Raw genomic sequence first — 56,087 nt, forward strand, 5'->3', positions numbered from 1 at the left:
CTTGTAGCGGAACTCACGCGGAGAGGGATCATGTACAACGATTCTCTGTTCAACGCTTTCGCTCGGTCGTTCGAGGCGAGAAGCCAGCACGACATGTCGATGGCGGAATATCTGGAATCGTGTCGAAGCGATCCCATGAAATACGCAAATGCGGCCGAACGACTGCTAGCGGCGATCGGTGAGCCTCAAACGATTGACACGGCCAAGGACCCACGCCTTGGCCGTATTTTTTTGAACCGCACGATCCGCACCTATCCGGCCTTCGCCGGCTTCTACGGCATGGAAGAAACCATCGAGCGCATCGTCGGTTTCTTCCGCCACGCGGCGCAGGGCCTCGAAGAGCGCAAGCAGATCCTCTATCTGCTCGGCCCGGTCGGTGGCGGCAAATCCTCGCTCGCCGAGCGGCTCAAGTCGCTGATGGAAGTGCAACCGATCTACGTGCTCAAGGCCGGCGACGAATTGAGCCCGGTGTTCGAGAGCCCGCTCAGCCTGTTCGATCCAGATAACCTTGGGCCGATGCTGGAAGAGAAGTACGGCATTCCGCGCCGGCGTCTCACCGGTCTGATGAGCCCGTGGTGCTACAAGCGGCTCGAAGCCTTTGGCGGCGACATCTCACAATTCCGCGTCGCCAAGATTCAGCCGTCGCGGCTGCGCCAGATCGCAGTCTCCAAGACCGAGCCCGGCGACGAGAACAACCAGGACATCTCCTCGCTGGTCGGCAAGGTCGATATCCGCAAGCTCGAGACCTATGCGCAGAACGATCCCGACGCCTACAGCTATTCGGGCGGCCTCAACCGCGCCAACCAGGGCATCCTCGAATTCGTCGAGATGTTCAAGGCGCCGATCAAGATGCTGCATCCGCTGCTCACGGCGACGCAGGAGGGCAACTATATCGGCACCGAGAATATCGGTGCGATCCCCTTCACCGGCACCATCCTGGCGCACTCGAACGAGGCCGAGTGGACGAGCTTCAAGTCCAACAAGAACAACGAGGCCTTCATCGACCGCATCTGCGTGATCAAGGTGCCGTACGTGCTGCGGGTCACCGAGGAGCAGAAGATCTACGAGAAGCTGATCCAGGGCTCCGAGCTGGCGTCGGCGCCGTGCGCGCCGTCGACGCTGGAGACGATGGCTCGTTTCTCGGTGATGTCGCGCCTGCGCAGGCACGAGAACTCCACCCTGTTCGGCAAGATGCGGGTGTACGACGGTGAAAGCCTGAAGGAATCCGATCCGAAGGCGCGCAGCGTCCAGGAGTATCGCGATGCCGCCGGCGTCGACGAGGGCATGGACGGCGTCTCCACGCGCTTCGCCTTCAAGATCCTGGCTGCGACCTTCAACCACGATCCGCAGGAAGTCGCTGCCGACGCTGTTCACCTGATGTACGCGCTGGAACAGGCGATCCGCCGCGAACAGCTGCCTGAGGAAACCGAGAAGCGCTATCTCGAGTTCATCAAGGCGGAACTCGCGCCGCGCTACGCCGAATTCATCGGCAACGAGATCCAGAAGGCCTATCTGGAATCCTACACCGACTACGGTCAGAACCTTTTCGACCGCTACGTCGACTATGCAGATGCGTGGATCGAGGATCAGGACTTCAAGGATCCCGACACCGGCCAGCTGCTCGATCGCGAATTGTTGAACCAGGAGCTGACCAAGATCGAGAAGCCGGCCGGCATCGCCAACCCGAAGGACTTCCGGAATGAGGTGGTCAAGTTCTCGTTACGGGCAAGGGCCCAGAACAGCGGCAAGAACCCGAACTGGACCTCCTATGAGAAGATTCGCGACGTGATCGAAAAGCGGATATTCTCTCAGGTCGAGGACCTGCTTCCGGTCATCTCCTTCGGGTCGAAGAAGGACGGCGAGACGGAGAAGAAGCACGGCGAGTTCGTCGCACGCATGGTGGAGCGCGGCTACACCGAGCGTCAGGTTCGCCGGCTCGTCGAATGGTACATGCGCGTGAAGCAGGCCGGTTGAGGCGGATGAGAAAGTGGCCATTCACATCATTGACAGGCGCCTGAATCCAGGCGGCAAGAGCCTTGAGAACCGTCAGCGGTTCTTGCGTCGGGCCAAGTCCCTGGTGCAGGGTGCCGTCAAGAAGACCTCGCAGGACCGCGACATCAAGGACGTCCTGGAGGGGGGTGAGGTCACGATCCCGCTCGACGGCATGCACGAGCCGCGCTTCCGCCGGGAAGGTGGAACCCGCGACATGGTGCTGCCCGGCAACAAGAAGTTCATCGAGGGCGACTATCTCCAGCGGTCCGGCCAGGGCAGCGCCAAGAATTCCGGTCCAGGCGAAGGCGACAGTGAGGACGCCTTCCGCTTCGTGCTGAGCCGCGACGAGTTCGTCGACCTCTTCCTCGACGATCTCGAGCTGCCCGATCTCGCCAAGCGCAAGATCGCGCAGACCGAGAGCGAGGGTATCCAGCGCGCCGGCTACACCACGTCGGGCTCGCCGGCCAACATCTCGGTGAGCCGCACGGTGCAGCTCGCGCTCGCCCGCCGCATCGCGCTCCGCCGTCCGCGCAAGAGCGAGATCGAGGAGCTGGAAGCCGAGATCGCCGCCTGCACCGACGAGGACGTGCGTGCCGAGCTCGTCGAAAAGCTCGAGATGCTCAAGGCCAAATCCAAGCGCATTCCCTTCATCGATCCGCTGGACATCCGCTACCGCCGCTTCGAGACGGTGCCGCGGCCGGTGGCGCAGGCGGTGATGTTCTGCCTGATGGACGTTTCCGGCTCGATGTCCGAGCACATGAAGGATCTCGCCAAGCGCTTCTACATGCTGCTCTACGTGTTCCTGAAACGCCGCTACAAGCATGTCGAGATCGTCTTCATCCGCCACACCGACCGCGCCGAGGAGGTCGACGAGCAGACCTTCTTCTACGGCCCGGCGTCGGGTGGCACGCTGGTCTCCAGCGCGCTCCAGGCGATGTACGAGATCGTGCGCGAGCGCTTCAATCCGACGGACTGGAATATCTACGCCGCGCAAGCGTCCGACGGCGACAACTCCTATTCCGACGGCGAGCTCACGGGCATGCTGCTGACCGACAAGATCCTGCCGGTCTGCCAGTTCTTCGCCTATCTCGAGGTCGGGGAGTCCGGCGGGAGCGCCTTCGATCTCTCCGACTCCTCGCTCTGGACTCTCTACGAGCGCATGCGCAACAGCGGCGCGCCGCTCTCGATGCGCAAGGTCAGCGAGCGCAGCGAGATCTTCCCGGTGTTCCACGACCTGTTCCAGCGTCGCGAAACAGCCCAGGAGAAGGTCGCTCCATGACGGAAAGATTGTTCGAGGGCGCGGATTGGGACTTCCACACCTTGCAGCGCATTACCGATGCCTGCGAGGAACTGGCCAAGAACGATCTCGGGCTCGACGTCTATCCAAACCAGATCGAGGTCATCACCGCCGAGCAGATGCTGGATGCCTACTCCTCCGTCGGCATGCCCCTGTTCTACAAGCACTGGTCCTTCGGCAAGCATTTCGCGTTCCACGAGGCGTCCTATCGTAAGGGCCTGATGGGACTCGCCTATGAGATCGTGATCAACTCCTCGCCCTGCATCTCCTACCTCATGGAGGAGAATACGGCGACGATGCAGACCCTGGTGATCGCGCACGCCGCTTTCGGCCACAACCACTTCTTCAAGAACAACTATTTGTTCAAGCAGTGGACCGACGCCGACGGCATCCTGGACTATCTCGATTTCGCCAAGAATTACGTTGCGACCTGCGAGGAGCGCTACGGCCGCGTCGAGGTCGAGCGCACGCTGGACGCCGCGCACGCGCTGATGTCGCACGGCATCTACCGCTATCCCGGCAAGAAGAAGCTGGACTTGCGCGCCGAAGAGAAGCGGGCAGGGCGGCGCCGCCAGCACGAGGAGGAAGTCTTCAACGATCTCTGGCGCACCGTGCCCAAGGGCGCGGCCAAGAGCCGCTCCGCTCTCAGCATCGAACGCCGCCGCAAGCTGCTCGGCCTGCCGCAGGAAAACCTGCTCTACTTCCTGGAGAAGAGCGCACCGCGGCTTGCGCCCTGGCAGCGCGAGCTGCTGCGCATCGTCCGCCATATCGCGCAGTATTTCTATCCGCAGAGCCAGACCAAGGTGATGAACGAGGGGACGGCGACCTACGTCCACTATCGCATCTTGAGCAAGCTGCACGAGCAGGGCCGCATCACCGACGGCAACTTCCTCGAATTTCTGCAGTCGCACACCAACGTCGTGTTCCAGCCCGAATTCGACGATCCGCGCTTCTCCGGCTTCAATCCCTATGCGCTCGGTTTTGCCATGATGCAGGACATCGAGCGCATCGTCACCAGGCCGGAAGACGAGGATCGCGAATGGTTTCCCGATATCGCCGGGAAGAACGACGTCATGGGCGTGCTGCGTGACGTCTGGGCCAATTACCGCGACGAGAGCTTCATCGGCCAGTTCCTGAGCCCGAAGCTGATGCGGCACTTCCGCATGTTCCACCTGCACGACGATCCCGAGGAGCGCGCCGGCATCCGGGTCGATGCCATCCACGACGAGCGCGGCTTCCGCCGCGTCCGGCGCGAGCTGGCGCGGCAGCACGATGTCGGCTTCATCGACGCCAATATCGAGGTGGTCGACGTCGATCTCTCGGGCGATCGCCGCCTGATCCTGCATCACCACGTCATCAAGGGCTCGCAGCTCAACGAGACCGACGCCAAGCGGGTGCTCCAGCATCTGGCCGATCTCTGGACCTATGACGTCTCGCTGATCGAGGTCGATGCCAACGACAAGGTCTTGCGTGAATATGTCGTGAGCCCGCGCCCGATCCCGGCGGCGGCCTGACGCCGCCGTTTATGTTGAGCGCTTCCTGGCAGGCTTGCTTTTGGCCTTGGACGTGTTCAGGGCCACCGCCGCGCGGATCAGCGCTTTAAACGCTTTCTCGTCGATCTTCGCACCCTCGTGGAAATCGATGGCGCGCCGCACATTTCCTTCGAGGCTGGAATTGAACAGGCCGGTGGGGTCATCCAGTGCCGCGCCCTTCGCAAACGTCATCTTCACAACGGCCTTGTAGGTCTCGCCGGTGCAGATGATGCCGTCGTGCTCCCACACGGGAACGCCGCGCCACTTCCACTCCTCGACGACGTCGGGGTCGGCCTCCTTGATCAGGCCGCGGAGCCGTTTGAGCGTCTCGCCGCGCCAGTCGCCGAGCTCCTTGATCCGGCCGTCGATCAGCCTGGAGGGCGAAGGCCCATTCGCTTCCTTCGCGCTGCTCTGTTTTGCCGTCACGGCTTTCTTCATGATCTCGCCTCGTTCACGCGTTGCCGCGGCGGCTGACATAGGGCAGCGCAAACAGATAGAGGCCGGTGATCAGCAACGGAATCAGCGGCACGAGCGCCAGGAAGCCGATCCACGTCGCCTGGACCTGCTGGGTCATGGCGACGATGTTCGCGATGACGGCGAGCGTGAAAGCGATCGACAGCCAGCGATGAATCTGCCGGATCCACTTGTTCGAGCTCATTGGGATCTCCTCTGGGAATAATCGGAATAGCGGCCGGCGGGGAAGTTAGTCTGCCCGCGCCAGCACCTCGTCCAGCTTGGCAAAAAACTGCTTCCAGCCGGCATGTGCGCCGCCATAGGCCTGCTTCTGCGTCGGGCTGAAGCCCGCCTGCTCGACCCGCAAATGCGTGCCGGCGCCCGTCGGCGTGAGCGTGAAGGTCACCACGCTTTTCAGATCGAAGGCCGCGTCCTCATGCGAGAAATTCCATGTGTAGGCGAGGCTGCGTTGCGGCTCGATGGTGAGCACCTCGCAGTCCAGCACGCCGCCCCACTCGCCGCGAAGATTGAAGCGATGACCGACGACAGGCATGAAGTCGTTCTTCATCAGCCATTCCTCGATCAGATGCGGCTGCGTCAGCGCGCGCCAGATCCGCTCCGCCGGAAAGGAAAACTCGCGCTCGACGACCACGGAGCGTGTCTCGGCTGCAGCTTCGGTCATTGGTCCATCCTCTTCAGGAGATCGTCGAGAGCATCGAGCCGGTTCTGCCAAAACCCGGCCATCTGGCTGGTCCAGTCGATCAGCGGATTGAGCGCACCAGGCTGCGCGCTGTAATGGGTCTGGCGTCCCTCGTGGCGATCACGTACCAGCCCGGCCTGCTTCAGCGCGCCGAGATGCTTTGAGACCGCCGGCTGGGAAACGCCTGATCGCGCCGTCAGTGCCCCGACCGTCTGCTCGCCCTCGCGACACAGCCGCTCGAAGATCGCCCGCCGGGTGGGGTCGGCAAGCGTCCTGAACAGGAGGTCGTGAGCGGCGGACATGAGAAATTCATAACCCATAAGTTATGGATTAACTCATAACCACACGGTTATGGGTAAGTCAAGGGCGATGGGAGTATGTAGCGCTCGCCCGCGCAACTCTCTCCACCGTCATTGCGAGGAGCCCTCGCGACGAAGCAATCCAGTCTATCTCCGCGGAGCGACTGGATTGCTTCGCTGCGCTCGCAATGACGGAGAACGTGGCAGCGCCTCGCGCGACCTACGGCCGCAGATAGAGATAGCCCTGCGATTGAAGTTCGGCCAGACGAACCACGCCGCCCTTCTCCGCGCTGACGAAGCCGGGCAGCAGATCCGTGAGCGTGACATTCTGCGCCTTCATCGTGTTGCCGCAGGCGGCGAGCTCGACGCCGTCCTTGGAGAAATCGCCGACGCGTTTGCTGACGTCAGGGGTGGCCTGCGCCGATTGAAACGCCTTCAGCGCCGGCCCGTGGATCACCAGCGCGATGGTGACATGGTCGGGCCCTCCGACGCCGTCGATGTGGTTCTGGATGTTACCGAGCACGAAATTGACCTTCTCGGCATCGCTGAGATGGTAGACGACCCTGAGCTTGTTGCCCGCTCCGGCTTCCGTCGCGGCCTTCGCGCTCGAGGCGCCGAGTGCTGCGCCCAGGGCTGATACCGCGCTCCACAGGATGTTCCGGCGGTTCATGGCGATCTCCCTCGATCGAGCCCGATTTCACCGACTACATATCACTTGTGGCGCAGCGCGGCGAGTTCCTTGCGGTCGGTCACCAGCGAGGCGCATTCGCTGTTGTCGGTGCGATCGAGCCGGAAAATCCCGTCGTCGGCGCCGGCCACCAGCGACTGCTCGGCATCGTCATCCGGCTTGTTGTTCTGCCAGACCCTGACCCGCGCGAGCCGCACGATCGCCGACTTGTCGTCCTTGGAGAGCGCCACGCCGATGCCGCCGCCCTCGCAGTCGACGCCGCAACCGAGGCGCACCTCGTTGCCGTTTTTGGTGAACACGGCGTGGCCGCACGAGCCGCTGGAGTCGAAATCGCCGCTGCGGTGGCGGTACCTGAAGCCGAGGCGGAAGGAGTTATGGAGCTCCTTGTCCTCCTTGTCGTACTCCGCCGAGATCAGCAGCTTCATCGAGGCGACCTTCTGCTTCGGGTGCCGCGCCAGATGCTCTGCATCATAGTGTCTGATGAAGCAGGCATAGGCCTTGTCGCCGGGCATACCGGCATACATGCGTGCGTTGAAGGTCTCGGCCTCGGCCTTGGTTGGCTCGCGCGTGTCGTCGGCCTCGTCGGCCCGGGCGGCGCCGACGGATGCGGCAAGGACCAGCGGAAGGACGAGGGCAAGCTTCATGATCGCACCGGACGTGTGAGCCGTTGACGGCCCCCATCGGGACGGTGGGAGCCAACTGGCGGTTAGTCGCAGGCCGGGCGCCGCGCGTTCAAGTGCTGCGCGTTCAAGTTGCTCTTGCCTCGCAGTCCTGCGGGGGTCTTGCCTTGAGTTCCATCTTAACACTTTTGAAGGAGGGCATTTGGTAAACCACTGGTTGTTGCTATTGGTCGGTGGTGATGGAAATGTCCGTCAGTCAAAACTTGCCCAACGTTGCAATTGGCTATTCCCGAGTGCGGCTGCTGAAGCTGCTGGCGGCCGGCCTGCTGCTGACACTCGTGTGTGGCGCGCTCGCGCTCAACTGGCACCTCGGCAAGAACATCACCACGTTCCAGATAGCCGCCTGTTATATTGGCGTTGCGTTGTTCGGCCTTGCCACCTGCAAGACACTCTGGACGTTGATCTCCTCCAGGGAGCCGGTCGTCTTCATCAGCCGTGTCGGCATTCGTGACACCAGGATCGCCGACGAGACCATCGCCTGGAAATCTGTGCGGGATATACTGATCTGGCAGCATCGCAATCAGAAGATCGTGGTGCTCAAACTTGATCCCCTCCTCGCACAGCGGTTCGCCGGGGGGCTTCTCAAGCGCGTATTGTCGCTAATGAACAAGGCGCTTGGTGCGGACGGCGTGGTCGTCAATGCCGGCGGCCTGACCATGGAAGCCGAAACACTTTTCGATACCTGCAAGCAATACTGGACCGCCGGCCGATTAGCGTATCATGGCCGCGCCGTGCCTGAGCCTGAGCCCGTCAGCTAGAACGGCGCGGAGCTCCCGGCATCGGGTAAGATGCTGTGCATCGTAGCGCGCGGACGAGGCAGGCATAGGTCCACGTTCCTAGGTGAGCCCGCACCAGCCTTAGTCGCCGTCGGATCAGGAAGGTTCAATCCTTGCTGCGGTTTTGCCCGGGAACTCGACGCCGATGTCTATGACATTGTCGCGGTTCATCAATGTGATAGTCTTCACAGACTGCAGTATTTCGCAGTCGTAAGCTGATCCGCCTTTGCAAGTTTGTGGAGTCCCCTTAATGGGCGAAATTCGCAACTTCAGATCCGGAAATCACGATGAGCCGCCTCCACACGGCTCAATGCCTCGTCGTCTCGCCGCGATCATTGTCGGTGACATCGCTTCCTATAGTCGCTTGATGCAGGCCGACGAGGAAGGCACGCACGTCCGCGTCAAGCGGATCGAGCGGGACCTCATCCAGCCCAGCATCGTCGAGCACCATGGAGCGCTGGTGAAGACGACGGGCGATGGCTTCATTGCGATCTTCGACAGTCCCGTCGAGGCTGTCAGATGCAGCATCGTCATCCAGCAGAATCTGATTGGCCGCAACGCTTCGCTTCCGAAGGACTCCCGGATCGAATACCGGATCGGCGTCAATCTCGGCGACGTCATCGTGGAGCCGGACGACATCTACGGCGACGGCGTCAACATTGCCACGCGCATCGAGGGCATCGCCGAACCCGGGCAGGTCTACATCTCCGGCGCGATCTACGAGCAGATCAAGCACAAGATCGTATGTGGCTACGAGTCACTCGGGGACCGCAAGGTCAAGAATATCACCGATCCGGTACGCGTCTATCGCGTGCTGCCGGACTCAGATGCGGTCGGGAGGACGCGAGGCCGTCGCGAAAATACCCTGATCTTTCTCCTGGGCATCATGCTGCTCGTGATGGCCAGCAACGTGCTGTGGTATCTGCTGGCGCCGCCGGGCAAGGTGGGCAAGCAGGCCGCCGTGCCGACCGCTCCTCCGGTCGCATCACCAAGCCCGCAACCTCCGCAGCGCGAAGCCGCGAAGCAAGCGCCGCAGCCGTCTCCCTCGCCGGCGTTGTCGTCCCCATCGCCCGTTCCGGCTCCAACTCAAGCACCAAGACAAGCGGCGACGCCGCTCCGCGAACCCGAGATGATCGCCATTCGCGGCGGCAGCTTTGCAATGGGCAGCAATGACGACCCGACCGAACGTCCCGTCCACCAGGTCACGGTCAAGCCGTTCTCGATCGGCAAATATCCGGTGACGGTGCAGGAATGGAACGAATGCGCCGCTGCAAAGGCGTGCGGCTTCACGGCCACCGGCAAGGACGATGCGCCGATCAGCAATGTGAGCTGGACCGACGCGCAACAATATGTGGTCTATCTCGCGCAAGCGACGAAGAAACCCTATCGGCTTCCGAGCGAAGCCGAATGGGAATATGCCGCGCGCGGTGGAACGCAGACCAGGTATTGGTGGGGCGACAAGCTCCAGCCGGGTATGGCCGGATGCAAGGATTGCGGAGACCTCGCGGCCGAGCAGCCGGCGAAGGTCGGCAGCTTCAAGCCGAATCCGTTCGGCCTCCACGACATGGGCGGCGGTGTCGATCAGTGGGTCGAGGATTGCTGGCGCAGGACCTATCAGGGCGCAGCCGGTGACGGTTCAGCATGGACCGGCGGTGACTGCACGTCGCACGTCCTGCGCTCGGGCTCCTGGAAGAACGATTCGAGATATGTGAGGCCATCCAACCGCGATGGCTACGATACCAATGTTCGTTATCCGACGCATGGATTCCGCGTCGCGCTCAGTCCTTAAGCGCAGTCCTTGAAGTGCGGGAGTAGGTTTGATGAAAATCCTTCGCTGCATCGCGCTGTCGGCGGCGCTCGCATTGCTTCCGGGCATCGCCCTTGCGCAGGGCAAGACCGCTCCCAAGGACGCAAAGCTCTATTTCATCACGCCGCATGACGGGCAGAAGGTTCGCAGTGGTTTCTGGGTCCGGTTCGGCTTGCGCAACATGGGAGTCACCCATGCCGGCGACGACTACCAGAACGCCGGTCATCATCACCTGCTGGTAGACGTCAACGATCCGATCGATCCCAAGGAGCCGATCGCTCAGGACAAGTCGCATCTGCATTTCGGGGCGGGGCAGACCGAAACCTTCCTCGAACTTCCGCCCGGGACGCACACGCTGCAACTGGTGCTGGGCGATGCGAAGCACTATCCGTTTGAGCCGCCCATCGTGTCGGAGAAGATCACCGTACGCGTCAGGCAGCCCGCTTCATCGCGGTAGCCGGCCTGATCACCGCCGGCGTCATTGCGAGCGCAGCGAAGCAATCCAGAATCTTTCCGCGGAGGGACTCTGGATTGCTTCGCTGCGCTCCGCAATGACGAGGAAGGTGGCGGCGCCTCGCGCGACTCTCTCCACCGTCATTGCGAGGAGCCCTTGCGACGAAGCAATCCAGACTGTTTCCGCGGCGGGACTGGATTGCTTCGCTGCGCTCGCAATGACGCGAGATCACCGCAGGCTGGCGTTGATCTTGTCCAGCACCGCAGAGCCCGGGCACAGCGTGTCCGCTTCCAGCGTGTTGAGCGGCGTCTCGACCGTGTTGAGATGCTCGTGCAGATCTTCCGCGTCGGGATCGACATAGAGCAGGCCGGTGACGATCTGTCCTTTCGCCGCGTGCTTCTGGAGGAAGGTCTGGGCGCCAAGGCGGTCATGCGGATCGTAGTCGGCGTCGATCTTGCGCAGCGCGATGTTGCTGCCGTCATGCTGTTCGACGAGCTGCACCGTGCCCGGCGCGTAATCGACGGCGATGGGATCGCGGCCGACCAGCACGTCGAGCCGGTTCACGGCATCATTGTGCTCGCGGACGTAGTCGAAGCTCTTGGTCGAGCCGGCGTGGTTGTTGAAGGCGATGCAGGGGCTGATGACGTCGATGAAGGATGCGCCCTTGTGGCGGATCGCAGCCGCGATCAGCGGCACGAGCTGGGTCTTGTCGCCGGAGAAGCTGCGCGCGACGAAGGTCGCGCCGAGTTGCAACGCGATCGCGACGAGGTCGATGGCGTTGTCGGTGTTGGTGACACCCTTCTTGGACTTCGAGCCGCGGTCGGCTGTCGCCGAGAACTGGCCCTTGGTCAGGCCGTAGACGCCGTTGTTCTCGACGATATAGGTCATGTTGACGCCGCGCCGGATCGAATGTGCGAACTGGCCGAAGCCGATCGAAGCGGAGTCGCCGTCGCCGGAGACGCCGAGATAGATCAGGTCGCGGTTGGCGAGGTTGGCTCCGGTCAGCACGCTGGGCATGCGGCCGTGCACGGAGTTGAAGCCGTGCGAGTTGCCGAGGAAATAGTCCGGCGTCTTCGACGAGCAGCCGATGCCGGAGATTTTTGCCACCCGGTGTGGCTCGATCGAGAGCTCGTAGCAGGCTTCGATGATGGAGGCCGTGATCGAGTCGTGGCCGCAGCCGGCGCACAGCGTCGAGATCTTGCCCTCGTAGTCGCGGTGGGTGTAGCCGAGCTCGTTCTTCTTCAGCCCGGGATGATGGAATTTCGGCTTTGCAATATAGGTCATCAGAGCACCTGCGATCCCAAGCCCGTCATGGCCGGGCTTGTCCCGGCCATCCACGTCTTGGCCAGGAAAAAGAAAGGCGTGGATGCCCGGGCATAGGCGAGCGGAAGCGACGCCGTCCTTCGGACGGCTATGCCCGGGCATGACGATGAGAAGAGCAAAGCGCAGGTCATGATACGGCCTTGCGGAGCGGGGTCACCTTGAGGTGATCCTGATGGTCGCCAATGGCTTTTGCGATGAAACGGGCGGTGATCGGGGTGCCGTCATAGTGCACGATCGGCACGAGGCGTACCGGGTCGATGCCGTTCTCGTTGACGATGAGCTGGCGAAGCTGGCTGTCGCGGTTCTGCTCGACCACGTAGACGAAGTCGTGCTCGGCGAGGAAGCTCGCCACGCTGGAGTGGAACGGGAAGGCGCGGATGCGCAGCCGATCGAGCTGATGCCCGCGCGCTTCCAAGAGCCCGATCGCCTCGTCCATCGCTGGCGAGGTCGAGCCGAAATAGATCACGCCGTATTTGGTCGGCCGTTCCGCATTGGCCTGCAGCGGCCGCGGCACCAGATCCTGTGCGGTCTCGAACTTGCGCACGAGGCGCTGCATGTTGTCGGCATAGACCGAGCCCTCCTCGGAATAGCGCGCATAGCGGTCGCGCGAGGTGCCGCGGGTGAAGTAGGAGCCCTTGGTCGGATGCGTGCCGGGATAGGTGCGGTAGGGGATGCCGTCGCCATCGACGTCGAGATAGCGGCCGAAGTCGCGGCCCTCCTCCAGCATCTCCGCGGTCATCACCTTGCCGCGGTCGTATTGCCGCGCGTCGTCCCACTTCAGCGGGCGGCAGAGCCGGTGGTTCATGCCGATGTCGAGGTCGAGCATCAGGAAGATCGTGGTCTGCAGCCGTTCGGCGAGATCGAAGGCCGCCGCCGCGAACTCGAAGGCTTCGGCGGGATCCTCGGGGAACAGCAGCACATGCTTGGTGTCGCCATGCGAAGCATAGGCGCAGGCGATGATGTCGCATTGCTGGGTGCGGGTCGGCATGCCTGTGGAGGGGCCGGCGCGCTGGATGTTCATGATGACGGCCGGGATCTCGGCGAAGTAGGACAGGCCGATGAATTCCGTCATCAGCGAGATGCCGGGGCCGGAGGTCGCGGTGAAGGCACGGGCGCCGTTCCAGGACGCGCCGATCACGATGCCGATCGAGGCGAGTTCGTCCTCGCCCTGCACGATCGCGTATTTCGCCTTGCCGGTCTCAGGGTCGTGCCGGTACTTCTTGCAGTGGCTGGTGAAGGCTTCCGCCACCGACGAGGACGGTGTGATCGGGTACCATGCGCATACGGTGGCGCCACCATAGACTGCGCCGAGCGCGGCCGCGCTGTTGCCCTCGATGAAGATGCGGTCGCCGACCTTGTCGGATTTCTTCACCCATAGCCCGATCGGGCATTTCAGGTTCTGCAGCGCCCAGTCGCGGCCGAGATGCAGCGCATGGACGTTGGATGAGAGCAGCTTCTCCTTGCCCTTGTACTGCTCGCCGATCAGCTGCTCGATCAACTTCGGGTCCATGTCGAGCAACGCGGAGAGGCTGCCCAAATAGATGATGTTCTTGAACAGCTGGCGCTGGCGCGGATCGGTGTAGGTCGAGTTGGTGATCGCGGTGAGCGGCACGCCGATCACGGTGATGTCGTCGCGGAATTTGGTCGACGGCATCGGCTTGGTGGAATCGTAGAACAGATAGCCGCCGGGCTCGATGCCGGCGACATCCTTGTCCCAGGTCTGAGGGTTCATCGCCACCATCATGTCCACGCCGCCGCGGGCACCGAGATGGCCGTCCTCGGTCACCCGCACCTCGTACCAGGTCGGCAGGCCCTGAATGTTGGAGGGGAAGATGTTGCGTGGGCTCACCGGAACGCCATGGCGCAGGATCGCGCGCGCGAACATCTCGTTGGCGCTAGCCGAGCCCGAGCCGTTGACGTTGGCGAAGCGGACGACGAAGTCGTTTACGCGGCTGATCGGCTTTTTGTCGGGCATGATGATCCTGCGTCGGTCATTTCGATGAAATATTTCTGCATGTCCCAGGCGCCGGTGGGACAACGCTCGGCGCACAACCCGCAATGCAGGCAGACGTCTTCGTCCTTCACCATCACGCGCCCGGTCTTGAGGTCGCTGGAGACGTAGAGGTCCTGGTCCGGATGCGGCGAAGGCGCCTTCAGGCGCTGGCGAAGATCGCTTTCCTCGCCGTTGTCAGTGAAGGTGATGCAATCCATCGGACAGATGTCGGCGCAGGCATCGCATTCGATGCAGAGCGAGGTCGAGAACACTGTCTGGACGTCGCAGTTCAGGCAGCGCTCGGCTTCGCCAAGCGCCAGCTTGACGTCGTAGCCTAGCTCGACCTCGGCGCGGATGTCCTTCAGTGCGACGACCTTGTCGCGATGCGGCACCTTGAAGCGCTTGTCGTTGGAGATGTCGTTGTCATAGCTCCATTCGTGGATGCCCATCTTCTGCGAGGAGACGTGCACCTCCGGCAGCGGGCGTTCGCTGATGTCCTCGCCCGAGAGCATCTTGTGGATCGACAGCGCGGCGTCATGGCCGTGCGCGACTGCCCAGATGATGTTCTTGGGGCCGAACGCGGCGTCGCCGCCAAAGAACACTTTCGGGTTGGTGGACACGAACGTCTTCGGATCGACCTTGGGCATGTGCCATTTGTCGAACTCGATGCCGCAGTCCTTTTCGATCCAGGGGAAGGCGTTCTCCTGGCCGACCGCGACCAGCACGTCGTCGCAGGCGATCGTCTCGTCCGGCTCGCCTGACGGCACCAGGTTGCGACGGCCCCTGGCGTCGTATTCGGCCTTCACCTTCTGGAAGGTGACGCCGATCAGCTTGCCGGCGACATGCTTGAATGCCAACGGCACCATGTAGTTGAGGATCGGAATGTCCTCGTGGATCGCGTCCTCCTTCTCCCAGGGCGAGGCCTTCATCTCCTCGAAGCCGGAGCGGACGACCACCTTGACGCTCTCGCCGCCGAGGCGGCGCGCGGTGCGGCAGCAATCCATCGCGGTGTTGCCGCCGCCGAGCACGATCACGCGCTTGCCGATCTTGTCGGTATGGCCGAACGAGACCGAGGCCAGCCACTCGATGCCGATGTGGATGTTGGCGGCCGCCTCTTTCCGGCCGGGAATGTCGAGCTCGCGGCCGCGCGGCGCGCCGGAGCCGACGAAGATCGCGTCGTACTTCTCCGCAAGCAGCGACGTCATGCTGTCGATGCGATGACCGCCTTTGAACTCGACGCCGAGATTGAGGATGTAGCCGGTCTCCTCGTCGATCACCGAATTGGGCAGGCGGAACTTCGGGATCTGGGTGCGCATCATGCCGCCGGCTTCCGGATCGGCATCGAACACGGTGCAGTGATAGCCGAGCGGTGCGAGATCGCGCGCCACGGTCAGCGAAGCCGGGCCGCCGCCGACCAGCGCAATGCGCTTGCCGTTCCTGGGTGAGGGGCGCGGCAGGCGCTGCTTGATGTCGTCCTTGAAGTCAGCCGCGACGCGCTTCAGGCGGCAGATCGCGACGGGAGTTTCCTCGACGCGTCCGCGGCGGCACGCCGGCTCGCATGGACGATCGCAGGTGCGTCCCAGAATTCCGGGAAACACGTTCGATTTCCAATTGATCATATAGGCGTCGCTGTAGCGGCCTTGTGCGATCAGTCGAATGTATTCGGGAACCGGGGTGTGCGCAGGACAGGCCCACTGGCAATCGACCACTTTGTGAAAGTAGTCGGGGGCCGCGATATCGGTCGGTTTCATTCCTACCCTGTCCGCGCAGGCCCAAAGACCCCGCGGCCTTTTCTTGAGCTTGGCGAACGCTTTAGCGCGCGTCGATCTGGTTTCTGAATGACGTCATGAGGTTAGCTTATTAGAACCGTTCCGAAGTACAACGGCAAATTTTCGCGATTACCTGCTTTCATGGGAGCCGCGCGCAGACAGCATTAGCGGCCGCGCGCAGTAATGCGGCGGTGCAATATATTGCGCTGCGGATAGCTGCTTAGCCGCGCGCGATGTCGCTCTTCGCGAGATCCCACATCAGGCTGTAAGTGCCGACGGAGACGGGCAGCGGGAAGGGCGCGGCAGCAGGGCCGGTGAGGCGTTCGGCGATCACGGCCGAGACCGCGCCGACATGCGTGCCGTCGATCAGCACGAACCAGTCGCGTGCGCCTTCGTTGCGCACAACCGGAACCTCCACCGTTGCGCTGGACAGTTCCGGCTCGCTCTCGAGCAGATGCATCGAGATGATGCCCTCGTGCGGTTCCGGCGCCAGCTTTTCTTGCAGTGCATCACGCCATGCACCGGCATTGTCGGGCGTTGGCCGCAGCCGCACGACGCCGAGCGCGGCGCCGCGTCCGGTGCCATTGCTGATGGTGATGCGTGCGACCACGCGCAGCATGTTCTTGAAGCGCGCCATGGTCCGCCGCGACCAACGGGTCTGATTTGCGAGCCGTGTTCGGTAGGCGGGACTGTCGAGCACGTCGAGCGTCGCGGTCGAATAGAGGCAGAGATATTTGGGATTGGCGGCGTGCGCGACATAGCGCCGCGCCTCCAGGAAACCCTCGATCGCGACGCGCTCTTCCAGATGCTCGCGATCGTACCAGCGATTGAAATCGGCCTCATCAGCCTCGTCGATGTTCATCGACGTCAGCAGCATGCCTTTCCCGGCGAGCGGCATTTTCTTGTTGTCCTTCCCTTGCAGACCCTCATGGTGAGGAGCCGCGGAACGCGGCGTCTCGAGCCATGAAAGGCCCCACTGCAGCACCTCGGCCTCTATCCTTCGAGACGCGCTCCTTGGAGCGCTCCTCAGGATGAGGGGCTAGATTCTAGCGCGTGGCTTTCGAAGCAAGGTCCGCGATCGACCTCATGACCGCGTCCCTGACGCCGGCATCATAGAGCGAATGTCCGGCTTCTTCCACGAGGCGAACCTCGGAACCCGGCCAAACTTTCGCGAGCGCCTCGGATGTCTCAGGAGGGCACAACAGATCGTAGCGCCCCTGGACGATGATGCCGGGAATGCCGGATAGCCGGCCCGCATTTCGCAACAACTGGTGTTCCGTCATGAAGGAATTGTTGATGAAATAATGCGCCTCCATGAACGGCGTCGCGGGCAGTGTGCGCCAGACGTTCAGCGAGGCGAGGTCCAGTCGCGTCTTTGCGGGCTTGTGCTCGGACAATGTGCGCTCGGTGTCATGCCAGGCGCGCGCCGCGGGCCCGTGAACGGCAGGATCGGCGTCGAGAATGCGGCGCCAATAGGCGTCCGCCGGCTGCTCGCGCTCATCTAGCGGCAGCACGCTCAGAAAGTCCTCGTGAAGAGCGGGATAGAACTGCCGCAGGCGCAAGGTGAAGGCCGTTTCGACTTCGGCCCGCGTGCCCAGGAAGGTCGCGCGCAGCGCGATGCCGGAGACGCGCGCGGGATGCGCCTCTGCGTAAGCCAGCGCCAGCGTTGCGCCCCAGGAGCCGCCGACGAGCATCCAGCGGTCGAAACCAAATCTCTCGCGGAGCTTCTCCATGTCCGCGATCAGATGCTGCGTCGTGTTGTGCTCGCGCGATCCCTTCGGCCGGCTGCGGCCGCAGCCGCGCTGGTCGAACAGCACCGCGCAGAAGCGATCGGGATCGAACAGGCGGCGATGGTCGGGCTGGCATCCGCTGCCGGGGCCGCCATGCAGATAGACTGCGGGAATGCCCTCAGTGCGGCCGACGCTTTCGACGTAGAGCTCGTGGCCGTCGCCGACGTCGAGCATTTCGGAGGTCAGCGGCACAAAGGGATCGGTACGTTTGGCGGATGCGGCCGCGTCGGCGTCAGGCACCATTCTCGGATTCCAGAGTGCCGCCGGCGAAGTTGCGGTAGATGAAGCGGTTGGTCTCGCCCTCGGCCTCGCGTTCGGCCTGTTTGAAGATGGTCTCGTGCAGTGGCGACAGCGCGCAGGCCGGATCGGTGTTGGCGGCATCGCCCGTCAGCGCGAAGGCCTGGCAGCGGCAGCCGCCGAAATCGATCTCGCGGAATTCGCAGGACTTGCACGGCTCCTTCATCCAGCCGGTGCCGCGATAGCGGTTGAAGGCGTCCGAGTTCTGCCAGATCCAGGCGATCGAATGATTTGAACGAACGGATTCGAAGTCGAGCCCGGTGATGCTCTCGGCCGCGTGGCAGGGCAGCACCTTGCCGGCCGGTGAAATGTTGAAGAACTGACGGCCCCAGCCGCCCATGCATTTCTTCGGGCGCAGCGCGTAATAGTCGGGAACGACGTAGTCGATCGCAAGCGTCCCCTTCAGCCGCTCGCGTGCTTCCTCGACGATGCGCGTGGCCTCATCGAGCTGCGCCACCGTCGGCATCAGCGCGGCGCGGTTCTTCAGCGCCCAGCCGTAATACTGCACATTGGCGACCTCGAGCCGGTCGGCGTCGAGATCGATCGCCATCTGGATGACGTCGGGGAGCTGGTGCAGGTTCTGGCGGTGCATCACCGCGTTCACGGTGAGCGGCAGGTCAAGCTCGCGCGTCCACTTCGCGACCTCGAGCTTCTTGTGATGCGCGCCCTTGTAGCCGGCGACGCGGTCCGAAAGGCCGTCTTCGGTGCCCTGGAAGCTGATCTGCACGTGGCAGAGCCCGGCATCTGCGAGGTCACTCAGCCTGTCGCGCGTCAGCAGCACGGCCGAGGTGATGAGATTGGTGTAGAGGCCGACGTCGCTGGCATGCTTGACCAGCTCGACGAGGTCCTTCCGCGCCGTCGGCTCGCCCCCGGAGAAGTGGACCTGCAGCACGCCGATCTCGGCGAGCTCGCTCAGGACCTTCTTCCATTCATCCGTCGTCAGCTCCTTGCCCGAGCGGTCGAGCTCGACCGGGTTGGAGCAATAGGGACATTGCAGCGGACAGCGGTGGGTGATTTCGAGCAGCACGGCGAGCGGAATGCCAAAGGTTTCCGCGGTCGAGCGCTGCTTCTCCAGCACCGCGAGGCTGTCGCTGGCGTCAGGCGGGATGGCGGGATTGCCGAGCACGTCGCTCATGACGTCTTCTCCCGGGCCTCGGTGAGAAAGCCCTTGTCGGCGAGATCCTGCAGCATGGCGATGACGTCGGTGAGGATTGCCTCGCGCGGCGCGGCGTATTTCGCTGCGAGCTGGTCGGCAACGTCGCCAACATTGCGCTCGCCGTTGCAGAGCTGCAAGACCTCGACAGCGATTTCGTCGGGCGCCAGCACCCGTTCCGGCGCCAGGATCACCCAGACTTTTCGCGTCTCGTCGTATTTCAGCTTGGCATGCCGCGGCAGCACGGGGCGGCTTGCCTCGCTGACGCTGATATGACGCGGCCCGGCCATTTCTGTTCCTCTTCAGCTCGCCTTGGGCACGAACGCGCCCGGCGGAATGTGGCCTTCGACATAGGCGTGGTAGAGCGCATCGAGCTGCACCCACAGCACGTTGGTCTTGAAGATCAGCGCATTGCAGACGGAGGCGCGCTCCTCAGGCGTCCTCGCATGCGCCTTGACGTAGTCGAGCGCGAAGCCGGCGTCACGCGGTGCCTGCGCCAGACGGCGCTTGAAGTAGCTCATGATGTCAGGGTTGACGAAGTCGTAGTGCTCCAGCATCCCGGCGATACGTTCTTCGTGCAGGTTCGGCGCGAACAGCTCGGTGAGCGAGGAGGCGATCGCCTCCAGCGGGCTCTTCTCGCGGCAGTAATGGACATAGGCCTCCACCGCAAAGCGCGTCGCCGGCAGAATCCCTTCGGTCGATTCCACATAGGCGGTGTCGAGCCCGAGGCCCTCGGTCAGCTTGAGCCAGCGCTCGATGCCGCCCTCAGAGCCGATATCGCCGTCATGGTCCTCGATGCGGTGGCGCCATTCCAGGCGCGTGGCGCGGTCGCGGAAGCGCGAGATCACCACCGCGTCCTTGATCGGGATCGTGCTCTGGTAATAGTAGCGGTTCAGCGCCCAGGCCTGTACCTGGCCCTTGTTGAGCTTGCCGCCGTGCAGCAGCTTATGGAACGGATGCAGGCTGTGATAGCGCGTCGCGCCGATATGGCGCAGCGTCGCCTCCAGCTCCTCGGCCGAGTTGAGCCTGACGTCCTTGCCGATCGAGAGCGCGGTCATTCCAGTCAGTGACGCGGCATTCACAGCACGATCTCCGTTCCATCGGCGGGAATCTGCCAGCCCGCCTCCTCAGTGGCTTTGCGCTCGATGGAGCCAGGCAGCAGCGCCGGATTCGAGTTATTGATATGCAGAAACAGCTTCCTGTCGATATTGAGATCGGCCAGCCGCGCGATCGCGCCGTCATCGCCGGACATCGCGACATGTCCCATGCTCTTGCCGGTCTTGTGGCCGAGCCCGGCCTTGATCATCTCGTCGTCCCGCCAGACCGTGCCGTCGAAGAACACCAGTGCGGCGCCGTCGATCTCGGCCTTGAGCGCGTCGGTCACCTCGGCGCAGGCGGCGATGAAGTAGAAGCACTTGCCGGTCGACTTGTCGGTGATCTTCAGCCCCAGCGTATCGCCGTCGCCGGTGTCGCCGCCGGGATGTGCCTTGCCTTCGAGATACCAGGCCGACTTGCCGGGCACCGCGAAGGGCAGCACTTCGAGTCCCGAGCGCGCACCATCGGTGAGCCGCGGCTCGAACGGCTCGCGGATAGCCATCGGCTGGCGCCGTACGTTCTTTTCGTTCAGCACGTTGAAGATGCTGTTGCTCTTCAGGATCGCCAGCACCTTCTCATGCGCATAGACCGTGAAGGGCGAGCCCTCGCGCATCGAAAGCAGGCCTGCGACCGCATCCACCTCGCTGTTGGTCAGGATCACGCCCGCAATCGGCGTGTGGCGCAACGCGCCAGCCTTCGGATGCAGCTGCGGCGTGGCGTTCAATTGCTGGCGAAGGTCGGGTGAGGCGTTGATCAGGAACCAGTGCTCGCCGTCGCCGCTGAAGGCGACCGAGGCCTGGGTCCTCTGAAGCTCATGGCCATTCGTACGGGCCGCCCGGCAGCCCTCGCAGCCGCAATTCCATTGCGGTACCCCGCCGCCGGCCCCGGCGCCCAGGACGACGACGCGAAGCATAATCCGTCTCCTGGAGGGAATGTCGCGAGGTGGATCTCAGGCCGAGACAGCCTCGATCTTCCGGAAACCTATCGTGACCGAAAGATCCACCTGCGCGGAAGGCGAACTCACCAACCGCTTACTTGCGGGTGGCGCTCACATACATGTTGATTTCCATGCCGCAGGGCACTTCGACGATCTTGGGGGCTTTCCAGGCCATTTTGGCTCTCCATATTCGCGAATTCGGACGTATCCGCCCACGGGTTAAATTAGTGCGGGCGCAAAAGTTCGCCAGTGAAATTTTCCCGATAAACGCATGTTGCGCCGCGAAAAATGATCGCGGAACATCACTTCTCGTGACGCTGCCTTGCGCGTGGCGCATTCGGTCGCGAAGCCTGTCCTGATAAAGCAGTTGTGAGTGCAGTGCAGCTTTCAATCCGGTACAGGCGACCCAACTGGAATTCGGTAATGCCCAGATACTTCTTCAATACCCGTATCGGCGACGAGTTGATCGTGGATCCTGACGGCGAGGACCTGCGCAACCCCGATCGCGCCTGGGAAGTCGCCCGCCAGATGATCCTGGAAGTGGTGAAATCGGAAGGTGCCCAGCCGGCGCTGCTCGAGGCGGTGATCGAGGTGACCGATGTCGAGGGCGACATCGTGCTCGAGTTTCCCTTCAGCGAGGCCCTGCTGGACATGCCGGACCAGTCGGCCACGCGGCACTAGAGAGACATAGCCGTACCTTCGCGGAAGTGCACTCTCTCTCCACCGTCATTGCGAGGAGCCCTTGCGACGAAGCAATCCAGGCTGCCTCCGCCGAGGGCCGCTGGATTGCTTCGCTGCGCTCGCAATGACGGTGATATCTCTGCGAAATCCGAATGGCTTTGCCGCGTTCCCGGCGCTAAAAGACGCCGGTCACACGGAGCAAGCCATGCAAGATCTCTGGCGCCTGTCGGCCGCCGACCTCGCTACCCTCGTCAAGTCCAGGAAGGTGTCAGCCAAGGAGGCGGCCAAGGCTGGCCTCGCCCGGCTGGATGCGGTCAATCCCAAGCTCAACGCCGTGATCGACCACCGGCCGGAAGACGTGCTCAAGCAGGCTGACGCCGTCGATGCCGCGATCGCGGAGGGGGGAGGACCCCGGGGTGCTGGCCGGCGTGCCGGTCACCATCAAGGCCAATGTCGACCAGGAAGGCTTTGCCACCACCAACGGCCTCAAGCTGCAGCGCGACCTGATCGCGCGCGAGGACAATCCGGTGGTTGCCAATTTCCGCAATGCCGGCGCCATCCTGCTCGGCCGCACCAATTGCCCGGCCTTCTCCTATCGCTGGTTCACCACCAATCTGGTCCATGGCGACACCAAGAACCCCCGCGACGCTTCGCTGACGCCGGGCGGCTCGTCTGGTGGCGCCGGGTCGGCCGTCGCGGCCGGCATCGGCCATATCGCCCACGGCACCGACATTGCCGGCTCGATCCGCTACCCCGCCTATGCCTGTGGCGTGCATGGCTTGCGTCCGACCCTGGGCCGCATCCCGGCCTTCAATCCCGCGCTGCCGGAGCGCCCGATCGGGCCGCAGATCATGGCGGTGTCGGGACCCCTGGCGCGCACCGTCAACGACATCAGGATTTCGCTCGCCGCGATGTCGGCGCGCGACGTGCGCGATCCCTGGTGGGTCCCGGTGCCGCTGGAGGGCCCGGCGAGGCCGAAGCGCGCCGCGCTCTGCCTCAACCCGGACGGCCTTGCGACCACGGCGGAAGTAAAGGCCGCGGTGAGCGATGCCGGCAAGCGCCTGGAGCGGGCGGGGTGGACCGTCGATGTGATCGAGAATACCCCGCCGATGCGAGAGGCGGTCGAGTGGCAGATAAAACTCTGGCTCGGCGACGGCTACGAGGCGCAGCTCGAGATGGCCGAGCGTGAGGGCGATCCCGGCGCGCTGGCCTGTCTGCGCGGCAACCGCGCCAGGGTCACGCCAATGGACCAGGCCAACTACGCGAAGGCGCTCACGCGCCGCGCCACGCTGACCCGCGAATGGATGCTGTTCTTCGAAAAATATGCCGTGCTGCTGACGCCGGTCTCCGGCGAGCTGCCGTTCCCCGATCATCTCGACCGCAAGGACGACGAGTCCTTCAAGCGCGTCTGGGAAGCCCAGCTGCCGCAGATCGCGATTCCGTTCATGGGCCTGCCGGGCCTCGTGGTCTCGACCGGTCTCGTCGGCAAGGCGCCGGTCGGCGTGCACATCGTCTCTAGCCGCTATCGCGAGGATCTGTGCTTGCTCGCGGGCGAAGCGATCGAGGCGGGCGGTGTGCCGCCGTCGCCGATCGATCCTGTGGGTTAGCGATGTCTGTCATCTACGACTTCAAGGCCAACTCGCTTGCCGGCGAGGAGGTCGCCCTGCGCCGCTTCGAGGGACAGGTGCTCCTGATCGTCAACACCGCGAGCAAATGCGGCTTCACGCCGCAATATCGCGGGCTCGAGGAGCTGCACCGCGACCTGTCGCCGCGCGGCTTCTCGGTGCTCGGCTTTCCCTGCAACCAGTTCGGCGCGCAGGAGCCGGGGCAGGCGAGCGAGATTCAGGCGTTCTGCTCGACCAACTACGACGTCACCTTTCCCTTGTTCGAGAAGATCGACGTCAACGGCGCCCATGCGCACCCCCTGTATGAGTACCTGAAACACCAGCAATCCGGCCTGCTCGGGGCCTCCATCAAATGGAATTTCACCAAATTCCTGGTGGACCGTGCCGGCAAGGTGGTCGCGCGCTACGCGCCGACCGCCCGGCCCGAAGGACTGCGGCAGAAAATCGAGACCCTGTTATGAGCGAGACAATCATGAGCGACGAATTTCCGGACCGCCTGTCGGTCGACCCGAACAGCTCCTATTACAACGCGGACATCCTGGCGCGCGACGTCGGCATCCGCTTCAAGGGCATCGAGAAGACCAATGTCGAGGAGTACTGCATCAGCGAAGGCTGGGTCCGCGTCACCGCAGGCAACGCCAAGGACCGCTACGGCAATCCGCTGACGATCAAGGTGCACGGGCCGGTCGAGCCGTATTTTCGAGACAAAAAGTAAGCGCGGCCCGCGCTCTCTCCACCCGTCATTGCGAGGAGCCCGCGACCTCTCCTCGTCATTGCGAGGAGCTCTTGCGACGAAGCAATCCAGACTATTTCCACGGTGACACTCTGGATTGCTTCGCTTCGCTCGCAATGACGAAAGGGAAAGGCCAACTCCCATGTCCGTCCGCATCGTCGACGTTCGCGAGATCACCAAGCCGATCTCGTCGCCGATCCGCAACGCCTATATCGACTTCACCAAGATGACGACGAGCCTCGTTGCCGTCGTCACCGATGTTGTGCGCGATGGCAAGCGCGTCGTCGGCTACGGCTTCAACTCCAACGGCCGCTATGGGCAGGGCGGCCTGATCCGCGAACGCTTCGCCTCGCGCATTCTCGAGGCCGACCCGAAGTCGCTTCTGAACGCGGCCGGCGACAATCTCGACCCCGACAAGGTCTGGGGCGCGATGATGACCAACGAGAAGCCCGGCGGCCATGGCGAGCGCTCGGTTGCGGTCGGCACTATCGACATGGCGGTGTGGGACGCGGTGGCGAAGATCGCGGGCAAGCCGCTGTTTCGCCTGCTCGCCGAGCGCCACGGCGTGACCGCCAATCCGCGCGTCTTCGTCTATGCCGCCGGCGGCTACTATTATCCCGGCAAGGACCTCGCGATGCTGCGCGGCGAGATGCGCGGCTATCTCGACCGCGGCTACAACGTCGTGAAGATGAAGATCGGCGGCGCGCCGATCGAGGATGATCGCACGCGCATCGAGGCGGTGCTGAAGGAGATCGGCAAGGACGCGCAGCTCGCGGTCGATGCCAACGGCCGCTTCGGCCTGGAGACCGGGATTGCCTACGCCAAGATGCTGCGGGACTATCCCTTGTTCTGGTACGAGGAGGTCGGCGATCCCCTCGACTACGCGCTCCAGGCCGCACTCGCCGAATTCTATCCGGGCCCGATGGCAACAGGCGAAAACCTGTTCAGCCACCAGGATGCCCGCAATCTTCTCCGCTACGGCGGCATGCGCCCCGACCGCGACTGGCTGCAATTCGACTGCGCGCTGTCCTACGGCCTGTGCGAATACCAGCGCACGCTCGAAGTGTTGAAGACCTGCGGCTGGTCGCCAAGCCGCTGCATCCCGCACGGCGGCCACCAGATGTCGCTCAACATCGCCGCGGGCTTAGGCCTCGGCGGCAACGAGAGCTACCCCGACCTGTTCCAGCCCTATGGCGGCTTCCCGGATGGTGTGCGCGTCGAGAACGGCCACATCACCATGCCGGACCTCCCGGGCATCGGGTTTGAAAGCAAGTCGGATCTCTACAGGGAGATGAAGGCGCTGGCGGAGTAGCCCGGCTGGGGCATCACACTCCGTCATTGCGAGCGCAGCGAAGCAATCCAGATCTTTCCGCGGGCAGTCTGGATTGCTTCGTCGCAAGGGCTCCTCGCAATGACGGTGCGGCGAAAGTCTTGCGATTTTGTGTGCTTATTGCAACCGCTGCTCGCAATCATCTCGTGGTTGTGATATTGTGAATGCTCTCGTTGATCGAGCGCAATCATGAAGCAGCCCTGCGTTTACATATTCGCCAATTGCCGCAATGGGACGATCTATGTTGGCGTCACTTCAAATCCGCCACGCCGCGCATTCGAGCATCGCGAGGGCTTGGTAAAGGGGTTCTCATCGAAGTACGGCTGCAAGCTCCTCGTCTGGTTTGAGCTGCACGCGACGATGACGGACGCGATTGCGCGCGAGAAGCAGATCAAGGGCGGAAGCCGGGCGAAGAAGCTTGCGTTGATCGAGAGCGTCAACCCGGACTGGGCGGATCTGTACGAGACGCTGATCTGAGCGCCGGGAGAGCTGCGGCTGTTAGGCCCAACCAGCCGAGACCCGCTCCGTCATCGCGAGCGAAGCGAAGCAATCCAGAATCTTTCTGCGAAGGCGGTCTGGATTGCTTCGTCGCAAGGGCTCCTCGCAATGACGGCGGAGGATGGCGTGGTCTGCGGGCGCCCGGCCTGCGGCGAACGATGGACTGGGGTAGCGTGAGGTGTAGCCCCATTCTCCGTCATTGCGAGCGCAGCGAAGCAATCCAGAATTCTTTCCGCGGAGGCGGTCTGGATTGCTTCGCTGCGCTCGCAATGACGATGTGGCGCGAGCCGTCCCCTTACGACAACCGCATATCCAGCAGCCGCCGCTCGCCCTTCAGCAACTTCTTCACCGCGCTCGAGGCCACGACCTCGCCGTCATTGGCGTAAGCTTCGTGATTCTTCTCGATGTCGTCGAGGCGGTAGAGGTAGTTGACCATGACGCCGGCGGACTCGCGCACGCCCTTCGGCGAGAGGTCGCCGAGCCAGTTTATGCGTTCGAGCCTCGCGCCGTTGCCGAGATGGAAGCGAGCGACGGAATCGATCAGCCGGCCCTTCGGCGTGCGGGCCTTCAGGAAATAGTACGCCGCGAGCGGCTCGATCACGCTGCGCAGCTGCGCGGTCGCTTCCGCATTCTCGAACCACTTCGGCTCGTCGAGGCGCTTCAGCACCTCGCGATCCTCGTCCGACAGCGGCAGCTCCTTGTCCTGCTTCACCCAGGGCATGAGGCCCGGCACCGGCGACAGCGTCACGAACGTGTCGAGCTTCGGCGTTTCGCGGCGCAGCTCTTCCACCACCTGCTTGATCAGGAAGCTGCCGAAGGAGATGCCGCCAAGACCGCGCTGGGTGTTGGAGATCGAATAGAACACGGCGGTGCGCGCGCGCTCGATCGGCAGATGCTGGCGATCGACCGCGAGCAGCGGCGCGATTGCGCCGGGGATCGTCTCGGTCAGCGCCACCTCGACGAAGATCAGCGGTTCGTCCACCATCGCGGGATGGAAGAAGGCGTAGCAGCGGCGGTCGACCGGATCGATACGGCGGCGCAGATCGTCCCAGTCGCTGATCTCATGCACGGCTTCGTAACGGATGATCTTTTCGAGGATGTTGGCCGGGGTCGACCAGTCAATCCTGCGCAGCACGAGAAACCCCCTGTTGAACCACGAAGAGAGAAGATGCGACACGTCGCGGTCGAGCGCGGCGAAATCGGTGTGTCCGTTCATCATGCCGAGCAGGTCGGCGCGCATGCTGACGAGATCGCCGGTGCCGCCAGGCGCTCGGTTGAGACGACGGATCAGTTCCTGCCGCCGCGGCTCCGAGGCGAAGTGCAAAGAACTTGCGTCCTCGTCGGTCGGCTTGGCGCGCCATTTCTCGATCGCCTCGGCCAGACGTTCCCGGTCCGGGCCGAAATCGCGCACCAGTCCTTCGAAGAAGGCGCGGCGTCCTGCCGCATCCAACTCCTGGTAGATGTCGAGCACCTCACGCGCCATGGCAGTGCCCGAAGCTTCGCCACGGCCGGACAGCAGCGCACCGCAGAGCTCGATCAGCCCGTCGGCATCCTGCTTGGTATTAGCGGAATCCCCTCGGCGAAGCAGCGTGCGGCCGCGCTCGGAGATGGTGGCGAGCAGGTCGGAGAAGAAGGCGTTGGCCATCTGGGCTTTTCGATTCCGGTTTGTGCGCTGCGGAAGCTTACACGGGATTTAGGCAGATGCCGATCACAATCAAGCGCAAGAGTTTGGCATCTTTAGTTGGGTCGTATTGAGTCAGGCGTGCTCGGCTATGCGCCCCAAGAAGGCTGTCATGCCCCGTGCAGGAGGGGCATCCAGTACGCCGCGGCCCATCGGATCAATCACGGCCGTCTCGGAGTACTGGATTGCCCGCCCCAGTGCGCAATTGCGCACAAGGCGGGCAATGACACCGAGGGTGGAGCTACGTCTTCCCCGCAAACTCCGTCGGCGTCCGCCCCGTCACCTGACGGAACGCTGCGGAGAACGCCGGCACGCTGGCATAGCCGAGCTGGGTGGCGAGCTGTTTCACGGACACATTCGCATCCGTGGACAGCCGCTGGATCGCTGCCGCGATGCGGGCGCGCTGGCACCAGCTCTTGAAGCTCAGTTGCGTCTCGGTCGAGAACAACCGCGACAGCGTGCGCGCCGAGGTTCCGACCTCGCGTGCCAGCGTGTCTATGTCGTGCAGGCCGGTGGGATCGTCGAGCACGATCATGGCGGCGCGCCGGCAGCGCGGCTCGCGCGGCAGCGGCACGAAGGTCGCGGAATCCTCGGCCTGGTGCAATTCCAGCATCACCAGACGAACCAGCAGCTCGGTGCGCTCCTCGGTATTGCGTACATCGAACAGCGCCAGGATCGCCTGGTGCAGCAGCGGCGACACCCGCACCACGAACTCCTTGGTCAGGCCCTCGTCGCGCTGCTCGCGTTTGAGCCACGGCAGGTCGAAATAGAGCGTGCGCATCTCGATGTCGGCGAGCACATCGATGGCGTGCTCGAGCCCGGCGGGTACCCAGACGGCGCGGTCCGGCGGCACCAGCCAGCGCCCCTTGGGCGTGGTCACCTGCATGGTGCCGCGGGCTGCATAGACGAGCTGCGCCTCGCGGTGCATGTGCGGATCAAGCCGCAGGCCCTTGGGATAGTCGCGCGCGACCAGGTGCACGCCCGCGGTCGAGCGGTGGTTGCCCCGGACCTCCCGGATTGGCGTTTCGACGACAGTCATTGGCAGCATCCCGTCATGGCCAGGACATATAACTCATTTCGGAGCAGGAGAGGATTCGTATGAACAGCCCCGGTCGGGTGATCAGTTTCGTCAACGCAGGCCACTTCATCGATCATTATTCGATGCTGGTCTTTGCGGCCGCCGTGATCATCATGGGGCCGGCGCTCGGCATGGCCTATTCGGAACTGCTGCCCTATGCGACGCCGGGCTTCGTCGCCTTCGGCGCCGGCTCGCTGCTCACCGGCTGGCTCGGGGACCGCTGGAGCCGCCGCCACATGATGCTGATCTTCTTCATCGGCATCGGCCTGTCCATGATCTCGGTCGGCTTCGTCCAGACCCCGGCGCAGCTCGGCGCCGCGCTGCTCGCGATCGGCATCTTCGCCTCGATCTATCACCCTGTCGGCACCGCGATGATCGTGTCCTATGCCGACAGGCTCGGCCGCGAGATGGGTCTGAACGGCGTCTGGGGCAATCTCGGCGTCGCCTCGTCCGCGCTGGTCACCGGTGTGATCGGCCAATATCTCGGCTGGCGGTTTGCCTTCATCGTTCCCGGCATCGTCACCATCCTGATCGGCATCGCCTTTGCGATGACCGTCGTGCACGAGGATCGCAAGGGCTCGAAGCAGGCGGCGGCGCAGGCGCGGGTAGCCAAGCAGGACATGTGGCGCGTGATCCTGTCGCTGCTGATCGTCGTGATCGCGATCTCGACGACGTTCAACGCCGTCACCGTGGCGCTGCCGAAGCTGTTCGCGGAGCGGCTTGCCGATCTGACCAAGAGCCCGGCACTCCTCGGCGTCATCGCGGCCTGCGTCTATGTGTTCGGCGCGATGACCCAGTACACCATCGGCCGGCTGCTCGACCGCTACTCCCTGAAGACGGTGGCGCTGCCGCTGTCCTTCATGTTGGCGCCGTTCCTGTATCTCGCCGCGAGCCTGTCCAATCTGCCGCTGATCGTGGTCTCGATCGGCATCGTCATGGGTGCGTTCGGGCAGGTCACGGTGAACGACGCCATGGTCGGCAAATACACCACCGAAGAATGGCGCTCGCGCGCCTATGCGGTGCGTTATTTCGTCGGCTTCACCGCGGCGGGCGCGTCGGTCGGCCTGGTCGCCTGGCTCTACGAGCAGGGTGGCTTCGTCACCATGCTCCACGCCTTTGCCGGTCTCGGCCTGCTGGCGATCGCGGCTGCGATCATCCTGCCGCGCGAAATCAGGACCCCGGCCGCGGCCTAACGGCAGTGTTCTCGTGTCCCGGACAAGCTGCAACGCGCATAGCGCGTCGAAGACGCGCGTGAACGCGCTTATGGCGTTGCGGCGCAGAGCCGGGACCCAGAGGCTGCGAATTCCCGTGTCGCATGGGCTCCGGCTCTGCAGCGCACCGCCGAAGTGGCGCTGCGCTGCGTCCGGGGCACGAGCGGGTGTAAGGCCGGGACTCTCTCCACTCGTCATTGCGAGCCAACGGGTCCGCGCATAGCGCGGCCCGATGACAGGCTCCACGAAGCAATCCAAAATCTTCCCGCGGAGGGACTCTGGATTGCTTCGCTACGCTCGCAATGACGAAGGATGGGGAGGTAGGTCGCGCATGCAACCCATGATGCCATTGTGCCGGTGTTTTGCCCGACGTGTCAAACGTCGGTGCGGCTCAAAACCCCAACGCCGCCAGTGCCGCTCTACTGTGCATGGGGTTGTTTTCGACTTTTTTGTTGAAGCGCCCTTGGCCCCGCCGCGGAAGTCGGGAACTCCCTCCACCGCCCGCGGGTTCTACCCCCTGTGGCCTCGGCACTTCGCCGGGGCAGATGAAGGGGGAAAGACACCTGCATGCAGTGGAGCCTGCTCCGACCGGTCGGCCTTGTCCCCGCGGTGCTTGTCCTCACCACCATTGCGGCCAGCGCCGAGGGCGGCAAACCGGCAGCGCCGTCCGAGTTCCTCCTGCTGGCGCAGATCGTGCTGCTGATCGCCGTCGGCCGCGGCCTCGGCGAGATCATGCAGCGCATCGGCCAGCCCTCGGTGATCGGCGAATTGCTCGCCGGCATCCTGCTCGGCCCGTCGCTGTTCGGCTGGATCTGGCCTGAAGCGCAGCAGGCGATCTTCCCCCGGACGCCCGAGCAGAAGGCGATGATCGACGGTATCGCCCAGTTCGGCATCCTTCTTCTGTTGCTGCTCACCGGCATGGAGACCGATCCCAAGCTGGTCAGGAAGATCGGCAAGCCGGCGATCGCGATCTCGATCGCCGGCATCGTTGTTCCCTTCGCGTGCGGCTTCGCGCTCGGCGAGTTCCTTCCCGATGCGCTCCTGCCCAATCCGCAACAGCGCCTGGTGGCCTCGCTGTTCATGGGCACGGCGCTGTCGATCTCCTCGGTGAAGATCGTCGCGGTGGTCGTGCGCGAGATGAATTTCATGCGCCGCAATGTCGGGCAGATCATCGTCGCCACGGCTGTCATCGACGACACCATCGGCTGGATCATCATCGCGGTCATCTTCAGCCTCGCCTCGCAAGGCACGCTGGATGTCGCCTCGGTGGCGAAAGCCGTGCTGGGCACGCTCGCCTTCTTCGCCATCAGCGTCACCATCGGCCGCCGGCTGGTGTTCCTGCTCATCCGCTGGGCCAACGACTATCTCGTCAGCACCGCGCCTGTGATCACGGTGATCCTGCTGCTGATGGGCACGATGGCGCTGATCACGCATCTGATCGGCGTGCACACCGTGCTGGGTGCCTTCGTCGCCGGCATTCTGGTCGGGCAGTCCCCGATCCTGACAAGGCAGATCGACGAACGCCTGCGCGGGCTGATCTCGAGCTTCTTCATGCCGGTGTTCTTCGGTCTCGCGGGGTTGAGCGCCGATCTGTCGGTGCTTCGTGATCCCAATCTCCTGATGCTCACCGGCCTGCTGGTCGTGATCGCTAGCGTCGGCAAGTTCGGCGGCGCCTTTGTCGGCGGCACAGTGGGCGGCTTGAGTTATCGGGAGTCGCTGGCGCTCGCGAGCGGGATGAACGCGCGCGGCTCGACCGAGGTCATCATTGCGACCATCGGTCTGTCCATCGGCGTGCTCAGCCAGAACTTGTTCACGATGATCGTGACCATGGCGATCGTGACCACGATAGCGATGCCGCCGATGCTGCGCGCGACCCTCGCAAAGCTGCCGATGAGCAGGGAGGAGAAGGAACGTCTGGAGCGGGAAGAATTCGAGAGGCGCGGCTTTGTGGCCAATCTCGAACGTCCGCTGCTGGTGGTGGACGAGAGCGTGAATGCCACCTTCGCCGCACACATTGCGGGGCTGATCGCCGGCATGCGCGGCCTGCCGATCACGGTGCTGCACATCGGCAAATGCGCCGGGGAGCAGGAGAAGGGGCGTGACGAGGAGAAGGGGCGTGACGAGGAGGAGAGCCACGAGACCGTGGTGAAGAAGGCAGCCAATACGGTGATCGGCAATGGCGACGACGCTGGCGGCGTCGATGTGGTCGCCCGGGCGAGGCGAACGGAGCTCGGCAAAGCGATCGCTGATGAGGCGCGCAAGGGCTTTGATCTCCTCGTCGTCGGCGTCGACAAGGTCGCCGCGACCAAGGATCGTTTCGACCGGAGGATCGAGGACATCTCCGCAAAATTCGAAGGACCGCTTGCGATCGTGGCGGCCAAGGGAAAACATCTGAAGCAGCCGGTGCCCGACGCCCTCAACATCCTCGTCCCGGTCTCGGGCAGCGGCGTCTCCAAGCGCGGCGCCGAGGTCGCGGTCGCGCTCGCGCAGGCCGGATCAGGCTCGCTCCGTGTGATCTATGTGACGACGACGCGCGACAAGGGCGCGCGGCGCGGCGCCTCCCGCGGGCTGAGCCAGGAGGCAGGCATTCTCAAGGATGCCAGCGATCTCGCCGCCCGCTATGAGGTCGACATCACCACGACGCTGCGCGTGAACCGGGCGCCGGAGGCGGCGATCCTGCGCGAGATCGACACCACCGATGTCGATCTGGTGGTCATGGGCGTCGACCGCATCCAGGGAGATTACTTTTCCTTCGGTGGCGTCGCAGATGCCGTGCTGCGGCAGTCGAAGGTCTCGGTGCTCCTTGTGTCGAGCGGAGAAGCGCGGCAGGCGTCCGCGCAGAAGGCTTAAGGTTTCACCTCCGCGGCCGGCTGCGCCGCCGGCGGCGTCTTTTTTGTTGCGCGCCAGTTCTCGAAGCGCTGCACCACCACGAAGAAGGCCGGCACGAACAGCACCGCGAGGCAGGTCGAGGCCAGCATGCCCGAGAACACGGTGATGCCGATCGACTTGCGCGCGCTGGCGCCGGCGCCGGTCGCAATCACCAGCGGCACCACGCCGAGGATGAAGGCGAACGACGTCATCAAGATCGGGCGGAAGCGGGCGCGCGCGGCCTCGATCGCGGATTCCATGATCGGCTTGCCGTCGCGGCCGTGCAACTCGAGCCCGACCTCGACGATCAGGATGGCGTTCTTGGCCGACAGCGCGATCAGCAGGATCAGGCCGATCTGGCAATAGAGGTTGTTGTCGATCTTGAGCGCGTTGAGGACCAGCATTGGTCCGATCAGCGACAGCGGCACGGCGAGGATCACCGAGATCGGGGCGTACCAGCTCTCATACTGTCCGGCGAGCACCAGATAGACCAGCAGCATCGCAAGGCCGAACACCCAGTAGATCTGGTTGGAGACGGCCTTCTCCTGATAGGACATCGCGGTCCATTCAAAGCCGGTGCCCGGCGGCAGCGTCTTGTCCGCGACCTCCTCCATCAGTTTCAGCGACTGGCCGGACGAATAGCCCTGCGCGGGGAGGCCGACGATGGTTGAGGATGGATAGAGGTTGTAGAGGCTGATCAGCGACGGGCCGGTGGCCGGCGTGATCGTGGCGACGGTGCCGATCGGGATCATGTCGCCGTTCTGGTTGCGCACCATCATGTTGGCGATGTCGCGCTCGGTGACGCGGAATGACGGATCGGCCTGGGTATAGACCTGGAACACGCGTCCGAACTTGTTGAACTGGTTGACGTAGGACGAGCCGAGATAGGTCGACAGCGCCGCGAACACCTGGTCTGTCGTCACGTGCAGGGTCTGGGTCTTGATACGGTCGATCTCGACGTTGAATTGCGGCACCGACGAGCGGAACGAGGACTGGACGCGCTGCAGCGCGCTCTGACTCTCGGCGTTGGAGACCATCGCGCCCGTGATCGCCTGGAGCTTGGCGAAATCGCTGTTGCCGTCGCGCAGCTCGACCTGCATCGAGAAGCCGGCCGCGTTGCCGATACCCTGGATCGGCGGCGGTGGCAGCACTACGGTGCGCGCTTCCATGATGGTCGCGACCCTGTCGTTGAGCCCGTACACCAGCGAGCGCAGGTCTTCGCCTTTGCCGCGCGAGTCCCAGTCTTTCAGGATGATGTAGGCAACGCCGGCATTGGCCAGGCTGGCGCTGTTGTCGAGCGCGGAGATGCCGGCAATGGTGATGACCTGCTGAACGCCCGGCGTGTCCTTGATGAGATCGGCGGCCCTGTCGAGCACCGTCTGGGTCCGCTCGAGCGAGGCGCCGTCGGGCAGCTGCACGGCGGCGATCAGGTAGCCCTGGTCCTCGATCGGCAGGAAGCCGGTCGGTACCCGCGACAGGCCGTAGCCGCCGATCCCGATCAACACCAGTGCGATTGCGACCGAGACGGTGGCGTTCCGGACCAGGAAGCCGATCAGCCGGATGTAGCCGCGCTCGACGCGGTCATAGACGGCGTTGAAGCCGCGGTAGAAGAAATTGCGTTGCTCCGGCGGCACCGCCGGTCGCAGCCAGAGCGCGCACTGCGTGGGCTTCAGCGTGGCGGCGTTGATCGCGGACAGCAGCGCGGTCGCCGCGATCACCAGCGCGAATTGCGAATAGATGCGCCCCGTGAGGCCGGCGAGGAACGAGGCCGGCAGGAACACCGAGATCAGAACCAGGGTGATGCCGACGATCGGCGCGAACAGCTGGTCCATCGCCTTGATCGCGGCGTCGTGGCCGTTCATGCCCTGCTCGATGTTGTGGGCGGCGCCCTCGACCACGACGATTGCGTCGTCGACGACGATGCCGATCGCGAGCACGATCGCGAACAAGGTCGACATGTTGATGGTGAAGCCGAGCGCCGCCATCGCGGCGAACGCGCCGATGATGGTCACCGGCACGGTGGTCGCCGGCACCAGCATCGCGCGCCAGTCCTGCAGGAACACCAGGATCACGACCAGCACGAGCAGGCCGGCCTCGATCAAGGTCATGTAGACCTCGTGCACCGAGGCCTGCACGAACTTCGTGGTGTCGAACGGCGTGTCGTACTTGATGCCTTGCGGAAAGGCCTTTGCGAGTTCCGCCATCTTCTTCTCGACGGCCTGCTCGACCTGAAGCGCGTTGGCGCCGGGCGACTGGAACACGCCGATGCCGGTGGCCGGCTGCTTGTTCAGCGAGAAGATCTGGCTGTAAGTCTGCGCGCCCAGTTCGACCCAGCCGACGTCGCGCACGCGCGTGACGTCGCCGCTGGTGCCGGTCTTGACGATGATGTTCTCGAACTGTGTGGTGTCGTCGAGCCGGCCGTTGACATTGAGCGTGTACTGGAACGCCTGTCCCGGCGGTGTCGGTGGCGCGCCGACCTGGCCGGCCGAGACCTGCTGGCTCTGCTGCTGGATGGCCTGGATGACGTCCTGCGGGACGAGGTCACGGACCTGCAGCTTGTTGGGATCGAGCCACACCCGCATCGAATACTGTCCGGCGCCGAACACAGTGACGTTGCCGACGCCCGGCAGGCGGGAGAGCTCATCGCGGATGTTGATGGTGGCGTAGTTGCTCAAGTAGAGACTGTCGTACGACGAGTCCGGCGAGGTCAGCGTCACGAACAGCAGAATCGATGTCGACCGCTTCTGCACGGTAACGCCCTGGTTCTGCACGGACGCGGGCAGTTGTGATAGCGCGCTGGAGACGCGGTTCTGCACCAGCACCTGCGCGAAGTTGAGATCGGTGCCGATCTTGAAGGTCACCGTCAGCGTATAGGTGCCGTCGGAGCCGCTGTAGGACTGCATGTAGAGCATGTCCTCGACGCCGTTGACCTGCTGCTCGATCGGCAGCGCCACGGTGTCGATCACGGTCTTGGCGCTGGCGCCGGGATAGCGCGTGGTGACCTGCACCGTCGGCGGCACCACGTCCGGATATTGCGCGATCGCGAGGTTGAACAGCGCGACGCCGCCGATCAGGATCATCAGGAGCGCGATGACGTTCGAAAGGACCGGCCGCTCGATGAAGAATTTTGAGATCATGACCGGCGGCTCCTACTTGGCCGACGCCTGCGACTGGTCGATCTTCGTCACTTGCGGGTCGATCTTCTGACCCGGAATCACCCGCAGCAGCCCCGCGATGACGACGCGGTCGTCCGGCTCCAGGCCGCTTTCGATCACGCGCAGGCCGCTGTCCGCAGGACCGATCTGGACCTTGCGCTGCTCGACCGTGTTGTCCTTGCCGACCACGAGCAGATAGCGGCCGCCCTGGTCGCTGCCGAGCGCGGTGTCGGGAACGAGGAGGGCGTTTTTCTCCTGGGTGAAGGGTACGCGGACGCGGACGAAATAGCCGGGCAACAGCACGCGCTTGTCATTGGGCACGACGCCGCGCACCGCGAGCGTACCGGTCGATTGGTTGATCGTCGGCGCGACATAGTCGAGCCTGCCCTCATGCGGATAGCCGGTCTCGGTCTGCAGGCCCACTTGAATCGGGAACTGCTTGAGGTCGGCGGCGGTCAGACCGCGGCGGGCCGATTCGGCACGGATGCGCAAAACATCCTGTTCGTTGACTGTGAAGTTCACATAGATCGGGTCCATCGCGACGATGGTCGCGAGCTGGGTCGGGGAGGAGACGCCGACGAGTTCGCCGATCGAGACCATGTGGGCGCTGACGACGCCGTCGAACGGGGCGCTCACCTTGGTGTAGCCGTAGTTGACTTCGGCGAGCCTGGTGTTGGCCTGGGCCTGCAGGAGATTGGCCTGGGCGTTGTCGCGGTTCGATGTCGAGGTATCGAGGGTAGACTGCGCGACTGCCTGGCGCTGGACGAGATCGGTCTGCCGCCTGAAGTCGGCTTCCGCCTGCCGGAGCGAGGCCTGGGCGCCGGCTTCGGCCGCCTGCGCCTGTTCGAGCTTCAGCTTGTAGGTCTCCGGCTCGATCGTGAAGAGTTGGGTGCCTTGCTTGACGAACGTGCCGTCCTGATAGTCGATCGATTGCAGGAAGCCCTGCACGCGCGCGACGAGATCGACGATCTTGATCGGCGCAGTGTTGCCGGTGGCTTCGACATAGCGCGTCACCGCCCGCTGCACGGGCGTCGCTACGTCCACCTTCGGCGGTGGCGGCGCCACGAACGTGTTCTTGTCCTCGCAGCCGGTGAGCGCGGCCATGGCCGCCGCGGCGGCCAGCGCCCGCCCGATATGTCTCCACGCTCGATTGCGCTGTGCCGGAGATGCGGGATTCGCTGAGGTCATTTGGTGGCCCCCGAGTATTGTCTGCCGGTGCGGCAGGCTACCAACAAATGCCTGGCCGCGAAACACCATAGCTATGGCGGTCACCGGCCTTGCACTGCAAACGGCGCCATGGCCTTTGGCAGGTTTGTCATGACAAATCGCTTTTCACCGAGCGCACGATCGACCAGAATTGTGTCAAAGGCCGTGCGACGGAAGCGAAGCGGTCGGAAAGAAGAAAAGGTGAGGAGAACATGACATGCCAAGGTTCCTTCAGTCCGCTCTTGCCGGCCTCGTTCTTGCAGCGGCGGTTGCCATGCCTGCACTAGCGGATGGCCCGACGGAGGAAATTGCGCCGACCGGCAAGCTGCGGGTCGCGATCGCGATCAGCCCGGCGGGCGGCGCGTTCTGGTCGACAAAGACGGAAGCTGGCTATGCGGGCGTGCCGGTCGACCTCGGCAAGGAGATGGCCGCGCAGCTCGGTGTTCCCGTCGAATATGTCGTGCACCAGAATTCCGGGCAGATCACCGATGCGGCGTCGAAAGGCACCTGGGACGTCACGTGGCTGCCCAGGGATCCCGAGCGCGAGACCAAGATGATGTTCGGCCCGATCTACGAGGTCGCGGATGCCACCTACATCGTCAAGGCGGGTTCGAACGTGACCAATTTCGCCACGCTCGACCAGCCCGGCATCAAGGTCGCGGCCGTCAACGCCACGACCACCATGCGTGGCGCCATCGCGCATCTGAAGAACGCGAAAGTCACGGGCTATCAGACTTACGACGAGATCTTCGGCCTTCTGAAGAGCGGCGAGATCGACGCCTTCGCGCTGTCGCGCGACCAGCTCAACAAGATGGCGCAGAAGATTCCGGGCACGCGGGTGCTGGACGAGACGTTCAAGAAGACGGTCACCGCGGTTGCCGTCCCGCTCGGCCACGGCCAGGCGCTGGCGTTCGTCACCAGGTTCATGACGGAAGCGACGACGAACGGCACGCTGCGCAAGGCCTACGACAACAACGGCCTGAAGGACACGCCGATCCGGACCGAGTAGGCTGGCGGCGCAGAGGGGCGCGTTGCAACCTGTCCGTCAGCGCGGCTTGAGCTCCGCATATTTCGCCATCGCGCGCTCGAACTTCCTGTTGAACAGCCACATCGCACCGAGGATCTCGCGGAAGCTTGCCGACGCGCGCGCCCGGTCGGCCTGTCCGAAGGCGAAGATGCTGTTGTTGCGCAGGTGCTTCATGATGGTGGGGCTGGATACCCTGTAGTTCAGGAGATCGCCCGACTTGAGCGCGGACCGCGTCGGGGTGGGGACGATCTGGATCAGCTCGAACAGCTTCATCTGGTCGATGGGGTCGGGCAGTGTCTTCACGATCGCGGGGATCTCCCGGAAGAGATCGGCATGCGCGTTCATCAGGCCGTCGCGCACGTTGGTCCAGTGGTTGAAGCGGTGATCGGTGCCGCGGGCCCGCGCCTCTTCGTTGTCGTCCCGCGCGTTCAATTCGGGATCGGTCGCCGCGATCTCTGGCTTGATGGCTTCCCATTTCCTGCGGCCGTTCCGGTCCTCGGCGGGGCCGGTCTGAAAGCTGCCCATATAGGTGTTCGATCGCCCGTTGCGGACATTCTGCTTGCCGTTGGTCTCGGCAAAGAACAGCCCGAGGCTGATCCGTCCCGCAGCCTCGGCGTGAACTGGTGCAAGCCCCTTGGCGCGCGCGATCGCAACCGCGAGATCTACGACGTCCTTGAACGGCGTCGCCGAGTTTTGCGCGTTGGCGGGCGGCGCCTCCATGATCTCGAACAGCCCGGCGTACTCGTCGACCAGCGGCTCGATGTCGGCATCGAAATAGGCCGGAGGAATTTCGAACTTGTTGGGCCTGCCGATCCGCGACGGCATGGCGTCGGTGAGATCCTTGTAGCTGCTGATGACAGCGACGCGCGCCAGATAAAGCGCCTGGCCCGGCAAGTTCGGCAGCGGCTGCTTCGCCTCGATCTGGCCGCGCCGCTCGGCAAGGATCGCCTTGAAGTCGGCGAGCGCGCGGTCATAGGCGGCAAGCGCATCCGCTTGTTTTGCCGTGAGCGCGCCCTGTCCCAAAGCGGGCGCAGTGAGGAACAGGGCAAGCGCCGCTATGGCAGCGGCGGCGTGACGTCTTGATCGCATCGCAGGCTCCCGGGCCGGTCGATTCGGCAATTGTGCAGATCGTAAGCATCAATGAGGCGGTCTGGCGAGGCACAACCTGATCGGCTTGTGCCGTGCCGGTAGAGGGGCGGCGGCTTCGGATCTCCGTAAACGACCCCGATGATCCCGTTGAAGCTTACAGTAAACTGACAAAACAGCCTTCCGATTCTCGTGACGCCTTTACGATTCGGTAGCTCCGCATCTGCACAATGCACCGTCTGACCAGGAGCGGCGCAGGTCTTCCGGCGCGAAGCTCGTCGGCTCCGCTGCCGCGCGTTGGTCCTGGCATCAGTTTCGTCTTGGCGTCCTGGAATTCATCTCGGTCATTTCCAAACAAACAGTCGAGCGGGGGCTTGGCAATGCCAGACTATGGAACGGTGCGTCGTCTCGGTCGGCTTCTGTCGCGATTGAAGCGCGACACCAATGCCAATATCGCGGTGACATTTGCGATTGCGCTCGTGCCGATCATCGCGTCCATCGGATGTGCCATCGACTACAGCATGGCGGCGCGCATTAAGGCAAAGCTGCAAGGCGCCGCGGATTCGGCGAGCGTCGCCTCGATCTCGGTCAACTCGGCCGGCTACAATGCCGCGATGGCGATGACGTCGAACGGATCCGTTTCGGCTGGCGTCACCGAGGCGACCAACATCTTCAACGGAAACGCCTCGACGTACTCGGGCAGCTATAACAGCCTGGGAGTGACGAGCACCGTCACCAAGACCGGCAACAAGCTGACGTCGAACGTGCAGTTCAGCGCCAATGTGCCCGTCACCTTCATGCGGGTTCTCGGGTATCAGACTCTGACCGTGACCGGGGGCTCGTCTTCGACCACGACCCTGCCGCTGTATCTCGATTTCTATCTGACACTGGATGTCTCGGGATCGATGGGCCTGCCGTCGACCACGGCAGAAGCGCAGCGCATGCAGTCGATCAATCCGGACAACTATCGGCAGTATCCGACCGGCTGCACGCTGGCCTGCCACTTCTCGCCGCAGAACAGCGCCTGCACCGATTCCGGAACACAAGGTTATCCCACGAACAACTATTGCTTGGGGTACGCGATCTCGCGGGTCAGCCAGAGCGGGTACAAGGGGCTATTGACGAAGAAGTCGACCAACCCGATGGGCGTGCAGTTGCCTTCTTCGATCGTTTCCGGTCTGCCGAATTCGCTGTATTCAAATCTTGCGACGGTTGCGAACTGTCCGACCGACGGAACCGACTCCTGCATTCAATTGCGTCTGGATGCCGTCGGCTATGCCGTGAACCAGTTGTTCAGCACCGCGAACAACACCGAGAAGGTGGCGAACCAGTTTCGCATCGGTCTCTACCCCTTCATTCGGTATCTCTACTCGTACTTCCCGCTGACCAGCAGCATCAGCGGCTCGACAACCAATCCCTCGACCATCAACTACGCTGCCGCCAATCTGGCGACCCTGCTCGATACCAACATGAACGCGAACCTCGGTTCGGGCGGCACTCATATCGACACGGCTTTGTCGAGCGTGAACACCCTGATCACGAGCGTGGGCGACGGCAGCGCATGGAACAGCACGCTGCCTTACGTCTTCCTCGTAACCGACGGCGCGCAGGATCCGCAGGTCAAGGGCGTGCCCAACGGCTCCTGGTCCGGAAGCAACCATGCCACCACGATCGACCCGGCCACGTCATGCACGCCGCTGAAGAAGCGCGGCATCATCATTTCCGTGCTGTACATTCCCTACCAGCCGATCAACCCGGTCAATACGTCCTTCGCCGGCGACGAGGACGATTACGCCAACTGGAACATTCCGAACATTCCGACGAGCCTGCAAAACTGCGCCTCGCCGGGATTTTTCTACACGGCGAATACGCCGGCCGACATTACGGCGGCGTTGAACGCGATGTTCAATCACGCGGTGGCGGAGGCCCACATCACCAATTGATGGCCCGGCGCCAGCGCCGCGCAACCTCATGACGAGGAAGAGGAGGCCGCCTAGAGCCATTTCCGTTCCGATGGAATCGGAACGGGGGCTCTAGATTCTTGTTTTGACGCGTTTTCTTGACGCGAACCGGTATCCACTTCGCTCGAAAACGCTCTAGTCGTTGGCTTCGGGCGGCAGGAAGTCGACTTCGTGCAGGGCCGAGATGCGCACGACTTCGGCCGGATCGGTCAGATTGTGGAGCTGGTTGAACAGCGCCTCCAGCTTCTGCATCGGCGAGACCCAGAACAGTGCGCGGCAGGGCTTGTCGGACTTGTTGAAATAGCCGTGCGGGATGCCGCGCGGCATGCGTACGAGGTCGCCGGCATGGGCCTTGACCCATTTTCCGTCGAGTTTGAGGTCGAGCGTGCCTTCCTGCACCAGGATGAATTCGTCCTGGGTCGGATGAATGTGCACCGGCACGAACTGGCCGGGCTCACTGTTGGTCTCGAACGCGAAGGTGGAGTCGGTGACGGCCTTGGGGAAATAGACCTGGCCCAGGATGTTCCAGCTCTTGCCGCCATAGCCCGTGCCGTTCGCGGTAATACCTTTCTCGAGTGCAGTCATGCTCGCCTCCAATGGGAATTCCGGCTGTACCGGAGTTTTGCCCAGGCGCCGTGCGGAGTCCACCCGGCAGAGCATGATCCGGAAAAGTGTGCAGCGGTTTTCCGATCGGATCATGCTCAAACAACAACCTAAAGCGCGATAACCATTCATTCCGATCTCATCGCGCTTTAGACCTGCGCTAACGTTCGTCGCGCTCGGACGACTGCTTGCGCAGGAAACGCTCGACGTCATCCTGCACGGAGTAGGGCGTCGGGATCGGGTCGCCGGCGGCATCGACCGCCGTATCGAGAGAGCGGCGCAGCATGCGCGCGAGCTCCGCCTTGCGGTAGGGCTTGGTCAGAAGCGGCGCGCCCATGGTGGCGCTTCCCTGTGCGTGCGGCGAGTCATAGGCATAGCCCGACGTAAACAGGACCCGCAAAGAAGGCCGCGCCGCCACCATCTGGTCGGCGAGCTCCCGCCCGTTGATGCCGCCGGCCATCACAATGTCGGTGAAGAGCAGGTCGAACGGCGTGCCTTTGGCCCAAACGGCGAGCGCTTCGGTCGCATTGGCGGCGGGGATGACCTTGTAGCCGAGGCTCTCGAGCTGGACCGTGACGTATTGGCGGACGTCGCGGTCGTCCTCGACGCAAAGAATGGTTTCCGTCCCGCCAACGACCTTGCGCTCGTCATAGCCGGCCGGACGAAGCGTACTGGTCTCGGCCTTCGGCAGATAGATCGTAAACGTCGTGCCGCGGCCTTCGGCGGAATCGACCTTGATGCCACCGCCGGACTGCTTGGCGAAGCCGAACACCATGCTGAGGCCGAGCCCCGTGCCCTTGCCGACCTCCTTGGTCGAGAAGAAGGGGTCGAAGATCCGCTCGAGAATGGCTTGCGGAATGCCCGTGCCGGTGTCTGCGATCTCGATCTCCACATAGTCGCCGGCGTAACCGGCGCCGACCGCGACGGCCTCGCGTACGCCGAACACCACGTTGCGCGTCGTCAGCGTCAGTTTGCCGCCATCCAGCATCGCGTCGCGGGCGTTGATCGCGAGGTTGAGCAGCGCCGAACTCAATTGACCGCGGTCGACGAAGGCGAGCCAGATGTTGCCGTCGAGCCTGGTCACGATCTCGATCTTCTTGTCGAAGGTCGCCAGCAGCAGTCTTGCGAGCTCTTCAATGAGCTCGTTGACGTCAATCTCCGCCGGCTGGAGCGCCTGCTTGCGGGCAAAGGACAACAGGCTCGACGTCAGCGCGGCGCCGCGATCGGCCGCCTCGCTGATCAGCTTCGTGATGGTCGCAAGCGGCGGATTGTCCTTCACGGCGTCGGCGAGGATCTCGATCGTGCCCGTGATCACCGTGAGCATGTTGTTGAATTCGTGGGCGATGCCGCCGGTGAGCTGGCCGACCGCCTCCATCTTCTGGGATTGGATCAGCTGCTCCTCGGCGGCGCGCTTCTGGGTGACGTCCTTGACGAAATTGTTGATGATGATGCGCCCTCCGAGGTGCAGGGCCGTGCTCGACGCGTCGATCAGGATCTCCTCGCCGCTCCGGTGCAGCAGGCTCGCTTCGAAGCGGATGCCGATCGGCGTATTCGACAATTCCGGCAGCAGTCGCATCATGCGTTGCCTGAAGCCGTCGCGGAGCGGCTCGGCGACGAGGAGGTTGACGACGTCGGTGCCGAGCGCCTCCTGCCGCGTCCAACCGGTCAGGGCCTCGGCCTGGAAGCTCCACTCCAGGACGACACCATTCGCGTCGGTCTGAATGAAGGCATCGAGCGCGGTCTTGATGACGGCTTGCGTCATCTGTGCGCTGACCTGCGCCTGCTCAGCCAGTTGCGCAGCGGTGCGTTTTTCTTGCGACGTCTCGATCTTGCGCGTGCACAGCCGCGCGAGCGGCACTGCAAAGGCGGCGCTTGCGAGCAGGGCAACGATCTGGGGCGTGCCGAACCCACGCGGATCAGCGGTTCCGGTCGCGGCATAGGAGGCCAGAAGAGCAGCTGCGGTCACGATGACCTGCGCGGCCATCGCGAGTGTCAAAAGCTCCCTGAGTTTCATGGTCTGGTACCAAAACCTTTAGCCGCATGCCCGGTCGTTTGTTGACGCTCCCTCGGCGCCATCGGGCTGCGACCTCCGTCTACCACAGCTAACGGTCAAATTTCGATGAAGCGCGGCCGCTTCTTTGCGGGCGCGGCGTCTCCTTGACGCGGTAGCGATATCCGGGAATCTACGGGGGCGCTGCAGGTAGGAAAGGCGAGAGGTTCGCGTCACGAATTGACGTGCACGAAATCCCGCAGCAGCGGGTAGATCTCGGTGTTCCAGCGCTTGCCGGAGAACACGCCGTAGTGGCCGACGCCGGCCTGCATGTGGTGGACACGACGATAGGCGCGCACGCCGGTGCAGAGGTCTTGCGCGGCGAGCGTCTGGCCGATCGAGCAGATGTCATCCTTCTCGCCTTCGACCGTCATCAGGCCCATGCGGCCCACGGCTCTGGTGTTCACCGGCCGCCCCCGATGCATCAGCTTGCCTTGCGGCAACAGGTGCTCCTGGAACACGTCGCGCACGGTCTCGATGTAGAATTCGGCCGGCAGGTCCATCACGGCAAAGTATTCGTCGTAGAAAGTCTTGATCGTCGCGGCCTTCGCCCTCTCGCCCTTGGCGATGTGGTTGGCGAGATCAAGATGCTGCTTGATGTGGCGTTCGAGATTCATCGACACGAAGGCGGTGAGCTGCACGAAGCCGGGATAGACTTTGCGGAGCGCGCCGCGGCACTGCACCGGCACGTAGTTGATCAAATTCCGCTCGAACCACCCGATCGGCTTGCTCTTGGCGAACGCGTTGACCTTTGTCGGATGGATGCGCGTGTCGATCGGGCCGGCCATCAGCGTCAGCGTCGCGGGCCGCGAGGGATGGTTGTCCTCGCACATGATTGCGGCGGCCGCGAGCGCAGAGACCGACGGCTGGCAGATCGCGACCAGGTGCGGGCGCGGACCGAGCTGTTCGAGGAAGTCGATGAGATGCTCGGTGTAGTCGTCGAGCCCGAAGCGGCCCTCGCTGCGGGGAATATCGCGCGGATTGTGCCAGTCGGTGATGTAGACGTCGTGGTCCTGGAGCAGCGTCTTCACGGTGCCGCGCAGCAGCGTTGCGAAATGGCCGGACATCGGCGCCACCAGCAGCATGTGCGGCTGCTCCGGCACGCCATCCTTCTTGAAGTGCAGCAGCGAGCCGAACGGCGTCGCGTAGGCGACTTCCTCGGTGACCGCGACTTCGCGATTGCCCACCATCGCGCTGTCGATGCCATAGGCCGGGCGGTCGTAGGTGAGGGTGGAGCGGGAGATCAGCTCCAGTGCAGCTGAGAGCCGGCCGACGACCTGATCCGACATGCCCTGCGGCACCAGGTTGAGGAATTTGAGCGCGGACGACGCGCCCGCCCGCCACGGCGCCGTCAGGTCCATATGGTTCTGAAAGGCCTGATAAAACATCGACATCATACTGAAATGCCCGCCTGTCCCGCGTCGCTATGCAATATCGACGCCAAACGGAGCCGAAGCGCCCTCAGAATTGGCACGTCGCTTGCTGCTCATTTCGCCGGAAGCACAGGTAACGAGCACGCCCGCGCGGGGCGCGATGCTCGCTATCAGGCGTGAGGGAAGGGTCTCATGGCGAAGGCGACACTGACCATCAGCAGCAAGAACTATTCGTCCTGGTCGCTGCGTGGCTGGCTGCTGACGAAATTCTCCGGGCTCGACTTCGAGGAGATCGTGACCGCGCCGGACGACGCAGCGGCGCGCGCGGAGATCCTGCTGCTGTCATCGTCGATTTTGGTGCCGTGCCTGCGGCACGAAGGCGCTGTCGTCTGGGATACGTTGGCGATTGCCGAATATCTCAACGAGGTGATGCCGGAGGCAGGCCTGTTGCCGGTCGACCGCGTCCAGCGCGCCCATTGCCGCTCGATCTGCGGCGAGATCCATTCCGGCTTCACCACGCTGCGCGCTTCGCTGCCCGTCAACCTGAAGGGACATTTCCCCGGCTTCAAGATCTGGTCGCGCGCGCAGGCCGACATCGACCGGGTCTGGTTCATCTGGCGCGATTGCCTGGCGAAATCGGGCGGCCCGTTCCTGTTCGGCGAGAGGCGCACCATGGCGGACGCGATGTACGCCCCCGTGGTGACGCGCTTCGTCACCTATGACGTCAAGCTCGAGCCGCTTCTGAAGGCCTATACCGACACCATCATGGCCATGCCCGAGATGAACGAATGGATCGCGGCGGCGAGGGAGGAGCCGGCCGAGATCGAGGAGCTCGAGGTTGAATATTAGGCAGGCTCCGCACGGCTCTGCCTGTTTCGGGAGCGGGGTCCGTCCGCGCCGGTCGGGTGGCGCATCTGCCGCCATATCATTGACGCGGTTAACTTTTGTCGCCAGTGGCCGGTCCAAACTCAATCATCTGCTGCGCAGATATTGTGCGGGCGAACGTCCTCGTCGCGACATCTAGCCGTGAACAGGTGCGTACAGGGGTTCCGGGCTGATTCGGACGTGATTCGTTCGGGCCGCGTTCCGAAGGTTAAGACGGAGCGCGGCCCCGTTGCATTTTGAGACAGACGGTAGGCCTTCAGGCCACGCCTGAGTGCTTCATGCGCGGCAGACGCCAGCCGATGACGGTGGCTTCCACCGCTATACCGGCCTCGTGGTTCTGCCAGCGTCCTTCGACATAACGGCAGGCGAACGGCAGTTGATACGTTCCGCTGTGGTCCTCGCACAGCACTTCGAGCGGCAGGCCAGGCGGCGGTTCTCCGGCGCCATCGAATTCCGCCAGACGTCTATCGCGCGTTGCCATTCCAAAAATCTCCCCTAAACAAAGCCGCGGAAAGAGCGCCCACTTCCCCCCCGCGTGCAGATCATCGCTCCCCGTCCGAGGGAACAGACGCAAGCTCAACGCGAGAATGCGGTACGAGTGTGGTAGCCTCGGGGTGCTGCGCGCAATAAGTGCACATTGCCGTGATCGATTTGGCGAGGGAACCTGGATGGCCTTTCGGAGTGTTGGCGCTTGTTTCGTGATGTGGCTGCTCGCAACGCTGGTGTACGCGCCGGTCCGCGCGCAGGACGTGCCCGGCATCGAGATCTGCACCGTTGAGAAGACCATGGAGCGGCGGACGAGCTGTCTGCAGAGCAATGTCGACTTCCTGCAGAAGACGATCACCAAGCTCACACTCGATCACCAGCAGAAGCTGGACGCCGCCAATCGCCAGATCGACGCGCTGAAGACGATGGTTGCCGGCTTGCAGAAGACGCTCGGCGATCTCCAGGCCGCGCAGGCGAAGACCGCGGAGGACGCGAAGAATAAGGCCGATACGAAGGATGCGCAGCCGGCGGCCAAGGACGCGTCGAAGTGAGCTGTGCTGCCGTGTCACGGACGCGGCGCAGCGTGTAACGCTGCGACGCTGAGCCGGGATCCGGTGCCGCGCGTACTCGTGGGGCGATGGGCCCCGGTTCTGCATCGCATCACTGACGTGCTGCGTTGCGCCCGGGGCACGAGAGCAATCTTGATCAAGCGAAGCGGGCGGTGACCTGCGCATCATCGCCGTGCTTCGAACGAGGGCCCGAAACCACCATGAACCCAGCCCAGCGCGCGCTCTGGTATATCGAGAGCCATCTGGCCGAGCCGATGACGCTCGACGAGATTGCTGCGATCTCAGGCGTGTCGCGGTTCCACATCGTGCGTGCGTTTGCCGCAGCCACCGGCCTTCCGGTGATGCGCTATCTGCGCGCACGGCGGCTGACGGAAGCTGCGCGGCGTCTTGCGAACGGCGCGCCCGACATTCTGTCACTTGCGCTGGAGGCGGATTACGGCTCGCATGAAGCATTCACCCGCGCGTTCCGCGACCAGTTTGGCATGACACCCGAAGCGGTGCGGGCCGCGACATGCACCAGCCATCTCAAGCTACAGGAGCCGATCCTCATGGACTCCACCATGTTAGACAATCTCAAAGCCCCGCGTTTCGAAACCGCGAAGGCTTTCCTCGTCGCCGGCCCTGCCGAGCGCATCTCCTGCGACAACGGCGCCATCATCCCGAGCCTGTGGCACCGTTTCCACCAGGAGGTCGCCGACATTCCCGCGCGCGTTGGCCAGGGAAAATCTCAAGTCGCTTACGGCGTCTGCTGCAACGGCGATGACGCCGGCAATTTCGACTACATCGCCGGCGTCGAGGTCGCCGATTTCTCCGACCTGCCGCGCCGCTTCGGTCGTATCCGTATCCCCGAGCAGCGCTATGCGGTGTTCACCCATTCGGACCACGTCGCTTCGATCCGCCGCACCGTCAACACGATCTGGAATCAATGGCTGCCGGCCTCGGGCCTCAAGGCCGCGGACGCGCCGAACTTCGAGCGCTACGACGAAAAATTCGATCCTGCGACCGGTAATGGCGGTTTCGAGATTTGGATACCAGTGCGGGAGTAGCGCGCAACGCTGGCATACCATCCCGCTTGCTTGGCAAGCCCCGGTGACTTTGTCATAACCGCAGGCAAACCTTGCATGAGGGGCCGACGCCGGACATCCCGTGCAAGCCATAACAAGCAAGCCGGGAGGTACCCAATGTCCAACGTCCGTGTTCTCGCCACCGACCTCGAATTTCCTGAAGGACCGGTCGTGATGCCGGACGGCTCGGTGGTGCTGGTGGAAATCCGCGGCCAGCGCCTGACCCGCGTCTATCCCGACGGCCGCAAGGAGATCGTTGCGAAGGTCCCGGGCGGACCGAACGGCGCAGCGCTCGGCCCCGACGGCAAGATCTACATCTGCAACAACGGCGGCTTCTCCTGGATTCCGACCCGCAACATGATCATGCCGGGCCCGCAGCCCGACGACTATCTCGGCGGTTCGATCCAGCGCGTCGACCTGCAATCCGGCAAGGTCGAGACCGTCGTGACGAAATGCGGCGAGCACGACCTGCGCGGGCCGAATGATCTCGTGTTCGACAAGCAGGGCGGCCTCTGGTTCTCCGATCTCGGCAAGCGCCGCGCGCGCGAGATGGATGTCGGCGGCATATATTATCTGAAGCCCGGCATGACCGAGATCGTCGAGATTGTGCACGGCGTGCTGCCGGCGAACGGCATCGGTCTGTCGCCGGACGAGAACACCGTCTACATCGCGGAGACGCCGACCGGGCGGCTCTGGGCCTATGAGCTCTCGGCGCCCGGCACGCTCAAGCCGCGCGACGCAATCTATCGCGGCGAGCGCGGCAAGCCGATCTGCGGCCTCGGCGGCTACCAGATGTTCGACTCGCTCGCGGTCGAAGCGAACGGCAATGTCTGCGTCGCGACCCTCGTCTCCGGCTGCATCTCGGTGATCGCGCCCGATGGCACCCTGGTCGAGCAGGTCCCGACCGGCGACCGCGTCACCACCAACATCGCCTTCGGCGGCCCCGAGCTGAAGACCGCCTATATCACGCTGTCAGGCAAGGGCGAGCTCGTCGCCATGGACTGGCCGCGCGGCGGATTGCCGTTGAACTTTTTGAACAGGTGAATGTAGAAGATATGCCGATACATTCCGCCGTCATTCCGGGATGCGTGCCCTAGCACGCAGGCCCGGAATCCATTGGACCGCAGAGTTTGTGGTTGAATGGATTCCGGGCTGGCCGCTTCGCGTCGCCCCGGAATGACACCGATCATTTTTCTGGAGTAGACGTCAATGCCCTGGCCTGATCCCATCACCCTGCGTGGACAGCACGCCCGTCTCGAGCCGCTGTCTCATCAGCACCGCGATGGCCTGGTGGAGGCCGTGAAGGACGGCGAACTCTACACGATCTGGTACACCACGATCCCGACGCCGGAGAACGTGGCCAAGGAGATCGATCGCCGCCTCGGCCTTCAGGCCGCGGGCTCGATGCTGCCGTTCACCGTGTTCGATGCTGCGGGCAGGATCGTGGGCCAGACGACCTTCATGAACATCGATGCCGCCAACCGCCGTGTCGAGATCGGCTCGACCTGGTACAGGAAGAGCGCGCAGCGCGGCCCGCTCAACACGCAGTGCAAGTTGCTGCTGCTCACCCACGCCTTCGAGAGCCTGAACTGCATCGCGGTCGAGTTCCGTACGCATTTCTTCAACCACCAGAGCCGCCGCGCCATCGAGCGTCTCGGCGCCAAGCAGGACGGCATTCTGCGCAGCCACCAGATTGCGCCGAACGGCACCTTGCGCGACACGGTGGTTTACAGCATCACCGCGGCCGAATGGCCGACGGTGCAGGCGCATTTGAACTATCAGCTCAACGACAAGCCGCGCTGAGCGGCTTCTGGCGGACAACATGGATAGATTTGATTATGTGGTCGTCGGCGCGGGCTCGGCGGGCTGCGTGCTCGCCAGCCGGCTGAGCGAGGATCCCAACACCAGCGTCTGCGTGCTCGAAGCCGGGCCCAGCGACTGGCATCCCTACATCCACCTGCCGGCGGGTTTCATCAAGACCTTCTACATGAAGAGCATCAACTGGGGCTATCAGCAGGAGCCGGGGCCCTGGACCGGCGGGCGCAGCATTTATGCGCCGCGTGGCAAGACGCTCGGCGGCTCGTCCTCGATCAACGGCCACATCTACAACCGCGGCCAGCGCATGGATTTCGACACCTGGGCGCAGATGGGCAATCGCGGCTGGGGCTATGCCGACGTGCTGCCCTACTTCAAGCGGCTGGAGAAGCGGGTCGGCGAGGGCGAGGACACCTTCCGCGGCCGCGACGGCAAGCTCACCGTCACCACGATGGATTGGCGCGATCCGCTCTGCGAAGCCTTCATGGAGGGCGCGGTCTCGCTCGGCATTCCCCGCAACCCCGATTACAACGGCAGGACCCAGGAAGGCGTCTCCTACTGCCAGCGTACCATCGATAAAGGCCTGCGCGTCTCCGGCTCGACCGCGTTCCTCAAGCCCGCGATGAAGCGGCCCAACGTGCATGTGCACACGCATGCGCATGCGACCGAGATCATCTTCGAGGGCAAGCGCGCCGTCGGCGTGCGCTATACGAAGGGCGGCCGCGGCGGCACGCCGGTTGAGGTGCGCGCCAACAAGGAAGTGATCCTCTCCGGCGGCACCTATAATTCGCCGCAGCTGCTGCAGCTCTCCGGTATCGGCTCGCCCGAGCTGCTGGGCGCCCACGGCATCGCCGTGCGCCACGCGCTGCCGGTCGGCGAGGGCCTGCAGGACCATTACGCGCCGCGCACCGTTGCGCGGGTCAAGGACATCAAGACCATCAACGAGCTCCGCCGCGGCTTCTCGCTGTGGATCGAGGCGCTGAAATGGGCGACCACGCGCCGCGGCCTGCTGTCGCTGTCGCCGACCATGGTCTATTGCTTCTGGCACTCCGGCGAGAGCGCCGACTCTTCCGACCTCCAGCTCACCTTCACGCCGGCGAGCTACAAGGAAGGCGTGCAGGGCCAGCTCGAGGACGAGCCCGGCATGACCGTCGCCTCCTGGCAGCAGCGCCCCGAGAGCCGCGGCTATGTCCGCATCCGCTCGTCCGATCCGTTCGCGCCGCCGATCATCCAGACCAACTATCTCGATGCCGAGCTCGACCGCCGCGTCATCGTCGGCGGCATGAAGCTCGCGCGCAACCTCCTGAAATCGGCGCCGCTGTCGCCCTATTACGCCTACGAGGATTTCCCCGGCCCCAACGTCAACACCGACGACGAATTCCTGCACGCCGCAACCGAGCGCGGCACCACCACCTTCCACCCCGGCTGCACCTGCCGTATGGGCCCGGCGGATTCCACGTGGGCGGTAGTGGACGACCAGCTCCGCGTCCACGGGTTGGAGGGCCTGCGCGTGATCGACGCCTCGGTCATGCCGCGCATGATCTCGGCGAACCTCAACGCATCCACGATGATGATCGCCGACCGCGCCTCGGATTTGATCCGCGGCAAGCAGCCGATTGAAGCCGCGCGGATTCCGGACGCGGCAGTGGTGTGAGGTAATTCGTAGGATGGGTAGAGCGAAGCGAAACCCATCGCGCTTCAGCGAGCGCGACAAGATGATGGGTTTCGCTGCGCTCTACCCATCCTACAAAAATCGCAAAACCCATCTAAGGTTGTGCTAACATGAGGCATGACCTCTTATCGGCGCAACTTCGTTCCCGGCGGAAGCTTCTTCTTCACGGTCAACCTCGCTGACCGCCGGCGATCGCTTTTGACGGCGCATATTGATCTACTGCGCGCGGCATTTCGTGAAACACGTCGACGGCATCCTTTCACGATCGATGCGATCGTGATTCTGCCTGAGCATCTTCACACCGTCTGGACGATGCCTGACGGCGATGCCGATTTCGCAACGCGCTGGAGGCAGATCAAATCTGCCTTCTCCCGCAACCTGACGCCTGTCGAATCGGTTTCACCGAGCCGCGCCGACAAAGCAGAGCGCGGCATCTGGCAGCGCCGCTATTGGGAGCACACCATCCGCGACGAGGAGGACTATGCTCGGCACATCGACTATGTCCACATCAATCCCGTCAAGCACGGCCTGGTCAATCGAGTCTGCGATTGGGCGCCGTCGTCATTCCATCGCCACGTTGAGCTCGGCATCTACCCGGCAGACTGGGCCGGTGATTTGTCGCAATGCGACGACGGTGCCAAGTTCGGCGAACGGACTTGAGGAAATCCGTAGGATGGGTAGAGCGCAGCGAAACCCATCGTCATAATCGCGGAAGAGAAGCTTGATGGGTTTCGCTGCGCTCTACCCATCCTACACGCTCCATCTGCTTCCGCGCACGTTGCTCGTCGGGCAAAACACCTTACTAGCTGTCAATCCCTCTCCACAAAAATATTCCACTTTACCGAAATTCGGAATTGCGGCATAAGTCGAGACAGCCCGGCCCGAGGAAGAGGGGCGTCTCGCCTGTCGTTCGAAACGTGGGCCAGGTTGCGGTGGACGCGGCAGCGTCGGGCGCGAGAGGTCAAGGGCAGGGCGGATTGCTCTCCGTGAGCCCAAGGCTTCGTGCCGACGAGCGGCGCTGAGGGTTCGTCTCGCCAGCATTCTTCCGGCAACGTCGACAAGGTCGGGAGATAATGCGGCGAACAAGCGGGCCGTGCGTACGGCAAAACCGTGTGGTCCTGGCCGTCGTCGCTACGATCAAGCTCTTGCGGAGGCGGCATTCGCGTCAACCGGCGCGGTGTCCGCGACTTTCGCGGGGCGAGGGAGGCCAGAGGGAATTCGGCTCCCGGGAGAGCGCGGCATAAGCCGTCAAACCACTGCGCAGGGAAGGCCGTGTGTTCGGCTTCACCTGTATGCCGCTGTGCCGCCTTTTTTGCGCTACATGCGCACAGCGGACCGTGGGTGCCGCCGCCGCACCCGGCCTTCCCTGCGCCCTCTGTTTGAAAGGGGCGGGGTGTCAGCAAAGCTCGGGCCGAGCGGGCCGCGAGATGCGGACGTGTGTCTGCAATTGGAAAACGTATGCCGGGTTGGATTCCACTCTCGTGCCCCGGACGCAGCGCAGCGCTCCTTCAGCGGTGCGCTGCAGAGCCGGGGCCCATCCTACCAGGGCGCGACCGTGCCGCATGGGTCCCGGCTCTGCGCAGCAACGCTTGCGCGTTGCAGCGCGTCCGGGACACGAGAGTGACGGGCGGCGATGCCGCTTGCTCCGTCATTGCGAGCGCAGCGAAGCAATCCAGACTGTCACCGCGGAAAGATTCTGGATTGCTTCGCTGCGCTCGCAATGACGAGGTGGGGAGAGCGGGTAATACTCTCGTGCCCCGGACGCAGCGCAGCGTCACTTCGACGGTGCGCTGCAGAGCCGGGGCCCATCCTACCAGGGCGCGACCGTGCCGCATGGGTCCCGGCTCTGCGCAGCAACGCTTGCGCGTTGCGGCGCGTCCGGGACAAGAGAAGCTTACACTTCCCTTCGGCTCAGGAACGCCAGACGCTCGAACAAATGCACGTCCTGCTCGTTCTTGAGCAGTGCGCCGTGCAGCGGCGGGATCAGTTTGCGCGGGTCGCGCTCGCGGAGCTGCTCGGCGCTCATGTCCTCGTTGAGCAGCAGCTTGAGCCAGTCGAGCAGCTCGGAGGTCGAGGGCTTCTTCTTCAGGCCGGGCACTTCGCGCACCTCGAAGAAGATGCGCAGCGCTTCCTCGACGAGGCGCTTCTTGATGCCGGGGAAGTGGACGTCGACGATGCGACCCATTGTGTCGGCGTCGGGGAACTTGATGTAGTGGAAGAAGCAGCGGCGCAGGAAGGCGTCCGGCAGCTCCTTCTCGTTGTTGGAGGTGATCATCATGATCGGGCGCTGCTTCGCCTTGATCGTCTCGCCGGTCTCGTAGACATGGAATTCCATGCGGTCGAGCTCGAGCAGCAGGTCGTTGGGGAATTCGATGTCGGCCTTGTCGATCTCGTCGATCAAGAGCACCGGGCGCTGCTCGGCGGCGAAGGCCTCCCACAGCTTGCCGCGCTTGATGTAGTTCTTGATGTCGGAGACCCTGCTGTCGCCGAGCTGGCTGTCGCGCAGGCGCGACACCGCGTCGTATTCGTAGAGGCCCTGCTGTGCCTTGGTGGTGGACTTGATGTGCCAGGTCAAAAGCGGCGCGTTGAGCGCCTTCGCCACTTCCTCGGCCAGCACGGTCTTGCCGGTGCCGGGCTCGCCCTTGATGAGGAGCGGGCGCTCCAGCACGATCGAGGCATTGACGGCGACCTTGAGATCGTCGGTCGCAACATAGTCCTTGGTGCCGGTAAATTTCATTGCGCGTCCTTAAGTAATCGTCGGCGCGAGGCGCGGGCCCCGGTCATGACAAGGGAACGGCCGCTCGTGGCGGCCGTTCCTGGTTCGGTCAGGCTGTCAGACCCGTCTTATCAGCGAAAGGATGACCAGCACAATCACCGCGCCGATCGTGGCGTCCACGATGGCGCCTACCGTGCCGGTGGCGAGCTCGATGTGGAGCTGAGGCAGGACCCAGCTCGCAACCAGCGCGCCGATGATGCCGACGACCATGTTGCCGATCAGCCCAAATCCCGCCCCGTGGACAATCTTGCCGGCCAGCCAGCCAGCGATCGCGCCGATGATCAGTGCTGCGAGAATTCCCATGGCAAAAGTCCCCCAAACAACCCCTTGAGACGGCCAATTCTAGAGCAAAATGCCACCCGGTCCAGCGCTCAGCGGAGGACTCCGCCCCTTGACGTCGGCCACCCGACGGGCAATCTGTCACCTATGTTCCTGCAATTCTTCACCTCTCTGCGCGATGCGCAGGTCCCCGTAACGCTGCGCGAATACCTCACGCTGATGGAGGCGCTCGACGCTGACCTCGCGGACTACACGGTCGAGAATTTCTATTACCTGTCGCGCGCTTCCCTCGTGAAGGACGAGCGCAACCTCGACAAGTTCGACCGCGTCTTCGGCACCGTATTCAAGGGGCTGGAAAGCCTGCTCGACGCCATGGAGAAGGCGGAGATCCCCGAGGAGTGGCTGAAGAAGCTCGCCGAGAAATACCTCACCGAGGAAGAGAAGAAGCAGATCGAGGCCATGGGCTGGGACAAGCTCATGGAGACCCTGAAGAAGCGCCTCGAGGAGCAGAAGGGGCGGCACCAGGGCGGCTCGAAGTGGATCGGCACCGCCGGCACCTCGCCGTTCGGCGCCCACGGCTACAATCCCGAAGGCGTCCGCATCGGCCAGGAGAAGAACCGCAACAACCGCGCCGTGAAGGTGTGGGACAAACGCGAGTTCAAGGATCTCGACGGCAATGTCGAGCTCGGCATCCGCAACATCAAGGTGGCGCTGCGCCGCCTGCGCAAGTTCGCGCGCACCGGCGCGCCGGACGAACTCGATCTCGACACCACGATCCGCGAGACCGCCAATCACGGCTATCTCGACGTGCACATGCGCCCCGAGCGGCGCAACGCGGTGAAGCTCCTGGTGTTCTTCGACATCGGCGGCTCGATGGACGCGCATATCGAGCAGGTCGAGGAGCTGTTCTCGGCGGCGAAGAGCGAGTTCAAGCACATGGAGTATTTCTACTTCCACAACTGCCTCTATGAGGGCGTGTGGAAGCAGAACAAGCGCCGCTTCACCGACCGCACGCCGACCTGGGACGTGCTGCACAAATACCCGCACGACTACAAGGTCGTGTTCGTCGGCGACGCCTCGATGTCGCCTTACGAGATCATGGTGCCGGGCGGCTCGGTCGAGCACGTCAACGAGGAGCCCGGCTCGGTCTGGCTCGACCGCATCATCCGCACCTATCCGCATTCGGTGTGGCTGAACCCGGTGCAGCAAAAGCACTGGGACTATTCGGAATCGACCACCATCATCCGCCGCATTTTTGCGAACCGCATGTTCCCGATCACGATCGAGGGGCTCGAGAGCGCGATGAAGGAATTGACGCACTAGCAGCCCGTCATTCCGGG

Annotated in this window: 50 protein-coding genes and 1 pseudogene; 24 read left to right on the top strand and 27 right to left on the bottom strand. The window is 63.6% G+C overall.

The window, feature by feature from the left end; all coding sequences use genetic code 11:
• The first annotated feature begins 30 nt into the window (after positions 1-30).
• From AC630_RS20845 to AC630_RS20855, 3 genes are read left to right on the top strand one after another with little or no spacing between them, the layout of a single operon-like run.
• Complete coding sequence (locus AC630_RS20845; protein WP_074120350.1) at positions 31-1,974, top strand: PrkA family serine protein kinase; 1,944 nt, start codon at positions 31-33, stop codon at positions 1,972-1,974.
• 19 nt (positions 1,975-1,993) lie between these two features.
• Positions 1,994-3,271: a YeaH/YhbH family protein gene (locus tag AC630_RS20850; RefSeq protein WP_208867036.1), complete on the top strand. Its 1,278-nt coding sequence runs from the start codon at positions 1,994-1,996 to the stop codon at positions 3,269-3,271.
• Positions 3,268-4,803, top strand: a complete 1,536-nt coding sequence (locus AC630_RS20855; RefSeq protein ID WP_074120352.1) for a SpoVR family protein — start codon at positions 3,268-3,270, stop codon at positions 4,801-4,803. The genes AC630_RS20850 and AC630_RS20855 overlap by 4 nt, the downstream gene beginning before the upstream one ends.
• A gap of 9 nt (positions 4,804-4,812) precedes the next feature.
• On the opposite strand, the gene AC630_RS20860 is transcribed toward AC630_RS20855, so the two are convergent.
• The 6 genes from AC630_RS20860 to AC630_RS20885 form a co-directional block, all read right to left on the bottom strand.
• Entirely contained in the window at positions 4,813-5,259 is a 447-nt protein-coding gene (locus AC630_RS20860) for a DUF1801 domain-containing protein (RefSeq protein WP_074120398.1), read from the bottom strand.
• 13 nt (positions 5,260-5,272) lie between these two features.
• The gene (locus AC630_RS20865) at positions 5,273-5,479 is read right to left on the bottom strand and encodes a hypothetical protein (RefSeq protein ID WP_074120353.1); all 207 of its coding nucleotides are present in this window, start codon (positions 5,477-5,479) and stop codon (positions 5,273-5,275) included.
• Positions 5,480-5,524: 45 nt separating this feature from the next.
• Positions 5,525-5,956: an SRPBCC family protein gene (locus AC630_RS20870; protein WP_074120354.1), complete on the bottom strand. Its 432-nt coding sequence runs from the start codon at positions 5,954-5,956 to the stop codon at positions 5,525-5,527.
• The gene (locus tag AC630_RS20875) at positions 5,953-6,276 is read right to left on the bottom strand and encodes an ArsR/SmtB family transcription factor (protein WP_074120355.1); all 324 of its coding nucleotides are present in this window, start codon (positions 6,274-6,276) and stop codon (positions 5,953-5,955) included. Before AC630_RS20875 ends, AC630_RS20870 begins: the two co-directional genes overlap by 4 nt.
• A gap of 217 nt (positions 6,277-6,493) precedes the next feature.
• On the bottom strand, positions 6,494-6,943 hold the full coding sequence (locus tag AC630_RS20880) for a DsrE family protein (protein WP_074120356.1): 450 nt from the start codon (positions 6,941-6,943) through the stop codon (positions 6,494-6,496).
• A gap of 41 nt (positions 6,944-6,984) precedes the next feature.
• A complete protein-coding gene (locus AC630_RS20885; RefSeq protein WP_074120357.1) occupies positions 6,985-7,605 on the bottom strand; it encodes a hypothetical protein in 621 nt (206 codons plus the stop codon).
• A 215-nt stretch (positions 7,606-7,820) separates the two neighbouring features.
• Between AC630_RS20885 and AC630_RS20890 the strand changes: the two genes are divergently transcribed.
• The 3 genes from AC630_RS20890 to AC630_RS20900 all read left to right on the top strand — a co-directional run bounded on the left by AC630_RS20890 (position 7,821) and on the right by AC630_RS20900 (position 10,681).
• On the top strand, positions 7,821-8,399 hold the full coding sequence (locus AC630_RS20890) for an STM3941 family protein (RefSeq protein WP_245330471.1): 579 nt from the start codon (positions 7,821-7,823) through the stop codon (positions 8,397-8,399).
• Positions 8,400-8,667: 268 nt separating this feature from the next.
• Positions 8,668-10,206, top strand: coding sequence for an SUMF1/EgtB/PvdO family nonheme iron enzyme (locus AC630_RS20895; RefSeq protein ID WP_074120358.1), 1,539 nt, complete (start codon positions 8,668-8,670; stop codon positions 10,204-10,206).
• A gap of 31 nt (positions 10,207-10,237) precedes the next feature.
• Positions 10,238-10,681 (top strand): DUF4399 domain-containing protein, encoded by a 444-nt coding sequence (locus AC630_RS20900; protein WP_074120359.1) that lies wholly within the window; start codon positions 10,238-10,240, stop codon positions 10,679-10,681.
• Positions 10,682-10,906: 225 nt separating this feature from the next.
• Here the strand turns inward: AC630_RS20900 and AC630_RS20905 are convergent, their stop codons facing one another.
• The 10 genes from AC630_RS20905 to pqqA all read right to left on the bottom strand — a co-directional run bounded on the left by AC630_RS20905 (position 10,907) and on the right by pqqA (position 21,210).
• The gene (locus AC630_RS20905) at positions 10,907-11,962 is read right to left on the bottom strand and encodes a 2-oxoacid:ferredoxin oxidoreductase subunit beta (protein ID WP_074120360.1); all 1,056 of its coding nucleotides are present in this window, start codon (positions 11,960-11,962) and stop codon (positions 10,907-10,909) included.
• Positions 11,963-12,128: 166 nt separating this feature from the next.
• Positions 12,129-13,976 (bottom strand): 2-oxoacid:acceptor oxidoreductase subunit alpha, encoded by a 1,848-nt coding sequence (locus AC630_RS20910; protein WP_074120361.1) that lies wholly within the window; start codon positions 13,974-13,976, stop codon positions 12,129-12,131.
• The gene (locus tag AC630_RS20915; RefSeq protein WP_074120362.1) at positions 13,946-15,745 is read right to left on the bottom strand and encodes an FAD-dependent oxidoreductase; all 1,800 of its coding nucleotides are present in this window, start codon (positions 15,743-15,745) and stop codon (positions 13,946-13,948) included. The genes AC630_RS20910 and AC630_RS20915 overlap by 31 nt, the downstream gene beginning before the upstream one ends.
• A gap of 238 nt (positions 15,746-15,983) precedes the next feature.
• On the bottom strand, positions 15,984-16,661 hold the full coding sequence (locus AC630_RS20920; protein ID WP_074120363.1) for a DUF4286 family protein: 678 nt from the start codon (positions 16,659-16,661) through the stop codon (positions 15,984-15,986).
• Positions 16,662-16,809: 148 nt separating this feature from the next.
• On the bottom strand, positions 16,810-17,796 hold the full coding sequence (gene pip, locus AC630_RS20925) for a prolyl aminopeptidase (protein ID WP_074120364.1): 987 nt from the start codon (positions 17,794-17,796) through the stop codon (positions 16,810-16,812).
• On the bottom strand, positions 17,786-18,985 hold the full coding sequence (gene pqqE, locus AC630_RS20930; protein ID WP_074120365.1) for a pyrroloquinoline quinone biosynthesis protein PqqE: 1,200 nt from the start codon (positions 18,983-18,985) through the stop codon (positions 17,786-17,788). The genes pip and pqqE overlap by 11 nt, the downstream gene beginning before the upstream one ends.
• Positions 18,982-19,293, bottom strand: coding sequence for a pyrroloquinoline quinone biosynthesis peptide chaperone PqqD (pqqD, locus tag AC630_RS20935; RefSeq protein ID WP_074120366.1), 312 nt, complete (start codon positions 19,291-19,293; stop codon positions 18,982-18,984). The genes pqqE and pqqD overlap by 4 nt, the downstream gene beginning before the upstream one ends.
• A 12-nt stretch (positions 19,294-19,305) precedes the next feature.
• Positions 19,306-20,085, bottom strand: coding sequence for a pyrroloquinoline-quinone synthase PqqC (gene pqqC, locus AC630_RS20940; RefSeq protein WP_074120367.1), 780 nt, complete (start codon positions 20,083-20,085; stop codon positions 19,306-19,308).
• Positions 20,082-21,011 (bottom strand): pyrroloquinoline quinone biosynthesis protein PqqB, encoded by a 930-nt coding sequence (pqqB, locus tag AC630_RS20945; RefSeq protein WP_074120368.1) that lies wholly within the window; start codon positions 21,009-21,011, stop codon positions 20,082-20,084. The genes pqqC and pqqB overlap by 4 nt, the downstream gene beginning before the upstream one ends.
• Before the next feature lie 118 nt (positions 21,012-21,129).
• Positions 21,130-21,210 (bottom strand): pyrroloquinoline quinone precursor peptide PqqA, encoded by an 81-nt coding sequence (pqqA, locus tag AC630_RS20950; protein ID WP_007595659.1) that lies wholly within the window; start codon positions 21,208-21,210, stop codon positions 21,130-21,132.
• A 248-nt stretch (positions 21,211-21,458) separates the two neighbouring features.
• Here pqqA and AC630_RS20955 point away from each other — a divergent pair, with 248 nt between their 5' ends.
• The 6 genes and pseudogenes from AC630_RS20955 to AC630_RS20985 all read left to right on the top strand — a co-directional run bounded on the left by AC630_RS20955 (position 21,459) and on the right by AC630_RS20985 (position 25,881).
• Positions 21,459-21,716: a DUF6894 family protein gene (locus tag AC630_RS20955; protein ID WP_074120369.1), complete on the top strand. Its 258-nt coding sequence runs from the start codon at positions 21,459-21,461 to the stop codon at positions 21,714-21,716.
• Positions 21,717-21,921: 205 nt separating this feature from the next.
• Positions 21,922-23,323 (top strand): annotated as a pseudogene (locus AC630_RS20960) (amidase family protein).
• Positions 23,324-23,325: 2 nt separating this feature from the next.
• Positions 23,326-23,802: a glutathione peroxidase gene (locus AC630_RS20965; RefSeq protein ID WP_074120370.1), complete on the top strand. Its 477-nt coding sequence runs from the start codon at positions 23,326-23,328 to the stop codon at positions 23,800-23,802.
• Positions 23,799-24,056 carry a DUF3297 family protein gene (locus AC630_RS20970; protein WP_074120371.1) on the top strand — a complete coding sequence of 86 codons (258 nt, stop codon included), beginning with the start codon at positions 23,799-23,801 and terminating at the stop codon, positions 24,054-24,056. The genes AC630_RS20965 and AC630_RS20970 overlap by 4 nt, the downstream gene beginning before the upstream one ends.
• Before the next feature lie 160 nt (positions 24,057-24,216).
• The gene (tarD, locus tag AC630_RS20975; RefSeq protein ID WP_074120372.1) at positions 24,217-25,386 is read left to right on the top strand and encodes a D(-)-tartrate dehydratase; all 1,170 of its coding nucleotides are present in this window, start codon (positions 24,217-24,219) and stop codon (positions 25,384-25,386) included.
• A gap of 207 nt (positions 25,387-25,593) precedes the next feature.
• Positions 25,594-25,881 carry a GIY-YIG nuclease family protein gene (locus AC630_RS20985; protein WP_074120374.1) on the top strand — a complete coding sequence of 96 codons (288 nt, stop codon included), beginning with the start codon at positions 25,594-25,596 and terminating at the stop codon, positions 25,879-25,881.
• Positions 25,882-26,197: 316 nt separating this feature from the next.
• Here the strand turns inward: AC630_RS20985 and AC630_RS20990 are convergent, their stop codons facing one another.
• Entirely contained in the window at positions 26,198-27,547 is a 1,350-nt protein-coding gene (locus AC630_RS20990) for a malonyl-CoA decarboxylase (RefSeq protein WP_074120375.1), read from the bottom strand.
• 277 nt (positions 27,548-27,824) lie between these two features.
• Positions 27,825-28,622 carry an AraC family transcriptional regulator gene (locus tag AC630_RS20995; RefSeq protein WP_074120400.1) on the bottom strand — a complete coding sequence of 266 codons (798 nt, stop codon included), beginning with the start codon at positions 28,620-28,622 and terminating at the stop codon, positions 27,825-27,827.
• A gap of 59 nt (positions 28,623-28,681) precedes the next feature.
• Here AC630_RS20995 and AC630_RS21000 point away from each other — a divergent pair, with 59 nt between their 5' ends.
• Both AC630_RS21000 and AC630_RS21005 read left to right on the top strand, forming a co-directional pair.
• Complete coding sequence (locus tag AC630_RS21000; RefSeq protein ID WP_074120376.1) at positions 28,682-29,854, top strand: MFS transporter; 1,173 nt, start codon at positions 28,682-28,684, stop codon at positions 29,852-29,854.
• A gap of 585 nt (positions 29,855-30,439) precedes the next feature.
• Entirely contained in the window at positions 30,440-32,722 is a 2,283-nt protein-coding gene (locus AC630_RS21005) for a cation:proton antiporter domain-containing protein (RefSeq protein ID WP_074120377.1), read from the top strand.
• Here AC630_RS21005 and AC630_RS21010 read toward each other — a convergent pair.
• The gene (locus AC630_RS21010; RefSeq protein ID WP_074120378.1) at positions 32,719-35,877 is read right to left on the bottom strand and encodes an efflux RND transporter permease subunit; all 3,159 of its coding nucleotides are present in this window, start codon (positions 35,875-35,877) and stop codon (positions 32,719-32,721) included. The genes AC630_RS21005 and AC630_RS21010 overlap by 4 nt on opposite strands.
• A gap of 12 nt (positions 35,878-35,889) precedes the next feature.
• Positions 35,890-37,083 carry an efflux RND transporter periplasmic adaptor subunit gene (locus tag AC630_RS21015; RefSeq protein ID WP_074120379.1) on the bottom strand — a complete coding sequence of 398 codons (1,194 nt, stop codon included), beginning with the start codon at positions 37,081-37,083 and terminating at the stop codon, positions 35,890-35,892.
• Between the two features lie 235 nt (positions 37,084-37,318).
• On the opposite strand from AC630_RS21015, the gene AC630_RS21020 reads away from it, so the two are divergent.
• A complete protein-coding gene (locus AC630_RS21020; protein WP_074120380.1) occupies positions 37,319-38,110 on the top strand; it encodes an ABC transporter substrate-binding protein in 792 nt (263 codons plus the stop codon).
• 36 nt (positions 38,111-38,146) lie between these two features.
• Here AC630_RS21020 and AC630_RS21025 read toward each other — a convergent pair whose 3' ends face one another.
• Positions 38,147-39,217: a hypothetical protein gene (locus tag AC630_RS21025; protein WP_074120381.1), complete on the bottom strand. Its 1,071-nt coding sequence runs from the start codon at positions 39,215-39,217 to the stop codon at positions 38,147-38,149.
• Between the two features lie 377 nt (positions 39,218-39,594).
• Here AC630_RS21025 and AC630_RS21030 point away from each other — a divergent pair, with 377 nt between their 5' ends.
• Positions 39,595-41,157: a TadE/TadG family type IV pilus assembly protein gene (locus AC630_RS21030; RefSeq protein ID WP_074120382.1), complete on the top strand. Its 1,563-nt coding sequence runs from the start codon at positions 39,595-39,597 to the stop codon at positions 41,155-41,157.
• 153 nt (positions 41,158-41,310) lie between these two features.
• Here the strand turns inward: AC630_RS21030 and AC630_RS21035 are convergent, their stop codons facing one another.
• The 3 genes from AC630_RS21035 to AC630_RS21045 all read right to left on the bottom strand — a co-directional run bounded on the left by AC630_RS21035 (position 41,311) and on the right by AC630_RS21045 (position 45,225).
• Complete coding sequence (locus AC630_RS21035; RefSeq protein WP_074120383.1) at positions 41,311-41,760, bottom strand: cupin domain-containing protein; 450 nt, start codon at positions 41,758-41,760, stop codon at positions 41,311-41,313.
• Positions 41,761-41,938: 178 nt separating this feature from the next.
• Complete coding sequence (locus AC630_RS21040) at positions 41,939-43,792, bottom strand: ATP-binding protein (protein WP_074120384.1); 1,854 nt, start codon at positions 43,790-43,792, stop codon at positions 41,939-41,941.
• Positions 43,793-44,001: 209 nt separating this feature from the next.
• Positions 44,002-45,225 (bottom strand): polyhydroxyalkanoate depolymerase, encoded by a 1,224-nt coding sequence (locus tag AC630_RS21045; RefSeq protein WP_143198194.1) that lies wholly within the window; start codon positions 45,223-45,225, stop codon positions 44,002-44,004.
• A gap of 168 nt (positions 45,226-45,393) precedes the next feature.
• Here AC630_RS21045 and AC630_RS21050 point away from each other — a divergent pair, with 168 nt between their 5' ends.
• Complete coding sequence (locus AC630_RS21050; RefSeq protein ID WP_074120385.1) at positions 45,394-46,050, top strand: glutathione S-transferase family protein; 657 nt, start codon at positions 45,394-45,396, stop codon at positions 46,048-46,050.
• Between the two features lie 292 nt (positions 46,051-46,342).
• On the opposite strand, the gene AC630_RS21055 is transcribed toward AC630_RS21050, so the two are convergent.
• On the bottom strand, positions 46,343-46,567 hold the full coding sequence (locus AC630_RS21055; RefSeq protein ID WP_074120386.1) for a hypothetical protein: 225 nt from the start codon (positions 46,565-46,567) through the stop codon (positions 46,343-46,345).
• A 187-nt stretch (positions 46,568-46,754) separates the two neighbouring features.
• On the opposite strand from AC630_RS21055, the gene AC630_RS21060 reads away from it, so the two are divergent.
• The 6 genes from AC630_RS21060 (at position 46,755) to AC630_RS21085 (ending at position 52,352) form a co-directional block, all read left to right on the top strand.
• Positions 46,755-47,123: a hypothetical protein gene (locus AC630_RS21060; RefSeq protein ID WP_074120387.1), complete on the top strand. Its 369-nt coding sequence runs from the start codon at positions 46,755-46,757 to the stop codon at positions 47,121-47,123.
• A 218-nt stretch (positions 47,124-47,341) separates the two neighbouring features.
• Positions 47,342-48,187: an AraC family transcriptional regulator gene (locus AC630_RS21065; RefSeq protein WP_074120388.1), complete on the top strand. Its 846-nt coding sequence runs from the start codon at positions 47,342-47,344 to the stop codon at positions 48,185-48,187.
• A 135-nt stretch (positions 48,188-48,322) separates the two neighbouring features.
• Entirely contained in the window at positions 48,323-49,249 is a 927-nt protein-coding gene (locus AC630_RS21070; RefSeq protein WP_074120389.1) for an SMP-30/gluconolactonase/LRE family protein, read from the top strand.
• 165 nt (positions 49,250-49,414) lie between these two features.
• Positions 49,415-50,008: a GNAT family N-acetyltransferase gene (locus AC630_RS21075; protein WP_074120390.1), complete on the top strand. Its 594-nt coding sequence runs from the start codon at positions 49,415-49,417 to the stop codon at positions 50,006-50,008.
• Between the two features lie 19 nt (positions 50,009-50,027).
• Positions 50,028-51,674 carry a GMC family oxidoreductase gene (locus AC630_RS21080; protein WP_074120391.1) on the top strand — a complete coding sequence of 549 codons (1,647 nt, stop codon included), beginning with the start codon at positions 50,028-50,030 and terminating at the stop codon, positions 51,672-51,674.
• A gap of 135 nt (positions 51,675-51,809) precedes the next feature.
• Entirely contained in the window at positions 51,810-52,352 is a 543-nt protein-coding gene (locus AC630_RS21085; RefSeq protein WP_074120392.1) for an REP-associated tyrosine transposase, read from the top strand.
• Between the two features lie 1,234 nt (positions 52,353-53,586).
• Here the strand turns inward: AC630_RS21085 and AC630_RS21090 are convergent.
• Both AC630_RS21090 and AC630_RS21095 read right to left on the bottom strand, forming a co-directional pair.
• Positions 53,587-54,429, bottom strand: coding sequence for an AAA family ATPase (locus AC630_RS21090; protein ID WP_074120393.1), 843 nt, complete (start codon positions 54,427-54,429; stop codon positions 53,587-53,589).
• 96 nt (positions 54,430-54,525) lie between these two features.
• The gene (locus tag AC630_RS21095; RefSeq protein WP_074120394.1) at positions 54,526-54,771 is read right to left on the bottom strand and encodes a GlsB/YeaQ/YmgE family stress response membrane protein; all 246 of its coding nucleotides are present in this window, start codon (positions 54,769-54,771) and stop codon (positions 54,526-54,528) included.
• Between the two features lie 123 nt (positions 54,772-54,894).
• Between AC630_RS21095 and AC630_RS21100 the strand changes: the two genes are divergently transcribed.
• A complete protein-coding gene (locus AC630_RS21100) occupies positions 54,895-56,070 on the top strand; it encodes a vWA domain-containing protein (protein WP_074120395.1) in 1,176 nt (391 codons plus the stop codon).
• The last annotated feature ends 17 nt before the right edge of the window (positions 56,071-56,087 follow it).

The organism is Bradyrhizobium sp. AS23.2 (assembly GCF_001908185.1).
Classification (GTDB): Bacteria; Pseudomonadota; Alphaproteobacteria; order Rhizobiales; family Xanthobacteraceae; genus Bradyrhizobium.

What these genes read in the sequence shown, in the direction of transcription:
- AC630_RS20865 (WP_074120353.1), bottom strand. Translation starts at nt 5,479, where the DNA reads ATGAGCTCGAACAAGTGGATCCGGCAGATTCATCGCTGGCTGTCGATC.
- AC630_RS21030 (WP_074120382.1), top strand. Translation starts at nt 39,595, where the DNA reads ATGCCAGACTATGGAACGGTGCGTCGTCTCGGTCGGCTTCTGTCGCGA.
- AC630_RS20885 (WP_074120357.1), bottom strand. Translation starts at nt 7,605, where the DNA reads ATGAAGCTTGCCCTCGTCCTTCCGCTGGTCCTTGCCGCATCCGTCGGC.
- AC630_RS20845 (WP_074120350.1), top strand. Translation starts at nt 31, where the DNA reads ATGTACAACGATTCTCTGTTCAACGCTTTCGCTCGGTCGTTCGAGGCG.
- AC630_RS21005 (WP_074120377.1), top strand. Translation starts at nt 30,440, where the DNA reads ATGCAGTGGAGCCTGCTCCGACCGGTCGGCCTTGTCCCCGCGGTGCTT.
- AC630_RS20900 (WP_074120359.1), top strand. Translation starts at nt 10,238, where the DNA reads ATGAAAATCCTTCGCTGCATCGCGCTGTCGGCGGCGCTCGCATTGCTT.
- AC630_RS20880 (WP_074120356.1), bottom strand. Translation starts at nt 6,943, where the DNA reads ATGAACCGCCGGAACATCCTGTGGAGCGCGGTATCAGCCCTGGGCGCA.
- AC630_RS21085 (WP_074120392.1), top strand. Translation starts at nt 51,810, where the DNA reads ATGACCTCTTATCGGCGCAACTTCGTTCCCGGCGGAAGCTTCTTCTTC.
- pip (WP_074120364.1), bottom strand. Translation starts at nt 17,796, where the DNA reads ATGGTGCCTGACGCCGACGCGGCCGCATCCGCCAAACGTACCGATCCC.
- AC630_RS20890 (WP_245330471.1), top strand. Translation starts at nt 7,821, where the DNA reads ATGGAAATGTCCGTCAGTCAAAACTTGCCCAACGTTGCAATTGGCTAT.
- AC630_RS21075 (WP_074120390.1), top strand. Translation starts at nt 49,415, where the DNA reads ATGCCCTGGCCTGATCCCATCACCCTGCGTGGACAGCACGCCCGTCTC.
- AC630_RS21070 (WP_074120389.1), top strand. Translation starts at nt 48,323, where the DNA reads ATGTCCAACGTCCGTGTTCTCGCCACCGACCTCGAATTTCCTGAAGGA.
- AC630_RS21080 (WP_074120391.1), top strand. Translation starts at nt 50,028, where the DNA reads ATGGATAGATTTGATTATGTGGTCGTCGGCGCGGGCTCGGCGGGCTGC.
- AC630_RS20895 (WP_074120358.1), top strand. Translation starts at nt 8,668, where the DNA reads ATGGGCGAAATTCGCAACTTCAGATCCGGAAATCACGATGAGCCGCCT.
- AC630_RS21000 (WP_074120376.1), top strand. Translation starts at nt 28,682, where the DNA reads ATGAACAGCCCCGGTCGGGTGATCAGTTTCGTCAACGCAGGCCACTTC.
- AC630_RS20990 (WP_074120375.1), bottom strand. Translation starts at nt 27,547, where the DNA reads ATGGCCAACGCCTTCTTCTCCGACCTGCTCGCCACCATCTCCGAGCGC.
- AC630_RS21055 (WP_074120386.1), bottom strand. Translation starts at nt 46,567, where the DNA reads ATGGCAACGCGCGATAGACGTCTGGCGGAATTCGATGGCGCCGGAGAA.
- AC630_RS21060 (WP_074120387.1), top strand. Translation starts at nt 46,755, where the DNA reads ATGGCCTTTCGGAGTGTTGGCGCTTGTTTCGTGATGTGGCTGCTCGCA.
- AC630_RS21035 (WP_074120383.1), bottom strand. Translation starts at nt 41,760, where the DNA reads ATGACTGCACTCGAGAAAGGTATTACCGCGAACGGCACGGGCTATGGC.
- pqqA (WP_007595659.1), bottom strand. Translation starts at nt 21,210, where the DNA reads ATGGCCTGGAAAGCCCCCAAGATCGTCGAAGTGCCCTGCGGCATGGAA.
- AC630_RS21065 (WP_074120388.1), top strand. Translation starts at nt 47,342, where the DNA reads ATGAACCCAGCCCAGCGCGCGCTCTGGTATATCGAGAGCCATCTGGCC.
- AC630_RS20870 (WP_074120354.1), bottom strand. Translation starts at nt 5,956, where the DNA reads ATGACCGAAGCTGCAGCCGAGACACGCTCCGTGGTCGTCGAGCGCGAG.
- AC630_RS20955 (WP_074120369.1), top strand. Translation starts at nt 21,459, where the DNA reads ATGCCCAGATACTTCTTCAATACCCGTATCGGCGACGAGTTGATCGTG.
- AC630_RS20970 (WP_074120371.1), top strand. Translation starts at nt 23,799, where the DNA reads ATGAGCGAGACAATCATGAGCGACGAATTTCCGGACCGCCTGTCGGTC.
- pqqE (WP_074120365.1), bottom strand. Translation starts at nt 18,985, where the DNA reads ATGAGCGACGTGCTCGGCAATCCCGCCATCCCGCCTGACGCCAGCGAC.
- AC630_RS20875 (WP_074120355.1), bottom strand. Translation starts at nt 6,276, where the DNA reads ATGTCCGCCGCTCACGACCTCCTGTTCAGGACGCTTGCCGACCCCACC.
- AC630_RS21045 (WP_143198194.1), bottom strand. Translation starts at nt 45,225, where the DNA reads ATGATGTCGATGTTTTATCAGGCCTTTCAGAACCATATGGACCTGACG.
- AC630_RS21095 (WP_074120394.1), bottom strand. Translation starts at nt 54,771, where the DNA reads ATGGGAATTCTCGCAGCACTGATCATCGGCGCGATCGCTGGCTGGCTG.
- AC630_RS20985 (WP_074120374.1), top strand. Translation starts at nt 25,594, where the DNA reads ATGAAGCAGCCCTGCGTTTACATATTCGCCAATTGCCGCAATGGGACG.
- AC630_RS21010 (WP_074120378.1), bottom strand. Translation starts at nt 35,877, where the DNA reads ATGATCTCAAAATTCTTCATCGAGCGGCCGGTCCTTTCGAACGTCATC.
- tarD (WP_074120372.1), top strand. Translation starts at nt 24,217, where the DNA reads ATGTCCGTCCGCATCGTCGACGTTCGCGAGATCACCAAGCCGATCTCG.
- AC630_RS21040 (WP_074120384.1), bottom strand. Translation starts at nt 43,792, where the DNA reads ATGAAACTCAGGGAGCTTTTGACACTCGCGATGGCCGCGCAGGTCATC.
- AC630_RS20995 (WP_074120400.1), bottom strand. Translation starts at nt 28,622, where the DNA reads ATGACTGTCGTCGAAACGCCAATCCGGGAGGTCCGGGGCAACCACCGC.
- AC630_RS20910 (WP_074120361.1), bottom strand. Translation starts at nt 13,976, where the DNA reads ATGCCCGACAAAAAGCCGATCAGCCGCGTAAACGACTTCGTCGTCCGC.
- pqqB (WP_074120368.1), bottom strand. Translation starts at nt 21,011, where the DNA reads ATGCTTCGCGTCGTCGTCCTGGGCGCCGGGGCCGGCGGCGGGGTACCG.
- AC630_RS20855 (WP_074120352.1), top strand. Translation starts at nt 3,268, where the DNA reads ATGACGGAAAGATTGTTCGAGGGCGCGGATTGGGACTTCCACACCTTG.
- pqqD (WP_074120366.1), bottom strand. Translation starts at nt 19,293, where the DNA reads ATGGCCGGGCCGCGTCATATCAGCGTCAGCGAGGCAAGCCGCCCCGTG.
- AC630_RS21015 (WP_074120379.1), bottom strand. Translation starts at nt 37,083, where the DNA reads ATGACCTCAGCGAATCCCGCATCTCCGGCACAGCGCAATCGAGCGTGG.
- AC630_RS21025 (WP_074120381.1), bottom strand. Translation starts at nt 39,217, where the DNA reads ATGCGATCAAGACGTCACGCCGCCGCTGCCATAGCGGCGCTTGCCCTG.
- AC630_RS20905 (WP_074120360.1), bottom strand. Translation starts at nt 11,962, where the DNA reads ATGACCTATATTGCAAAGCCGAAATTCCATCATCCCGGGCTGAAGAAG.
- AC630_RS21100 (WP_074120395.1), top strand. Translation starts at nt 54,895, where the DNA reads ATGTTCCTGCAATTCTTCACCTCTCTGCGCGATGCGCAGGTCCCCGTA.
- AC630_RS21020 (WP_074120380.1), top strand. Translation starts at nt 37,319, where the DNA reads ATGCCAAGGTTCCTTCAGTCCGCTCTTGCCGGCCTCGTTCTTGCAGCG.
- AC630_RS20920 (WP_074120363.1), bottom strand. Translation starts at nt 16,661, where the DNA reads ATGCCGCTCGCCGGGAAAGGCATGCTGCTGACGTCGATGAACATCGAC.
- AC630_RS21050 (WP_074120385.1), top strand. Translation starts at nt 45,394, where the DNA reads ATGGCGAAGGCGACACTGACCATCAGCAGCAAGAACTATTCGTCCTGG.
- AC630_RS20965 (WP_074120370.1), top strand. Translation starts at nt 23,326, where the DNA reads ATGTCTGTCATCTACGACTTCAAGGCCAACTCGCTTGCCGGCGAGGAG.
- AC630_RS20860 (WP_074120398.1), bottom strand. Translation starts at nt 5,259, where the DNA reads ATGAAGAAAGCCGTGACGGCAAAACAGAGCAGCGCGAAGGAAGCGAAT.
- AC630_RS20915 (WP_074120362.1), bottom strand. Translation starts at nt 15,745, where the DNA reads ATGAAACCGACCGATATCGCGGCCCCCGACTACTTTCACAAAGTGGTC.
- AC630_RS21090 (WP_074120393.1), bottom strand. Translation starts at nt 54,429, where the DNA reads ATGAAATTTACCGGCACCAAGGACTATGTTGCGACCGACGATCTCAAG.